Below are 57671 nucleotides of genomic sequence, written 5' to 3' on the forward strand. Positions count from 1 at the left end.
GTTGAATGTCGCGTGCGGAGACGTCGTTGGTAATGGTCAGGCCGGCGATGTAGTCGGCCAGGTTCGTGTCGGTGATGGCGGTGCCGACAGGGATCGCGCGTCCGATCACGAGGCCGATTTCGACTTCGTAGTCCAGCAGGCCCACGTGGGGCGGCCGAAGGATCTCGCCGAAGGGGCCGGTGATGGACGCCGACGACTTCCGGAAGAAGGTCAGCGGCACCGTCTTCGGGTCCATTCCGGAATCGCGGACGTGTGATTCGAAGTTGGTCATCTGGGCGATCACCCGGCATGGGGAAGTCACCGGCGACAGCAACGTCAGTTCGTCGACCGCGACGGAAGCCTCGGAGGCCGCCGCGGTCTCGATGGCAGCACGATCGGCGAGGAGTTCGCCGGTGCTGGTGGCGGCGGTGGCGATTTCGGCAGCCCCGGTGGGGGTCTGTACCCACCAGCCATCGGTCGTGCGCAGGACGGAAGTGGTCATGAGGTCGCAACTTTCAGTAGTCCGATGAGACGGTGGAGGTCGAACTCGTTGTCCCCGCGCAGGGCGGTGAGCATCGAGGTCACCTGATGGCGTGCGGCGCGGGGGCCGGCGTCGAGAAAGTCCTTGGTGGCGGGCGGCCCCCATTGTGCGAGCCCGGACGCGGTGAACGGCGACCAACCGGGTTCGACGGTGCTGTCGAACACGTCGCCATCGGCGAAGTGTTCGACCAGGAAGCCGTCCGGGTCACGCCAGTAGTCGAAGAGCTGGCTGCCCTGGATGTGCCGTCCGATACCCCAGGACCGGACATACCCACGGTCGGAAAGGTATTCGCCTCCGGCCGCCAACGAGTCGAGACCGCCGACCTCGTAGGCGGAGTGCACGTAGCGGTTGGCCGGCCCCAGCGACAGCGCCAACGTGTGGTGGTCGGCCGGCGTGGCGCCGCGGTCGCATCGGATGAAGCTCATCGCCGGACCGCGCTCGCGCTGACCAGGGAAGAACAGGAAGTCACTGACGATCATCCCGAACGTATCGAGGTACCAGTTCAGGGTCTTGATGTAGGTATTCGACTGCAGCACAACGTGGCCGAGGCGCTTGATGCGGGCCGGGACCCGAGGCGGACGAACCGTGCCGTTGACGCGGGCCGGCGCGGGACCGGTGTTGAGCACCTGGACGGTCTGCTCCGGGTGAGCGGGAAGATCATGGGTGCCGGCGACGACCTTGACCGGGATGCCGCTCGGGTCGATCAGTTGCACAGCCACCCCGCCCAGGGACTCCGGCAGGGGAAGCACGGGCGCCCCCGCCTTGTCGGCAAGGCGCATCACGTCAATCTCATCAGCGGCACGCAGGGCGACGCCGGCGAAGCGTGTGCGCTGACCGCGTCGCAGGAGCACGCAGGGCGCTCCTGCATTGGTGCCGCGCAGATGGAGCTGTCCGGGATCGCGAAGAGCGACGCCGAATCCGAACGCCCGGGCGAAAGCCTCGGCCCGGATCAGGTCCGGCTTGTCGAATTCCAGCCAGGCTATATCGGTGACCCGGATGAGCGGGTCGCGGGCGCGGCCCGGATGCTCGCCTCGGTGGGCGCCGTGTTCGCTGTGCAAGTCCTTGTGTACGTCGGTCACCGGCGTCACGTGGCCTCCTCGACCTAGTTCTGAGGAAATCGTCACATACGCGCAAAACATCAGTCAAGTAGTTCTGACGAAATCCTCAGAACTATCGCTTTGATAATCTCTGCGTCATGGACGTGCCCGACCGCGATGGCCCCGCGTCCCGGCCCGCGAGCGTCAGCCGTCTTGAGCGCCGAAAGATGCGCACTCGTAGCGCCCTGGTCCGGGCGGCCCAAAGCTTCATCGCCCAAGGCAAGCTCGCTGTTCCGATCCTGGAGATCACCCAGGCAGCCGACGTCGGGATGGGGTCCTTTTACAACCACTTCTCCAGCAAGGAAGAGCTGTTCGAGGCGGCAGTCACCGATGCCCTCGACGACCTGGGTGCCCTACTCGACGGCTTCACCGGCTCGATCGCCGATCCTGCCGAAGCCTTCACCACGAACTATCGGCTGACCGGACGGCTGATGCGCCACCGCCCCCAGGAGGCAGCGCTGCTTCTTGCCCACGGCAGCTCGCTGATCATGTCTGACCGTGGCCTGTCCCCGCGGGCACTGCGCGACATCACCGCAGCAATCGAGCAGCGGCGTTTCACGATCTCCGACCCGGAACTCGGTCTGGCCATTGCCGGCGGCATGCTTGTCGGACTCACCACGCTGCTGCGGGAGCGACCTCAGCGCGACACCGACGCCACCGTCGACGAGGTGACCGAACGCCTCCTGCGCACGCTCGGGATGACGTCGAGACAGGCAAAAGCGCTCTGTCAGAAGCCGCTACCCGACATCTCGGCGCTGCAAGATCCGCCGGCCGAATGGCCGAGCCCCTCGAAACCTGCCGCGCCCTGACATACACACTGCGACAGCGCCGGTTCGGTCATCGTCGACGTGGTGACTGCACCCGGTTGGGCATTGCAGGCTTCCGCAGGTCACGTAATGGGTAGAGCTTTGGTGATGCACATCACGATCGACTCTGTGGGAGGAGTGACCGATGGCCAGGGAGGACGTCGACCTCGACGAGGACGCTGACCAGCAGTCGGCGGGTGAGCGCGCGCCGGCCGAGAAGATGTCGACGTTCCGCAGGCGTTGGTTCGGGTTCGGCGGTGGCCTGCTGCTGGCCGCGGTGGTGTACCTGGTGTTGCCCGCCGACCTGGCGCACCCCGCGAAGGTCACCGCCGCCGTCGCGGTCCTCATGGGCGTGTGGTGGATGACCGAGGCGATCCCGATTCCGGCCACCGCGCTGCTGCCGCTGGTGGTTTTCCCCATTCTCGTCGACGACGTGGACGTCTCCGATGTGGGCGCGTACTACGGCAGTGACATCATCTTCCTGTTCATGGGCGGATTCCTGATCGCGCTGGCGATGCAGCGGTGGAATCTGCACCGGCGTATCGCGCTGTTGACGGTGCGGGCGATGGGCACCAGCGCCACGCGGGTGATCGCCGGTTTCATGCTCGCCACCGCATTCCTGAGTATGTGGGTTTCCAACACCGCGACCGCGGTCATGATGGTGCCGATCGGCGTCTCGGTCCTGCTGATCGCGGGGACCGTCGCCCGGCCCCCGGAAGATGCCGACGATGCTGACGCGGGCACTGCCGACGTCAAAGATCAGGTCAAGCAGTCGAACTTCGGTACGGCGTTGATGTTGGGTATCGCCTACGCGGCATCGATCGGCTCGCTCGCGACGATCATCGGAACACCGCCCAACACGTTGCTCGTGGGATACCTGCAAGACGAGCACGACATCGCCATCGGCTTCGGGCAGTGGATGCTGATGGGCCTTCCGGTCGCCGCTGTCCTTCTGGTGATCACCTGGCTGCTGCTCACCAAAATGATCTTCAAACCGGAAGTCGACGAACTCGCCGGTGGCAGAAAGCTTTTCGACGACGAACTGGCCAAACTGGGCACGCTGTCCAGCGGCGAGCGGCGCGTCGCGGTGATCTTCGCGCTGGCAGCGCTGAGCTGGATCACGTTGCCTCTGATCTGGGACGACCCGCCGATCTCCGACGCCGGAATCGCGATCGCGGCCGGACTTCTGCTGTTCATCCTTCCCGCGGGCGCGAAACTGGGTGTACGCCTTCTCGACTGGGCCACCGCGGTGCAACTCCCGTGGGGTGTGTTGCTGCTCTTCGGCGGCGGCCTGGCGCTGTCCTCGCAGTTCAGTTCCTCGGGCCTCACCGAGTGGATCGGGACGCAGGCCGAGAGCCTGCGCGGACTGGCGATCCTCCTACTGGTTGCGCTGATCACGACCGGCGTCATCTTCCTGACCGAGCTGACCAGCAACACCGCGACCGCGGCAACGTTCCTTCCGGTAATCGGCGGGGTTGCGATGGGGATCGGCCAGGATCCGTTACTGCTGACCATCCCCGTCGCCCTCGCGGCAACGTGTGCGTTCATGCTCCCCGTCGCCACCCCACCCAACGCGATCGTCTTCGGCACCGGCTACGTCAACATCGGCAGCATGGTCAAAGGCGGCATCTGGCTCAACATGATCGCCATCGTGATCATCAGCGTGGCCTCAACGACGTTGGCGGTGTGGGTGTTCGACATCGCGATGTAGGTGTTCTCCCCCACTGACAGTGACGATCTCGTCATCTTCTCCGCCGTACTCACTCGGTACAGTCGGGAATACGATGACGACGATCCGCGGTGTCCGGCGACTGGCTCTCACGCTGGTCGTCCTGATCGTGGGAGCCGGCGTGGGATCGGCGACCGCGTCAGCCACCGGACTCGATGACCATCTCTGGGAACATCGCCCGCTACTGATGTTCGCGCCCGGTGAGACCGACCCGCGTCTCGTGGAAACGCTGCGCCGGATCGAGTCGAGTCGATGCGACTTCGTCAGTCGCGACATGGTGGCGGGTGTCGTGGTGCGGGAGGGCGACAGCACCCTCGATGGTCAATTGCTCAGCGCTGAGGAATCACAACAGCTGGCGCAACGGTATGCGGTCGAGGACACTGCGTTCGCCGTGATACTGATCGGCAAGGACGGCGGCGAGAAGCTGCGCGTCGACGAGATACCGGATCTCCAAACGTTCTATGACCTCATCGACGGCATGCCCATGCGGAGCCGTGAGATGAGTGCCGATCCGGGTCGGTGCTGATGGCGACGTCGTGGAGGCTCGGCGCGGTGTCCGCGTGTGCCGCGCTGCTGGTCGTGTCGTGCGGAAGCGGCGACGAGACAAGCGTTCCGGCGGCGGGCGACGTCGTCCTCGTCGACCTGGCGGAGCCCGGCGAGGTGGCGGCCTGGACGACGGTGAACGACCCCGTCATGGGCGGCACGTCTACCTCGAAGGTGAGGTTCGGCGATGGCGGGCTCGTGTTCTCCGGAGACATCTCTTTGGAGAACAACGGCGGGTTCGCCTCGGCACGCGGTCCGCAGGATCCCGATATCGGGCGGCGGGCGGCAGGTGCCACGGCGCTGCGCGTGCACGCTCGGGGGGACGGTAAGACCTATCTGTTGAAGGTGGGGATCGCCGATCAGCCGTGGTCCTACATCCAGCGCTTCGGCACCGAGGCCGACGTTGACCGCACGTACGATCTGCCCGTTGAGAGCTTCGAGCCGGTCGGCATGCGCCTCGACCCCGAACCCGACGCACCGAAGACGTTGGATCCAGCGGGGATCGACCAGCTATCGGTCTACATTCTGGACAAACAGCAGGGGCCGTTCACGATCACCGTCAGGGCTGTCGACGCCACTACGCAGTCCTAGAACTGTCCGCAGTTCGATGCCGTCGGTACTCCGTTGAACCGGTCGGCAATCCATCGCATGGCCGGTTCTCCGTCGACGACCATGGGCAGGGCGTGGTTGATGACGACCTTGTTGAAAATGGGCGGGGCTTCGTTGGTGCGGAACTCGATATCGCTGCCTCTGCCACACCAGTCACGTCCGAGCTGAACAGCCGGTCCGTACGGCACCAGCGGATCGTAGCGGTTGCTGTTGATCAGAACGGGCGCGTTGGGTTTGAGGGTTCCGAGCTTCTGCAGATCGAGTAGTCCCCGAAACTGCGGGTCCGCCAACAGGTCTGGCAAGGGTTGGTTGAAGTACGGCTGCAGGTGCCGAAACATGAACTTGGTGACGGATTCCCCGACACACTGGTCCCTGGTCTTGTCGACGAAGTCGTGACCACGCGGGGTCAGCAGCGCCCGGATCTTGGGTTCCGCCTCGGGGTAAGCCTGGAAGACGCTGTTGAGCGCGTAGCCGATCACCCCGACCAGGGCACTGCCGTCGGCGAAGGGCATCAGTTCGGCCAGGTCTGCCGGCGGCGCGCCGGCGTAGGTGCCCACGACGTCGAGTTCCGGCGCGTACACCGGGGCCAGTTCCGCGGCGGAAGCTGCAGCGCCACCACCTTGGGAGTATCCCCAGAAAGCCACGGGGCCATCGGGTTTCAGTGATGTGTTGGGTAGCTTGCGGGCAGCGCGGGCCGCGTCGAGCATGGCATGGCCCTGAGAGAGGCGATTGACATAGGTGTGGGTCACGCCGATGGTGCCCAGCCCCTCGTAGTCGGTCATCAGGATCGCGAATCCGCGCCGCACGAGGGTCTCGACGAACCCCATCTCGTAGTTCACCATGATGTCCAGATACGGAGACCAGTGGATGCCCTGGTTGAACTGCCGCGACGGCGCGCACTGGTCGCCTTGGCCCTGAGTGCCGGGGCCGTAGACGATCAGTGGCCGGGGTCCCTGTCCGAGCCAGGGTGCGAACGGCTCAAAGTAGGTGCCGGTCACGACATTCGGTCTGCCGTGGGCGTCGGTGCTGCGGTACATCACGCGCGTCCCGGTGGCTTCGATCACGCCGAGTTGACCCGATGGCTCAAGTACCAGCCGGGAGGGTTCCGTGCGAACGAGTTCGCCAGGTGCGATGTCGGGCAACGGATTCGGTGGTGTGTAGAACGCGGTGTACTCGTCCTCGTTGTAGAACGGATACCAGTCGTCGGCGCGTGCGCGGCCGCTCCCGAGAGTGACCACCATGCCGGCGGCCATGACGATCGCCACGACCACGCGTCCCGCGCCCATCCACATCACTGCCCGAAGGTAACAACGTGATGAAGCAAAGGGAAGCATTTTTCTCTAGCTCTCTAGAGAAATCTGTAGAGCAGTCGTGGCCTGATGCGACCCCAGGAGGCGGACAGCTAACATGGCCGCATCGCGGTCCGTCGGAAGTACAACGCCCCCGAGCGGCGCCGGCAGGTGGCCGACGCCGCGATTGATCTGCTCGGTTCCCAGGGAGCCCGCGGCCTGAGCCACGAGAAAGTGGACCAGCACGCCGGACTACCGCGAGGCACGACGTCGTTCTATTTCCGTACGCGGAGAGCCTTGCTGCACGGCATCGCCGCGCGGCTCACGGATCTCGATATCGCCGACCTGTCCCGAATGACCGAACTCTCCGACGACATGGCCGACGGCTTCACCGGGACGGCCGGGCTGGCCCGGCTGGTGATGGCGTCCAACGCCGAGCCCTATTTGACGCGTAGCCGGGCGCGCTACGAGCTCGCTCTGCAGATGAGTCGCGAACCCGAACTCGCCGAGACACTGATGCAGTTCGCCGCGAAGTTCTACGCATTGGCGGAGTCGGTGATACGTGATTGGCACGCAAGCGATCCCGCGCCGGATCCGCGCCTCGTCGAGGAGCAGGCCGTCATGGTGCTGACGATGATCAACGGCGTGATCCTCAGCTTCGTCCACGGCGCTCCGGTTGTCTCGGAGGCTGCGCAACTGGAGCGCTGGATTCAAGCCATGCTGGAAGGTGGAGCACGCTGACGGCCTCCTTGCCGTCCACCGGCCCAGCCGACTAGTCGTCGTGGCCGACTGGGTGAAAAGCCCCTTCCAGCAGGACTGAGCCCCGACCGCGACCGGTCTGCGAGGACTAGCGTGGCGGAATGGGTTTGTTCAGTCATGAGGAACTCCGGGATCCGGACGATGGGGTGAGTGGCGGCGCCAGTAGTGGGGGTGTTCAGAGGGTCCGCAGCGCTGAGGTGGACGAGTTCGGGGTCGACGGTCCTGTGGTGGTGGGTCCGGGGTCGCCGCCTGAAGATGGTTCGTGCGGTCAGTTCGCGGTGCAGTTTCATGTGACGACGTCAATGCTCGTCGGGTTGAAACGTATTGCGGATGCGCGCGGAGTCACTGTGCCGGAGGTGTGCCGACAGGTAGTCGGTGTCTTTGTTGCCCAGCAGGAGGGCGAGTTGACTGCGTTGCTTGCGGCTGAGGCCGAGACGGTTGACTACCGACCGAGTTTGGGTCAGGCGTAGTGGCACCGGCGCAGAGTGGTCGCCTTGGATCTGCTCCTGCTTGAACTATTGGCTGGAGAGGCGTCCGGGCCCGTTAGGCATTACGATCTCGAGTATCACTCAGACCTGATGACGGTTGGTGCAGCGAGCAGAGACTCGTAGCGCTTGGTTGCACAAGCGATCACATATCGGATGCGGCTCACGGTTGCCGATCAATCGGATTATGGGCGATTTCGGATATCCGCGGCGACGAGCTTCAATAGCTTTATGGAGACGCGATTTGCAAGTTGGTCAAGCGATCTGGCGAGGCGGACATTCCTAGCGCACCACTCCGGCCGTCGAGATCGCATATGCCCCAATCAGTGGGAGCGCTGCACGTTGCAGTACTCCAACTTGGCCGGCCGGCAGGTGTCGACGACCTCGAGAACGACACAGCAGGTCGATAACGACCCCGATCTCGGTGGCTAGTCGCCCGCTTGTATCGCCGCGACACGTTCCAAAGCTGCGGTACCACAGATCCTCTGCAGCTCAATTGGACCCGAAGCAAGGAGCTCGTTCACGCGGCGGGTGAGCTCCCCAGATTCGACATACGCATACAGGTTGGCGCCTGGGCAGGCTGTGGCCGCATAATTGCGATGCCCCTCAACCACAGTCGGCGAGATCGCGTATTCATTCGCTGCCCACGCGAAAACTATTGCAGCGCTGCCCAATTGCTCGGGTATAACTTCCTCTTCGTCGAAGTTCCCTTCGCATAGCACGAGGAAGTGTCCGTCGGTGTCGTACTCCGTCGCGGTATCCCCCTTGATCATGGGGTCACGTAGCTCGTAGATGTTGCCGTTGCGATCGACTGCCACGTGGTAAGCGATGTCCGTCCAACCGTGCTGGTTCTGGTGCAGTTGTTGGTGCTGGCGCAGCCGGGCTGGCGCATTGCGGTTGTCGCCGAGCACCGCGCCAGTGTGGTGGATCGTCATCAGCCTCGGGATATGGGAGATACCGCCCTCACGTGCCGGTAGCGCGCCCCATCCGTCCCTGCAAATCATCTGCGCAACCGCTGCGGCGGCTGGCGGCGACTGGACTGGTTGCGGTGCTGGCTCGGGGGGCGGCGTTGGCTCGACGCTGCCCGTGGGTGCAGGCGGGGGCGACGAAGGGTTTGTCGGCGTTGCCGAGTTCGCCACATCGGTGGTTTGCGAGCACGCGCTCAGTACCGACGCCAACCCAACCGTGCCCGCTATCGCCAACAGCCGGCGCCGATTGACGGGCGTGTCGAGCAGGCCGGCAGGTTCTTCGTGCCCGCAGGTGCACATGCTCCCTAACCCTACGGAGGAGACCGCTGATATGGGCTCCTTCTGCTGATAAGGCTCAGTGCCGCCGTTTGCCCGCAGCTGGCGCGCGGGCTCCCTTGTCGGAACGGGTGTGGCGTCTAGCAATGCTGATTAGTATCCAGTTATGCCCATCGCTGAAGGGGCGGTCTTTGCCGGATACACCATTCAGCGCTTACTGGGCAGCGGGGGAATGGGCGAGGTTTATCTTGTGCAGCATCCTCGGCTGCCGCGCCAGGAGGCTCTCAAGATCCTCCCTGCGAGCGTAAGCGCTGACCCGGACTACCGCCAACGGTTCGCACGTGAAGCCGATATTGCCGCGTCGCTGTGGCACCCGCATATCGTCGCGGTGCACGATCGTGGCGAACACGACGGGCAGCTGTGGATCACGATGGATTACGTCGAGGGCACCGACGCGGCGCGGCTCATGCGCGAGCGCTACCCGCACGGAATGCCGCCGCGAGACGTCGTCGAGATCGTCGCTGCGGTCGCAGACGCGCTTGACTATGCCCACGAACGGTTCCTGCTGCACCGCGACGTCAAACCCGCGAACATCCTGCTCAGTGACCTTCGACATGGTGAACGTCGCATCGTCCTCGCTGACTTCGGGATCGCACGCGGAGTTGACGACAGCAATGGCCTGACCGCGACAAATATGACGGTCGGCTCCGTGGCGTACGCGGCGCCGGAACAACTTACGGGGAAGGCGCTCGATGGTCGTGCCGATCAGTACGCGCTAGCTGCTACGGCGTTTCACCTGTTCACCGGGACGGTGCCGTACGGCAACTCGAATCCCGCCGTGGTGATCGGCAACCATCTCAGCTCCCCTCCGCCGTTGCTTAGTCAGCTGCGCGACGACCTCGGACAGATGGACTCGGCTTTGGCCACCGCGATGGCCAAGGAACCTCATCACCGCTTCGAGACCTGTCGGGATTTTGCCGCGGCACTCGCCGGTCGTAGCAGCTCACCCGCTGTCAGCGGACACGCCGTGGGCCCCTATGACTTTACCCAGCTTGCGCCGCGACCCGCTCCGGTGCCGCCCGAGGCGCCGACGCAACTACGCCAAGTCCCGACACCCTCGTCGACGGGTGGTGTTCAGCAGCGACGGACAGGGCTTGTGGTTGCCGCGGCTGTTGCGGCTTTGCTCGTGGTGGGAGGCGTCGCCTTCATGGGCGCGAAACTGGCGCAGTCTCCAACCCCGCAGCCGCCGGCGGCATCGCCGACTCTAACCCGGCCGGCCTGGCCTGAGACTGTCGAGCCGCCGCGCACGGTAACCAAGACGGCCCCGCCGGTGACCGTCACGCAGCCTGGCAGTCCTCCGCCCGCCGCCCCCTCGGCCCCGCGTGCGCCCGCGCCCGCCCCGCGTGCCCCGTCGGCGTCCTCTGGAGATCTGGGTCTGATTCGTCCGATGAGTCGCCCGAGTTGCAATGGCCAAGGAATCGTTGTGCTGGGGTCCGTCACCACGCCTGGGCAGTATGCCGCTGGGGTGCAACGGCTTCTGGCCGCTCACCCTGGAGCGTCCTACCTCCGGACCGATCAAACGTGCCCGTCTTTGCGCGCAGCGACCGCAGAGGGCAACCCCATCTACGCGGTCTACCGACCAGCCGGAACAACCATCATCGAGGTGTGCGCTGCGGTGCGTGCGGCCGGCGGAGAGGCGTACGGCAAGTGGTTGGACTACACAACCGACCCCAGCTTCCAGATTCCGTGCTGATCGCCCGCCCACGACTTTCGTGCCCGAGAACCCGCGGGCGTTTGCGCATCGCCATGCTGATGCCGCTACTTCTTGTCGCGGCGTGCTCGAGCCAGCACAACGTCAGGACGCCAGACCCAGCCGACCAGCCGGAATACCGCGTCGGTGGATTACCGGTCGTGGAGGGCCCGAGTGGCTTGCGTGACAATGCCCCCGGACTTCGGAGGGGCGCCGATGGCAGTGACGGCGGTCCAGCCGATGCCCTGGTCCTCGCTGCGATCGATGACGTTGAAATGTTCTGGCAGCAGGTCTATCCCGACACGTTCGGGACCCAGTTCCGACCTGTCGACGAACTGGTCTCCTACGATTCGTTGGACCCGTCGAGCCCCGAAGTCTGCGGTGTGGACACCTATGACATGCCCAACGCGATGTGGTGCGCTCCGCTGTTCTCAGACAAGGAGTACATCGCCTGGGATCGTGGCTTTCTGGTGCCCACCGGCCAGCAGTACTTCGGAGATAGTGCAATCGCTGCCCTCATCGCCCACGAGTATGGCCATGCGGTCCAAAGCTCGGCCGATCTTGTCGGATTCTTTACCGAGACCATCGTCAAGGAACAGCAAGCGGATTGCTTCGCCGGCGCGTACAGCCGCTGGGTAGCGGAGGGAAAGTCACCGAGATTCACGCTGTCAACCGGAGAGGGCCTAAATCGCGTGCTTGCCGGTGCCATCAGCTCCGCTGATCCCGTGTGGTCAGAGCGTGAGTCGGAGATGGTGGAGGAAGGTCACGGCACCGCCCTGGACCGAACACGTGCCTTCCAACAAGGCTTCACCGACGGTACGGCGTCGTGCGCCGCGATTGACCTGGCCGTCATCGAGCAGCAGCGCGGCGACCTCCCGATATTGCTGCAGCGAGACTCCACCGGGGGCACCCAAAGCGGTGAGCTGCCGTTAGACGAGTCCACGCTGTCGACGCTCATGGAACTCCTCGACCAGATTCATCGCCCTCCAAGTCCACCCGGGCTCTCGTTTGACACCGAATCATGCCCCGAGGGGCCGGCTAGTCCCCCGGCTTCGTACTGCGCCAGCACCAACACGATTGTCGTCGACCTGCCAGGGCTCCAGGCGATGTCAGTGCCCGCCCGCCGGGAGGACTACAGCCTTCCCCAAGGCGATAACAGCGGCCTGTCGATCGTCACATCGCGCTACGCGATGTCGCTGCAGCACGCGCGTGGACGGCCACTCGATGCTCCCAGCACCGCGCTTCTTACCGCCTGCCTCACCGGTGTCGCACAAGGCGCTATGGCCGAACCCCTCGACCTTCCGAGCGGCAACACACTGCAACTTGCGGCCGGCGATATCGACGAGGCGATTGGCGGTCTTCTCACCAACGGCCTCGTTGCGGGAACCATCGACGGGCTGACAGTGCCCGCCGGGTTCACCCGGATCGAAGCGTTTCGAGCCGGGCTCGCAGGCTCCGAGCAGACGTGCCTCCAGCAATACTGACCATCCGCTTCTCACGCTGATCCGGCCGATAGACCGGCTGTTTGTGGTTCACTAGCAAACTGGGAGATGTACCTTAGGGGGTTTCGGTGGCGGTGACGTCTGGCCGCTCAAGGGTTGGCACACGTTTCGGAAAGTACGAACTGCTCACGCTTTTGGGCCGCGGTGGCATGGGTGAGGTGTACGAAGCCCGCGACACCCAAAAAGGGCGCATCGTCGCGCTGAAGATCCTCCTTGATCAGTACGCGCAAGAACCCGGATACCGGGACAGATTCACCCGCGAAGCCAATGCCGCCGCTGCGCTGCAAGAACCGCATGTCGTACCTATCCACGACTGGGGCGAGATCGACGGCAACCTCTACATCGACATGCGTCTCATCCGCGGTACAGACCTACGCAAGCTGTGCGCACGCGGGCCGTTAGACCCTGCCAGAGCAGTCCGCATTATCAGCCAGGTCGCCTCAGCTCTAGACGCTGCGCACGCCGAGGGATTGATCCACCGCGACGTCAAGCCGGAAAACATCGTGGTATCTGGCGGCGATTTCGCACATCTCCTTGACTTCGGCATCGCCGAGAAGATCGGAGACACCCATCTGACACAGGCCGGCCTGACCGTCGGATCCTGGGCATACATGGCACCCGAACGCCTCAGCGGCGACCAAGCCACATATGCGGTCGACATCTACTCGTTGGCGTGCGTCCTCTACGAAATCCTCACTGGTACTCGACCATTCGCCATCGATAGCATGCAACAGGTCATCAATGCCCACCTGCAAACTCCCCCGCCACAGGCAAGCACGACCAACCCACACATCCCCCGCGCCCTCGATGCCGTCATCGAACGCGGAATGGCCAAAGAACCCGACGACCGGTACGGAAGTGCCGGCGCACTTGCGCGCGCCGCGCAGCGTGCGATCTCCGGACCCGCCGAACTTGACCCCAACGCGACGATGGCAGCCGCACACGTCAACTACCCCACCGAGCAACACACGAGGCGAGCACCTGCACCACAAGTGCCACCCACCCCGATGCCGGCAAGCGCGACGGTGCAGGAATCCGGCATCTCCAAACCGATGATCATCGGTGTCGCAGCCAGTGCCGCACTGTTTCTCGCTGCGGCAGGTATCGCCGTCGGCATGATCGCAGCCCAGTCCGGAGACAGCGGTAACCAGAACGCCGTCCAGAATCCGTCGCTCACGCGGTTACCCGCACCCGAACGGCCGCTACCGGCCGGACAGCGTCCCACCATCCAAGACCGGACCTCCGCGCCTCGCCCGGCAGTTGCGCCGCCGGCGGTAACCGGTGTCGACGGATTAGGACAACGGTGCGACAGCGGCGTTCAGGTTCTTGGCAGTCCCGGCGCTGGCAGTCGTGCAGTACGTGGAAGTACTGAAACCAGTTGCCGCTTCGTGGAGAACGTACTGACCGCTTACTGGGATGCAGGCGGGCCGAATGCCTCACCGCGCACGATTTCTGCGGCAGGCGGTGTCCCGTGTAATCCGCGTCGCGCACGGTGCGCGGGCGATTTCTACATCCTCGAATGCAGCCCCTTCGATACCGGCGACTGGGTCACCTGCCGAGGTGGAGTGAACGCGGTTGTCCATATCTACTAGCAAGCGGGCACTTGTCTTCGGTTCTCTAATAAGTGTTCTAACTGGGTGCGTACCCTCCGACCGCTCAATGGAGACCACGAGCGCGTCCCCGCCTCCACCACCGGTGCCTGTACTGGTCGCGCCGGTGACGCCCACAAACTCCGAATCGACGCCCGTTCCGAGCGCTCAAGAGATTGATGCGAGCAGCTTGGCGACCAGCTTCACGCAGATGGCTGCGACCCTTCCGGCGGGTGATGTCGGGGTCACCATCTACGATGGGCAACGCATCACCCAGTATGGGTCGTGGACCGATGGCGCAGCGTGGTCGACCATTAAGGTTCCGCTGTCGATCGCCGCCCTTCGCGCCGATCCCGAAGGCGCAGAACCCCTAATGCGCCAGGCGATTTCGCAGTCCGACAATTCTTCCGCTGATCAAATGTGGGCGCTGCTCGGCGATCCCGCTGCGGCGGCGGCCGCAGTAGAGGACGTCCTCCGCGAAGGGGGCGATGCAGTTACCACCGTCCAGCAGCAACAGGTTCGGCCACCCTATAGCTCTTACGGGCAGACCACGTGGTCGGAGTATCAGACCGCAATCTTTGCCTTCAACCTCCCCTGCGTCCCGGGCGCGGAACCTGTACTGGCCTCGATGCGGGCAGTTGGAGGAAATCAGCAGTGGGGGCTGGCAAACTTCGCAGGCACCGCTGTAAAAGGCGGCTGGGGGCCCGGAACCGACGGTGGGTATCTAGTTCGCCAACTCGCTGTCGTGAACAATGCGACAGGCATACTCGGCATATCACTTGCAGCCCGTCCTCACGACGGCAGCATCGCCACTGGCGAGGCGATGCTCAACTTCCTCGGCGCATGGATCGATCAGACGCGCAACAACATCGTGGGGGGACAATGCTGATCAAGCGGAGCGGTGCCTCCTTGACGCTTCGCGTAAGTACTCCGGCCCCAGCTTGTCCGACCTCGCGAATAACAAACCATCCAGCCTGTCGGCCGCCTTGCGCACTTACTGAGCCGCCGTCCGCGCGTACAGGGTGGGTGCGCCGCCGTAAGTTCAGACGGGCGGGCCGGAAGACACCCAACCGAACCCGAAGGCTGCGTATCCGCCCCGCAACCGCCTCTAGGATCTCGATATGCCGTTGAGTGCTGGTCAGACGTTTGCTGGCTACCACGTTCTACGCCCGCTTGGCTCCGGTGGTATGGGGGAGGTCTACCTTGCGAAGCACCCGCGGTTGCCGCGGTTGGACGCCCTGAAGGTGCTCCGTGTAGACCTGTCACAGAACCCTGAATACCGTGCGAGATTCGAGCGTGAGGCTGATCTCGCCTCCAGGCTCTGGCATCCAAACATCGTCGGTGTTCACGATCGTGGCGAGTTCGACAATCACCTGTGGATCTCGATGGACTACATCGACGGATCAGACGTCGGGAAGCTTCTACGCGAGAAGTACCCGGCCGGTCTACCCGTGAACGACGTCCGTTCGATCGCTACTGCCGTCGCCAGCGCCCTCGACTATGCCCACAAGCAAGGTCTGCTGCACCGCGACGTCAAACCCGCCAACATCATGGTCGCCGGCGGCGGGGATGACAGACGCATCATGCTTACTGACTTCGGCGTGGCGCGCGCTGTAGGAGACGTCAGTGGCCTGACCGAAACCAATATGACTGTGGGGACGGTGGCCTACTGCGCCCCAGAACAACTCATGGGTGAAGAACTCGATGGTCGCGCCGATCTGTACGCACTGGCTGCGTCGTGCTACGAGATGTTGACGGGCACAACAGTGTTCCCCCACTCCAATGCTGCTGTGGTCATTAGTCGCCATCTCAATGCGGCGCCACCCCGCATCGGCGACACAAGGCCAGACCTCGCGCCTCTGGATCACGTGCTCCACACCGCGCTGGCCAAAGACCCGACTGACCGCTTTGCGAATGCTACGGAGTTCGCGGCGCGCCTGCGCGCAACTTCTCCAAATCCAGGCAGCGCGCCAGCGGCGGAGGCCACTCAGGTGCGTCCCGCTGGCGCACCGAAGACCCCCAGCGAGCCCTCTGCCGGACCGGTACCCCAGGCATCGCCGAAGTCCCGGCCGTCTCGGTGGTTGAAGGCCCTTCTTGGCCTAGGCGTCCTCGCGGCGGCCGCTGCCATGCTTATTCTTTGGCGCCCGTGGGAGACGGCCCCTGGCGACAGCCCGCGTGCGCCGACGCCGCCGAGCGCCACTGCCTCGCCATCGAGCACGGCACCGCCGAGTCCGCCCATCGCTGCAGCGCCAACCAGCGCACTCCCGCAAGCGCCGCCGCAAGCCACACCGACCGAGATCGTCACTGCGGCCGCGGTGAACTCAGCTGGCTTGCCGGCCGCCGGGTACAGCGAGGAGCCTGCCGACCCCTCCCGCGCGACGTTGTCGGAGTGTTCACAACCGTCGGTATCGGCGGTGCAACCGGGCATCTATAGCTGTTACCCGTTCGCCGCGAGCGCTACCACCTGCTGGCCCGCTCAGCCCCAAGCGATGCTGTGTCTCGATGACCCTTGGAGCAAACGGCTTACTCGATTCGCCTTCTCTACGGCGACGTTGCCGGCGGTGCTGCCACCGTCAACCCCGCAACCACTGGCGGTGCTCCTTGCGGACGGATCGCGTTGCAGCATCCTCATCGGCGGCGCCAGAGGCCGAGCGGATGGCTATTCGCCTGCGTACGGATGCAACGGTGGAGATCGACCTCCGATAGTGGTGACGACTCCGGGCTCGGGTGAAGGAATCGATCAGACTGCGCCCACCTGGACAGCATGGGTGGCGGACGTTAACGAGCCTCCTCGAGCCGAACGAATCGTCACGGCGATCTTCGCAGGATGACCCCGGGAGGGACTACCACCGCTGATAACGCCCGAATCCAGGGCTTCACCATCAAGGTTGTACCTGAACCGGCAGCAGGCGACGGTTGGCTCCCATTTCGCGCAGCCATTTTGACAAAGTCTGCCGGTAGCAGGTGCCTAAGGTTCGGCCAGGACATCGTGCTGACCCACAACTTCGGCCTTCCTACTTTGAACAGGCGCACGCCATGGCCCGGCCGTCAGTCTCGGCGAACACGGGACATCGCCGGCGTTAACACCCACCGACAGTGGCGAGTCAGCCCGGCACGAAGTCCGAGTAGGTGTATGTCATCGACGGCAACGCAGTGGCGGTGATTCGCACACCTCTTCCGCGAACCACCGCGATGAAACTGGCGCCAGCATCAACCGGCGCAGGAACTATGTGGGGTTCGGGGCTGCCTTCGACCTCGACATGGGTGGCCCCGAACGGCGTCAGAGCGATCATTGCAAGGCGTCCACCGGAGCCATTGGTGAAGCGATACCGATTCGCCCCCAGCGAGATCGCTGACCACGGTCGCCCGGCTGCAGCGTCCAGCCGGTAGGATGTCGACCGTCGCGTAATTCCCCCGGGGTGTCCGTCATGTAATTCCGCCACCGGTGGGCCTCGGTGTAGGTCTACCGGGTGGGCTTGGCGTTGTCTACCGGCGCGCTAGCGCCGGGTCTTTTTCGGGGTCGGTAGCTGGGTCCGTCCATCAGGATCTGGTGGCTGGTGTTGATCAGGCGGTCGAGCAGCGACTCGGCGACGACGGGGTTGGGGAACAGGTTGTACCAGTCCTTCGGTGATCGGTTGGAGGTCAGGATGAGGGGGCGGCCGTTGACGGCGCGATCGGAGATCAACTCGTAGAGGTCGTCGGCGTGCATCGCGGTGTGTTCGCGCATGGCGAAGTCGTCGAGGATCAGCACGAGCGGTTTGGTGTATTCGCGGATGCGTTGACCCCAGCTGCGATCGGCGTGACCGCCGGCGAGGTCGGAGAGTACCCGGGAGGTCTTGGCGAATCGGACGTCGCCGCCGCGGCGGGCCACTGCGTGCCCAAGCGCTTGTGCCATATGGGTTTTCCCGACTCCGACGGGTCCGTAGAGGATCACTGATTCGGCGGCGTCGAGCCACCGCAGTGCGGCCAGGTCGCGCAGCATCGCCGCGGGCAGCTTGGTGTTGGCGGTGAAGTCGAAGGATTCGAATGTCGATTGTTCCTCGAAGCGGGCTCGGCGGATGCGCCGGGTGAGGGCGGCGGATTCTCTGCGGGCGATCTCGTCTTCGCAGAGCACCTGGAGGAAGTCGAGGTGCCCGAGGGTGCCGTCGCGGGTCTGCGCCAGCCGGGCATCCAGGGTGTCGAGCATGCCGGTGAGTTTGAGGGTGCGCAGCGCATTGCGTAGTGCGGGGTCGAGGATGCTCATGGTGGTGATGTCCTTAGGTTCAGATCGAATGATGTTGGTTGCCAGCTGGATACGATGCGTTGATCACGCGATCTCGCCGGTGGTGGTGTCGAAGGCTTGCGGCCCGCGCAGATGCGCCGCGGCTTGCGGGGCGGCGGATTCGATGATGCCGTCGAGTTCGGTGCCGGCGGCCAGGATGCCCTTGACCGTGCGGTAGCTCGGGTCGCCGACGGTGATCGCCCGCGCGCAGGCGGCTTCCAGGCGGTCGTGGCCGACGGTCTTGAGCAAGGCGAGGACGCCTTGAGCGCTGCGCAGTCGGTGGATGGCGTTGACTTCCATGAATTCGGCGATCACCTGGGTACAGGCCGGTCCGACCTCGGCGGCTACTCGGCGACACCAGGTCGGGTTGCGCATCGTGAAGGCGATCTTCTCCGGCGGGTAGTGCTCGAAGTCGGTGGCCCGCCCACGGTGATGGGTGACGTGGGTGGCCACGACGTCGCCGTCGTGCACGATCTGCACCAGGTCGCCGCACGTGCGGGCGTGGACCTGTTGGCCCATCAGCCGCCACGGCACCGAGTAGAGCGCCTTGCCGACTTTCACGTGGCAGTCGGCGGCGACCTTGCCCGTCGACCACACCGCAAGTTGGAAATCACTGTGCGGCAACGGCAACAGGGCATGCTGTTCAACGGTGGAGAACACGAACCCTGGTTGCTCACCGTCGAGTGCCCGAGAGTTTCGCGCCCCGGCTACCTCACGGCACCAGACCAGCGCGGCGGCCTGCATCTGCTCCAGCGAGGTGAACTCGCGGCCCCGCCAGAACGAGTCCCGAATGTATTGCATCGGGCGCTCGACGCGTGGTTTGTCCTTCGGCTTGTTCGCCCGCGCCGGGTCGATCAGGCAACCGTAGTGGGCACCCAGTTCGGCGTAGGCCTTGTTGATCTTCGGGTCATAGAGATCCGGTCGAGTGACACCGGTCTTCAGGTTGTCCGGGACCAGCCGGGCCGGGACGCCACCGAAGAACTCGAACGCTGCCACATGCGAAGCGCACCAGGAGGATTGATGCATCTTCAGGACCGGTTGGACGAACAGATGCCGCGAATGGGCCAGCACCATCACGAACGCCCACACCGTCACGCGTCGACCACTGACTGGGTCGAACCACATCCCGAGGCGGCCGTAGTCGATCTGGGCCTCGCTGCCCGCTGGCACCGATCCGCGGGCCACGGTCACCTTCTCCCGCGTCGCCTCTTCGGAGAGGTTCGCCGAGATCCACCTGCGCACTGAGGATTCCGACGCGGCAACGCCATAGTCGTCACGCAGCCGCTGCGCCACGGTCGCCGCACTGACCTCGGCCTTGAGCCAGTCACGGATCCGGTCGCGGTGCACTTCGATGCCCGGCCAGGTCGTGGCCCGCAGACCGGGGTCGGCGACCTCGGGAAACCACCGACCAATGTGCGCCGCCCACTCGGGCTCGGTGACCGGCTCCCCGCCCGGGGTCAGCGACTCGGCGATCGCCGGCGCCAAATACCTGACTTGGCTCACTTTTCGGGTTCGGGCCTGACTGCAGCGTTCTGACCTGCGGTTCTAGTTGTAGATCGGCCGGAATTTGCACACTAAAGTGTGGTCGTAGGCTGCGCTGGTGGCCTACATCCGGACCGTGAAGACCGCCTCGGGGGCGACTGCAGTGCAGATCGTGTGGTCCTGGCGGCGGGGGTCACGCTCGATCGAGCACATCGGATCGGCCCACGATGATGTTGAGCTCGCGGCATTGAAGTCCGCTGCGGCCGCCCGCTTGGCGGCCGGACAAACTGAACTCGACTTGGGCCTGTCTGGTGGCCTCGAGCCGGGGACGCTGCCGATCACCTCCTCGCAGATGACGCATCTGTGGGGCGGCCTGTGCGCCGCCTACCGTGCACTGGGATTCGAAACGGTCACCCAGGGCGACAACGTGTTTCGCGATCTCGTACTTGCCCGGATCATCGAGCCGACCAGCAAGATCGACACCGCACGGGTGTTGAGCGAAGTCGGCGTCGACGCGGCCTCCTATGCCACCCTCAAGCGTCGGCTGCCGATCTATGCCACACCCGCCTGGCGGCAATCCCTGGCTGCGGCAACAGCACGGCATGCCCGGCTGGGGCCGGCCTCACTAGTGCTCTACGACGTGTCGACGCTGTACTTCGAGACCGATACCGGTGACGGATTCCGCGAACCTGGGTTCTCCAAGGAACGCCGGTTGGAACCGCAGATCACCCTCGGGTTGCTCACCGACGCCTCGGGGTTCCCGCTCACGGTAGAGGCCTTCGAGGGCAACCGGGCCGAGACCGCCACCATGCTTCCAGTCATCAACGCGTTCAAGGCCGCCCACCAGTTGAGCGATGTCACCGTCGTCGCCGATGCCGGGATGATCTCCGAATCCAACCAGGTCGCCCTGCAAGCCGCGGGGTTGTCATTCATCCTGGGCACCCGGATTCCGTTCCTGCCCGATGTGGTCCGCGAATGGCGCGATCAACACCCCGACGAGGCCGTTCCTGATCAGCTGGTGTTGACCCAGCCCTGGCCGGCCAGCAGCTCGGAGAAGACTCGCGGCATCCCCGATCGCGTCGTCTACTACCAGTACCGCAATGACCGGGCCCGGCGCACCCTGCGCGGCATCGATGAGCAGGTCGCCAAGGCCCAGAAGGCTGTCGATGGTCATGCTCCGGTCAAGCGCAACCGGTTCATCAAGCTCACCGGTGCCACCAAGACGGTCAACCGCGAGTTGGAAGCCAAGAACCGCGCTCTGGCCGGCTGGAAGGGCTACACCACCAACCTGGTCGACCAGCCCGCTGACTTCGTCATCGGCGCCTACCACCAGCTCTGGCGCATCGAGAAGAGCTTCCGGATGTCCAAGCACGACCTGGCCGCCCGCCCGATCTACCATCACCTGCGCGAGTCGATCGAGGCCCACCTGAGCATCGTGGTCGCCGCCATGGCCGTCAGCCACTACATCGAAACCCAAACCGGTTGGAGCATCAAGAAGTTCGTGCGTACCGCCCGCCGCTACCGCACCGTCCAGATCAAAGCAGGCCGCCAGCTCCTCACGGCCGCCGATCCGTTGCCCGACGAGCTCCGCGTGGCCCTCGCCAAAATCAGTGCCCCGACTTGAACACTAAATTGAGCCAACTCGGGACTCGGCGATCGCCGGCGCCAAATACTTCGCGATCGTCTTGCGGTCGATGCCCAAACTCTCCGACAGCTGGCGCTGAGACCGACCCGCATGCCAATGGGTCAACAACTCGATCAGGTCGAACACGTCGAAACTTCTCCTCGCCATTCGGCGCCCTTCCTCACGAGTCGAACCGTGAGTCGAGCGAACCTGTGTACGAGGCCCACGACCGGCTGCCACACCGCCCCAGGGTGGGGGAATTACGTGACAGACGGGGTGGGGGAATTCCGTGACGGACAACCCCTCAAGCTGGAGGAATTACGTGACCGCTGACACGCAGGTCAGAACGCTGCAGTCAGGCCCGAACCCGAAAAGTGAGCCAAGTCAGGTCCCCAGCGTCGATGGTGGCGGCGCATTTCGCAGATCAACGCCTCGACATCGGGAGAGATCCGGCCCGGGCTGGAATGCGGGCGACGCGACTGATCGGACAAAGCCTCCAGGCCACCGGCCTCATACCGTTTACGCCACGCCGTGACCGTCTGCCGCGTGACGCCGTACCGTTCGGCTACCTCACCAACGGGTGCGCCGTCGTTGACTTCAGTGACAGCGCGCAGACGGATCTCGACCGTGACACGTGCCGCAACATCGGAATCAGATTCAGGAACCTCTGGATTGACCACCGCCAGACCGTGGCAGGCACGGGTTACCCGTCAACGATGTCCCGATGACAAACGGTCAAAGATGTCCTGAACCCATACAGGTCAGCGTCGTGCGACGGACTCATTCACGGCGACCGGGCTAACCCGCACGCCCGCTGCATTGCCGGGAGCCGCACAGCCGCTTCCGCTACATCGGTTCACGACTCTGTCGGCTTCAGGATCGAAACGACGTGCTCCCGTAGCAGGCGGCATTGCCCACATCAAGAGTGCTTTCGCAGATGACCTTTCCGCCAAGAGAGATTCGGACTGTCACCCAATTATTGGGCATGGCCTCTGGGCACCACGCGCGCCCGTCACACACGCGAGGCCGCCAGTCGGCGCGAACCTCTGCACCGTCGACTGACGGACTGTGAGCGTCCAGCACGGTTGCGCTGGTTCGCCATGGCAGCGGCACGTCATAAAGTACTTTTCGCCCGGTGGAGTCAAAATACTGAATTTTTGCTGCGGCGACATTGTTCGAGAGGACCTCATACGTAACGGTATCCGCTGCGCGAGCTCCAGGCGACATCACGATAGAAAATAGGCATACAACCGAGGTGATAACCGCAAACTTCATGTGGATCATTGGGGCCCTTCCCGCACGTATGATTGCCGAGCTGAACGCGAGCGGACGGGCGTCCCCATGCGCCAAGGTGGTTGAATGCCCGTCGATGTCGCGCCCATTGCAATATTGTTAGGCGCCGGCTAGCAAGTACACGATCAATAGGTTATTAGTCGCCTCGTTTAGCCGCACGTCTATTCCTAGGTCCGTGTAAGAGCAATCGGGGATTACCGCATGGCCTTGCAGCAACGCACCCTTTATGGCATCGGCTTCGTTGGTCAGGGCACCCTGAAGCAACACGGCCTTGTTGCCGCCGTAGCCGAGATCCTTCAGACCGGGCATTGGGTCGGTGATCGGTTGGTACGTTGAGATGTGGTCGATATAGTCGTCGGTCGACTTATTGACGATCGCGGCTGCTTTCTCGGCAATCGGGTTGTAGGTGAACGGCGGGCATGACGTTCCGCCGCGTGCAGTCACTATCGCATCCCTTACGTTGGCCACCGGATCCGCGAGAGCTGACGGCGTCACCACCATGCCACCAGAAAAAAGCAGCGCGCATGCGACTACCAACCGGAAGGGCGTCCGGCGGTTTGGCGGTATCGCCGTCGCCTCGCGGTCTAGAGGTGGAGCAGGCGATTGCCCTTTCATTCACAAATCCTTTCCTCAAAACCAAGAATGGACTCCGCAGGCGTGCAGAACCATTTACTTATTTCTCCCAACGCGCCGTGAAGCTAACCGGGCCACCGTCAAAAAGACATTCCGTCAACAAGACCCGTAGCTCAGGCACACACGCGTGGACCTCTCGTCGTAGGCCTTGAACCATGTCCCTGTCGCCGTCATCAAAAACTTGAACTCGCCGCGCCCGCAATAAAGGCTGCTATCCGGCCGTATAGCGCAGGTCGTCGAGTTGTAGGTTACGTAGCTGCGCGGCGGCAGGGTCACATGAGCTTGTCCAGGAGGAAACTGAATGGCGGCGGTCCAGCCGTGGTGGACGGACCGATTTCCGTTGAACCACGCGATGTGATTGCTCCCCGGGGGCGCACCCGGGATATTGCCAGTGCAACCAAAGCTTCCCTTGTCCCAGATTCCGCAGTTGAGTCCAGTGGGTGACAGGAACCAGACACCGGGACGGTCAGCGAGGAAGAATCGGTCTGGCTCAAATCGGTCATACCACGCCAAAACATGCATCAATTCTGGGAATGGATCCGGGGCATCCCCTGCCGGCTCCGCATATCCCGGCACCACGGTGCTGAACATCAATATGGTTGCCGAGGCAATGCCCGCCAACCACCTCCAAGGGCGTGCACGGTGATGCAATCGCTCCTCCTTTGAGCAGCCCACAAGTTGCGAAAGGCAACGACGTTGGCTCATCCCACACTCCCCAAATCCCTTTAATTCAGCTGATGAAGCCCAGCGGACCCGGCGCCGCCAGCGCGATGGCAACCGGTGGTGACCTCGCCGATCGAGGTCGAGAATCGTTCAGCGCCTGCGCTCGATGCCGTGGACTCCGCTATGGATCGAGCCGAATCGCACGCTCGCCGTCTAACCATCAGTGACCGGACGCACTCTTACTCGCATACATTTGAACGATGAATTCTGCTACCCCAACGCAACACTCTGTGCACCGATGGACCTGTGAACCAGGCGGCTTGATGACTCTTGATGCCGGCATTGACATTGGACAGGTGCTGCCACAGTAGGTAGAAACTCTCACCTTGATAGATCGGGAAGTAGACGTTCCCCGCGTGGTCGGTTGACTGAGTGAGTGCTTGGGCGCGGGGGGCGAGGAAGCTCACCGATTGGTCGATATTCGTGGTGACTATGTCGACTTGCTGCTGAAGGTCGCCAATGCTGTAGTCCCAGTCGGAGCCCGAACCCATGTAGACCCCGGGTCCATTAGGTGTGATCCGGTTGAACTGCAGCCTATTGATCTGGCGCATCAGCTCGTCATATTGTGCGTTGAACCACTGACACATCTCCCGTTCGGCGTTGATGTCCGCATCGGTCACCCTATTTTTGGTTTGGTCAAAAGGAAATGGAAATTTCGGCACCCAGCCCGAAGGTGTTGGATTGATCACTGGTAATGGCACGGGAGGCCGCGCGTAATCGGACGGATCAGCTCGCGAAGCGGGCCCCACCGCGACCGACACGCCGGATAACACAATGAACACGCATGCGAACGAGCCGACGGCGCGACTGAGGCGGCTCTGCATCGCCTTGTCCTGCGCCGCAGAAGCCCCAACCGCCCGGCGACGCCCTTGAACGCCGCCACCTGAACCTTGCCTATCTCGACCCATCATGAATCACCTTTTCGGAGGTCTATTTTGGTGCTAACGCGTCGCCAACTCCGCCAACATCTGTGATTTGCCAATCCTTGTTGCTGTCGATTGTGACGCTATATGTCGCGGTCGACTGCAGTGGCTCCGGCGATTGCGCAGTCTTGGTGAGGACGCTTACAAAAGCGTCGACGACATAGGCCCCGTCGGTGACTGTCCGAACCTTTGCCGCCAGTGGGTGTGCGGTGGAATTCCATTGAAGCGGTACCAAAATCTGTTCCATTGACGTGGCAGCCTCGGACAATTTGTCCCTCAGTTCAGGACTGGTGCCCGCGACAAGCCTGTCTTTCCAGGCGTTGAGGTCTTGGTAGTTCATTGCTGCCGCTTCACCCGCGTACTGCAGCGCTATCTTCTCGGCGTGCACGTTGTTCTCGGATTGACGGGCCTCCTCGTCGAGTTGGCCTCGCGCTCCAACGTAGAGCCAAGACAGCACGCCGATCGCGCCGACAAGGACGACGATCACCACGGAGGTCACCGCGCCACGTAGAGAGACCGAGAGTTGTACTCGTCTGGACTTCTCACGCTGAGGTGCGTCTTTGGCCGCCGACGTCTCCTCAATGGTGCTTTCGCCCTCGGGCTCTGATCCGGCAGCATCTATTTGCGCCGAATTCGGCACGGCGGCGTCTCGTTCGCTATCGACCGTCATTAGAATTCCTCAATTCGTGGTCTAGGGCAGTCGTACCTGCCCATTTACTTCGGGGGACGGTTACGCGCAGGGTAATCGCGCCGTCCTCGGGTACTGTCTCCAGGATGTTGGTCAAGATCTGACTGGGGTCGAAGTTCAACAGTGCACCGGCGATAGCCCTGACGCGTGGCCGAAATGCTTCGCCCAGCACTTTGAGGTCACCGCCGTTGGCATCCAACAGCTTCTGGATTCGGTTGATGAAGAAGCCGAATTTCTTCATACCGTCCGGGCCAATCTCGAGGGCACCCACCGAAAACCCTTGCAGGGTCTTGGAGGCATTTTGGGCGCTCTCTCGGAGATCGGGCGCCGTGGCAGCGAGCGTGGGCCCAACCCATCCAGCGTTGCGTAACAGTGTTTGAAAATTGCTCAACAAGACCCGGCCCTGGCCGTGCATATTCGCTGCGGTGTTTCTCAGCATCTCGCTGGCGTGCGCCAAGTTGGGCAGTGCCGAGTTTGGATCCGGCAACGCTGTATCTGCCTCGCTGATGATGCGTGCGAGCGCATCGGGGTCGACCTGATTGAGTAACCGCGTGACACTTGCCGCCAGTTCGGTTATCGATGGTGGTTGCTCCACCATCTCGGTTGAGATGTGCTGGCCATCGCGCAACATAGGACCGTCCTGGCGCCGCGGGAACAGTCCGATATAGCTTTCACCGAGGGCGGACAGGTTATCGAGCCGCACATCGCAGTCGGCGGGGATAGGGAAGCGGTCGTCGACGTAGAAGTCGATGGTGGCTCCGCCGACGGATGACGCGATATGGCTGACTTTGCCGACCGGAACGCCACGCAACAGAATATTCGAATCAACGACGATGCCATTGATATCAGCCACCGTCATGGAGAGATTGACTCTGTTATCAGGCGGCTTGAGCCGCACACCGAGCGAGCCGATGTAGCTCACCGCAAACACAATCATCACAGCAAACGCCAGAAACGACAGGAAATTTCGGCCCTTCATGGTGTCCCACCCAAGATCCGTAGCACGTCCTGAACGTTTCCCGAAATTTCCCGGCCGTCCGGACTCATTATCGAAGTAATGTTGATCGCGGGATATTTATCCTGCGGGAGGAAGAATTCAGTGAGTAGCCGGCGCCATGCAGGCCCCTCCTCTTCGAACATCCTCTTGGATTGCTGAGTAGCGCCTGCCGCATCTCGCAATGAATTCAGTAGGGGCACCAGCCAGAAACCACCGGCGTAGATACTCCCGGTAGAGGGGAGGATGGTTCCGACATATGAAAATATCTCCAAGAACCGACGAAAAGCGGTCATCCCTTCCTCGGAGAACATCTCCTGCAAAACCGGGATCTTGCGATGTGCGACATCTATGGTCTCGGACACGCCGTTGAGCCACAGGTCAACGAGATTCATGTTGTTCGACAGGTCCCCGAGGTCGGCTGCCACTTGGGAAGCCATTTTGCGGATCCCGTCCTGGCCCCCGGGCGGCTGGATTCGGTTGATACGGGCGATCGACTCTTGAACGCGTTGGATGGAACCGCTCGACACAAAATTCGCCATGTGGGCGATGGTGTCTTCGAGTTGCGGTGGAGATGTGGTCTGTGCCAGCGGGATGCGGGCACCCGGACTCAACGCGGGCGCCGGCGCCTGGTCGGTTCTCGGTCGCTCGAGAGCGACATAGATGTCGCCCAAGACCGTGTCCTGCTGCAGAACCGCTCGGATGTCAGAGGGCACCGCGACGCCTCGCTCAATAGTCGAGGTGACGTCAACCGCACTGCTGGACAGTGCCACATCCGATACGACCCCGACGGTGGTGCCGTCCAAGACCACCTTTGCGCTGTCCGGCAAATTAAGTACGTTGGCGAACTCGATGACGATGTCGTATCCATCGCTATAGCTACTTCCCGGCGCAGGCAGCGAGCTCACGTTGAGCGAAGCACACGAGGAAACCGTAATGACGGTGGCAACGGCCGCGACCAACCGCCAATCCCGGCGGTTCATCGGTTCGCCTGGGTGAGTACGTACTGAAGCAGCGCAACATCAACCGCGTATGGCTGCCCGGCAACGTTCGCGCAGCTCCCCGGCGTCGAAGAATTCATGATGCCACAGAGCGCCCACCCGTCGGGGGTTCTGATGCGATACAACGGCGGACGGTAATTGATATTGAATTCACGGTTGTTGAAATGGCCCGCCAGCGTATTGACCCACCATGGAACCGGGTTCAGGAGACTTGCCACCCACGGCGCGTGTGCACTCAGTTTCCGCAGCGCAACCGATGTCGCATCAAGCGTGAACTGAAACTCCCCACCGAGGTTTTCTTCTATGTCCACAACGGCTTTCACAGCTCCCATGAATCCTCCGACCATACGGTTGCCACCATCCAAGGTCACGGCGACGTCCGACATGTTCTGTTCCGCATTCAGCAGAGCTTCTTTCAGCGGCCCTCTGATCTCGCTGACTGCTGAGGTCAGTTCGGCGAGGTTGGTGATCACGGATCCGACGTCGCTGATCACCTGATCGGGACTATCGACTACAGCCGATGACGTCGTTAGGAGCTTGTTTACGCCGGCGCCATTGTTGTGCAACGCTTGATCGAGTTGACTTACGACATCGCCGACATTCGTCGATTCAGCCGGATTGATTCCGTTGACGAAATCGGTCGCCGAACCTATCACTGCCGACACGCTTTTCGGGGTCCATGAACGGGAAAGCGGAATGCACTCGCCCGCACCGAGGTGGGATCCCGAACCAGCGTTGCCAACGAGTTCCAGCGACCGATCAGCAAGAATCGACGTCGACCGGACAATTGCTTTGACGTCACCGGGCAACAAACGCCGTTCAGTGACACTGAAGTCGACGCGTACGTCGGTTGCACCGGGGGTGATACTGGTGACCTCACCGATCTGGTAGCCCATCTGCGTCACCGGATTGCCGACGTATAGACCGATGCTGTCGGGCAGGACCGCGCAGTATTGGGCGTTGGCCTGTTCTTCGGGCGGCCCGCCGCACGAAGTGCCAACCGTCACCACCGCCGCCGCTGTGAGCGCGATTGCCACGACCCGGCGACGGTGAGGCGAACCTGACCCGGGCATCAGCACGGACTTCCGGGTATTGGCATACAGAGGTCGGTAGCCAATAGCTCTGGTGCCGCCTGCTGTGCGCCCAGGATCCGTTCGATCTTCACCCGCGTCAGGTGCAGCGCCCGAACGACTACACCGTTGCGTTCCGACCACATTCGTGATTTCTCCAACCAATCGCGAATTTTCACGAGAGCTTTGTCGCGGTGATTCTGATAAAAGATGAAGACCGGTGAAAGACCATCCATGATGTCACCGAAACCAGCCATGGCGCGGGCGAGCCCCTTGCTGTACAACGTAAGCGACTGCTCAATGATCGAAATCTTGCGTATCAAATCTTTGAGCTCATCTTTGTAATTGTTTACATCCTGCAAATACTCATTGGACAGGTTGAGCATGGCGCTCACCTGCCCGCGTTGCTTCTCAATGGTGGACATTACGTTGTTGCCCGCATCGATGACCGCGGAGACCGATTCCAGGTTGGTACCGGTAAGCCCCCGCTGCACCTGGCCGAGTGATTCGTTGATGGGCTGTGGGGCGACATTGTCGGTGATCTTCGTCGCATCCGTGAGGGTGCGAATCAAACTGTAGGGCATGGTCACCCGTTCCACCGGAATAGGTTTCGTCCCCAGAGGCGTGTCACCTATTGGCGAGATGCTTACGTAATAGCCCCCCACCACGGTGAGCATGCGGACCTGCACCTGCGAACGGTCACCGACGAATGCACTGTCGTCGACCCGTGCTTCGACCCGGATTTGGTCCGATTCCAGTGTCAGATCCTTCACCTTGCCAACGTTGATGCCGGCAATTCGTACTGGGTCTCCAGGGCGGATCGCCGCCGCGTCGTCGGTATAGAAGATGACGGTCTTCTGCCCGGGCGGACTGACATAAACCATGGCGATGAGCAGCGCGATAACGGTCATGAGTGCGAGGGCGCCGGCACCCCAGACAGTCGGGTTACGTAACACTTTCATCGGTTGCACAACACCACTTTTCGTCCATTGAGAAATACGTCCATTTCTGCCGGTAACTGAGCCCGTCCCCGGGAACACGCCAGGGGCGCACCAGCTTCAGGCGGCGGCGGAATGTTCTCCCACATGACCGGAACCAGCTTGAAGGCCTCCGTATAGTCGTCAAACACGGTGAACGCACGGTCGAAGGCTTCGTCCACGTTGGTTACGTTCTTGTTGGATTCCGGGCCGTAGACGAAATAGTCGCCATTGTTGCCCTCGGCCGGGAATCCCAAGTTCTTGACCACTTGCGCCGCATCGTCCATAAATTCGCCGTAGAGGTGGGCTTTTCGAAACTCGTCCAGAATTCCAAGCATGCCGTCGACCGGACCCTTGTTGAGCCAATCCACTATTTGGATCAGATCTTTTCCATGTCCGCCCATGGTGTCGGAGATGTCCTTCAGATTACGCATCAACGTGGCGATGACTTGCTGACGGTCCGCTACGAACCTGGTGAGCTTGTGGATACTTTCCAGCATCGGCGCCAAGCCGCCGCCATCACCCGAAAGATATGTTGCCGCGTTCGCTGTAAAGGTGTTCAGTTCGTCGGGATTCAGGGTGGCGATCACAGGTTGTAGCCCGTTGAACAATTCGGTGACGTCGAAAGACGGTTGCGTCATCGTCGTAGTCACGTCAGTAACGAGATCGGCCTTGGAGTAATTTTCCGCCGGATCGACGACATCTATGTAACGCAGTCCGGTGAGCGCCTCGAACTTGATGGCAAGTCGGGTGCCAGACACCACGCCATAGCGTTGGTCGCACGTCAACCTGACAACGGCGATGCTTTGACCGTTCCTTCGCTCAAGGTCGACCGACTGCACCTTCCCGACGCGAACTCCGCGGACCCGCACGTCGGCGTCCGCATGTAAGCCCGATGCGTCAGTGAACTCGGCCGTATACGCTCGCGTTTCCGCTGCTGTGGGCTGCTTGATCACGTTCGCCAACAGGATGAACAGGGTAATGGCGACTATGCCGCTGATCGCGAGTCGCCACAATGCCGCGCCGGTCTTCATCGGGCACCGCCCGCGGCAGCAAGTGGCGCCGCCACACCCGGCATGCTGTCGAGAAGGATACGAACTTGAAGCGCGCGCTGCTCAGGGGTCCCTGCGTACATCTTCTCAAGTCGGGTACGCAATTCCACGAGCATCTCCGACATGCCTTGGGGTCTCATCAAAGGTGGGACCACATCAGTCATCGCCCGGACACTGTCGATGACAGGCGTCAGATCGTCAATATGCGTGTACTCCAGCCTGCCGATAGCCCCAAAGAGGTTATCGGATACATACTGCATGAACGGAAGAATGACGGTTTGATATTCCTCCTCGCTGGCATTCCAAGTACCTTTGTTGAGTTTATTCGTACCGTGTGTTGCGTAGTAACCGGCGTCGAGCATCGCATCGGCGAACCCGGGGAACGCGACGCTTATTCCAGTCGCGTTTGTCAATAATTGCGCGGTACTCACTGTTTGAGTTTCAGCCAGTGCATTCGCCGAGATCACCAGTGTCTCGGCCAGCGGATTCAACGCATCGGTGTATCGAGTGGCCTTCTCGACCACCTCGATCAGCTGGTTGGTCAGCGCCCCGGTGGCGAGTTTTCCAAGGCGGGATAGCAATGCCTGAAGTGTCGAATTACCTTTCGGCGTGATCGTCAACCGGGTTCCATCGGCGAGCGGCCGGCCACCCGTACCGGCGACTAGATCGATACCGGTCACACCAAAATAGTTGATGGTCCGGAAATCGATGCCCATTGCGTCAGTCAAGCCCTTCGTCGGCGATTTCTGCAGATTGGTATCCAGCAGAACACCGCCTCCGGACAACCTGGACACGGCGGTGACCTCCCCGACCTTCACCCCGTGCATGACCAGCTGCGTGCCCTTGGCGACGCCCGGTCCGACATATGGCGTCTCGATCGCCACCGAGATTTCATCGTCCGGTCGGCTGGCGAATGGCTTGAACGCGATGAATATGCCTGCAACCGCCACGGCGCAGAGCACGACAACTGTGCCGACGATGGTCAATGTTCGCTTCTCAGATGCCTCCGAGCCATGCAGGAGCATGTCTTCTCACCTAACCCTTGAACACGAACACTGGATGAAGGCCCCACATCGCCACGGTCAGTATCAAATCCAAAAAGATGATCGTGATCAGACTGGTCCGCACTGCACGGCCGGACGCTCGACCGACACCGACCGGTCCGCCGGAAGCAAAGTATCCGTAGTAGCAATGGATTAACGTCACCGCCATGCAGAAGACAGCTACCTTGATGACGGAGTACGCGAGATCTGTTGGCGTCACGAATTGAGCAAAATAGTGGTTATATGTCCCGCCCGGCTGATTGTGAAATACCCGGATGACGGTGTCCATGACGAAGAAATTGGCTATCAGGGCCACCAGGTATCCCGGCACCACCAAGATCATCGCGCCAATCAGGCGCGTACCAACCACAAACGGTATGGGCCGCAGGCCTATTGCTTCCAAGGCATCTATCTCTTCGGCGATGCGCATGGCGCCGATCTCGGCGGTCATCCGGCACCCTGCCTGTCCGGCGAACGCGACAGCACTCACTATCGGCCCAAGCTCTCGAACCCCGCCTATACCGCCGATGATCCCCGACAAGCCACCGAACCCGATGATGTTCAATACAGCAAACGCCTCAACTGCCAACGAGGCACCGACAGCAATGCCGAGGAGCAGTAATACGCTTATCGCACCGCCATCCACGATGAGCGAACCGCGGCCCCAAGCGAGGCTGTTCATTTGCTGCAGTGTTTGTCGTCGATATTTGACGACCGCGACCGGAACCGAACTGAAGGCCTTGGCAATGAAGATCACCCACTGTCCGACCTCACGGAATACCCCGCCGACAGACCCCGTTGTCGCTTGTAACAAGCGCGAGCCATACCTGCTCGGCACCAGGGCGCGACCTGCGGAAGTCACTACGCCACCTCCATCGGGACGAACATCGACTGCAATTGCGTTATCGCCAGGTTGGCGAAGACGATCAGAACGACATTGACCACTACCGACGAGTTCACGGCATCTGCGACACCGCGCGGGCCCCCCTTCGCCTCCATTCCACGAAGCGATGAAACTATTGCCACGATTGCCCCAAAGACGACCGTCTTGGCGATGGCAAACCATACGTCCACCACCTTCGTGAACGTCCCAAACGACATCCAGAAACTTCCCGGTGCCACATCGGAAGCCCCCACTGCCATCAAGAACGCCGACGCAGTTCCCGACGCGACGATGAAGATGCACAGAAGGGGGGATATCAATAGCAGCGCGAGAAAACGCGGCACTACCAACTGGCGCACGGGGTCAACACCCATTACTCGCATTGCGTCGAGTTCTTCACGGATTGCGCGGGCCCCGAAGTCGGCCGCGATGGTCGAAGCTGCTGCGGCACCCATCAACAGCCCCGCAGTCAGCGGTGCTCCCTGCCGAATGACACCCACGCCGGCCGCGGCGCCAAGCAGCGAGGTTGCCCCCAATTGATTGACGAGCCCCGACGTCACGATGGTGGTGATTGCGCCGATCGGAATGGCCATCAGCAGTGCGGGCATGGTCGTCACCTTCAACAAGGTCCATGCCTGCACGAACACCTCGCCGACCGCGAGCCTCATGGTGATGACATCGGTGACGACGTAGCGAATCACGTCCGCGAACAATTGGACACCACGACCTGTCGTGGCCGCGGTACGCCTTGGAATCATTCCCACGTGCCGGGCTGCGCTGAACGGGTACGCCTTGAGGCGTGACTGGCGCACCTTGCTCGAGCCCGACGTCGATGCACCCTGCGGGTGATCGTAGTCAACGGGTGTGGTCATGAACCACCGTCAGAACGCTTGCGAGCACGCGTGCACTCCGGCGTGGCGATGACGACCGCCGCTACTGGCGTCGGCACTCTAGCTGCCATGCGAGAAACCGGTTGCAAGGAATAGACGCCCACACTGCGCAGCGCGGCGGCGCGATGCATCCGTAGGGCCTGAGGCCGCCCGGGGTTGACGTGCCGGCTCCTGGCTCCAACCGTCGTTGAGGAGGTACAGGTCGCCTGGCACGCCGCACCTTCCAGCAGTGGATCCGATCAGAGGCCACAGCTTCATCAAGAAAACGTCCTCCCTGTTGGCACGTTCGCTAGAGTTGCGCCGCGCCTCACAAAGACCACGGCAGTGTGAGCAAACTCGCTAAACATATGGAGGATTACCGTAGAGCGCCACTTTCGGTTTGGCAAGCGGTCGCCCTGACCTGTTGAGCATGCAGTGGTGCGGCAGCTGTCCCAGTCAACCGGTCGTGATCGGATGAGCAGCACTACGTGTAGGAGACGCAAGGCTGCCAGCATGAAGACGGCGGTATCCCTCGTGGCTTTGACGGCCTTCGGGACTGCCCCCAGTTTGGTTGACTCCTGACCTGTGAGGATTCGTCCTTGCTGGAAGGATCGACCCCGTGCCGAAGCCGTTTCCTGCCGAGTTCCGAGCCGATGTCATCGCCGTAGCCCGCAAGGGTGAGGCGCCCCTGCGCCAGATCGCGAAGGACTTCGGCATCTCGGAGGCCTGTCTGCACCGCTGGCTCAAGATCGCCGACCGCGAGGACGGAGCCGACCGGCCCACGTCTGCGGCGGCCCCTGACGACGTAGCGGCGCAACTGCGCGAAGCGCACAAGCGGATCAAGCTCCTCGAACAGGAAGCTGAGGTGATGCGCCGCGCGGTTGGCTATCTGTCGCGGGATGCCAACCCAAATGATGTACCCGCTGGTCCTCGACCTTGCCGATGACGGTGTGCCCGTCACGGTGACCTGCCGGGTCCTGGGATTCTCCACCCAGGCGTTCTACAAGTGGCGCAAAGCCCCCCTGTCTCAGCGCGATTGGGACGACGCGCACCTGATCAACGCCGCCCGCGACATTCACGCCGACGACCCCGCATTCGGGTACCGGTTCATCGCAGACGAGCTACCCAGTCGCGGGATCACCGCCGGTGAGAACCGCGTGGCCCGGTTGTGTTCCCAAGAGCGGATCTGGTCCATCTTCGCCAAGAAGCGTGGACTGAACCGCCGATCCGGCCCGCCGGTCCATGACGACCTCGTCGAACGCCTCTTCAGCGCAGCCTGCCCCAACCAGGTCTGGCTGACCGACATCACCGAGCACCCCACCGACGAAGGCAAGCTCTACCTCTGCGCCATCAAAGACGTGTACTCCAATCGGATTGTGGGCTACTCGATCGACTCGCGGATGAAGTCCTCACTCGCGGTGGCCGCGCTCGATCACGCAGTGTCGCTGCGCTCACCGGTCGCCACGATCGTTCACTCCGACAGAGGCAGTCAAGGCGGATTCAACTGGTCGTCGCAACACCTTGACTGTGGAGGTGTTCAGCAGTGGCGACGAAAGACTGGACCGCGAAGACCAGTGATGTGCCCGAGGGTGCTCGTCGGCAGTGGCGTGCGGATCGGGCGTTGCGACCGCCGATGCGTTCGCCCGGGCGGCCTGAGCCCTCGCGGGCGGTGCAGCGGCAGTTCTGGCGGCTGATCGCGACGGGCATCACCTCGGCCGAGGCGGCGCTGAAGGTGGGCGTGTCCGTGCCGGTCGGAGCCCGTTGGTTTCGCCACGCTGGCGGCATGCCACCGATCTCGCTTGCCGTGCCCACCGGCCGCTACCTGTCCTTCGAGGAGCGCGAAGAGATCGCGCTTCTGCGCGCTAAGCAGGTCGGCGTTCGTGAGATCGCGCGCAGGATCGGCCGCGACCCGGCAACGATCTCCCGCGAATTGCGACGCAACGCGGCCACGCGCAGCGGCAAGCAGGAGTACCGGGCGTTGGTGGCGCAGTGGAAAGCGCAGCAGACAGCGAAGCGACCGAAAACGGCGAAGCTCGCGACTAACGACAGGCTGCGCGAGTACGTCCAGGAGCGGCTCGGGCGACCGCGTGGAGCCCAGAGCAGATCTCGCACCGGCGGCACGATCGTCGAACGCAAGAGCCGCTCGACCTTATTGGTGCACCTACCGCGACTGCAAGGCTATGGCGAGATACCGCCCGTCAAAAACGGTCCCGCGCTGGGCGGCTACGGCGCCGTCGCGATGAACGACGCACTCATAGCGTCAATGACGAAGCTTCCCGAACAGCTCCGCAAGACACTCACCTGGGACCGCGGCAAAGAACTGTCCGGCCACGCCCAGTTCGCTCTCGCGACGGGCACGAAGGTGTTCTTCGCCGACCCCCACTCGCCCTGGCAACGGCCGACGAACGAGAACACCAATGGGCTACTGCGCCAGTACTTCCCGAAAGGCACCGACCTCTCACGGTGGTCCGCGGAAGACCTCGAAGCAGTCGCTCTCGCGCTAAACAACCGACCCCGCAAAAGCCTTGACTGGAAAACACCTGCCGAGGTGTTCGAGGAGCAGCTACGCTCCCTCCAATAACCCGGTGTTGCAAGGACCGGTTGAACCCAGGCAATTCCGGTCACGAAAGTTTGTTCATGCGCTGTCGCACCACGGGTTACACGGTTCAATGGGCCGCGTCGGCGCGTGCCTGTTGACCGGCTAATCGGGGACGGTACTGGCATGTAAACGACACGCCAGCAAGGAAAATGCTTGACCGGTGGGGGCCGGCGGGGTTGCACTTGTCTCATGACGATTCAGCATCAGCTGCGTCTGCAAGCAGGCACCGATGTCGCCTGGGTGTTGTCCGGTCCGGGTTGCGGGAAGTATGCGTTGGTCAACGAATACCTCAGGTATCTGGCCGACCGGAATTACTCTCCTCGCACGCTGCGGGCCTACGGCTATGACCTGTTGGCATTCTGCCGGTGGCTCGGCAGCGTCGACGTCGAGTTGAGTTCAGTGACCACCGAGACCGTGCTCGACTTCATGCGGCACTGCAGGCAGACTCCGATCGCGGGACGCCCCACCAACGTGGTGTCGATGACCGGCACGCGTCTCGACCGTTACTCGTCGACCACCATCAATCACCGGCTTGCCGCGTTGACGGGGCTGTTCACCTTCCGGGAGCTGCGTGACCCCGGACTGCGTACCCCAATCCCCAGCGGCCGCGAAGCGCGGCGGGTCAGCGCCGAGGAACGCAACGGCCTGCTCGGACATCTGGTGAGGCCGAAACGCCGATCGGCGCTGCGCCTGCGTGAACCGCGGCGGCTTCCGCGGGCTTTGAATCGCCGCGAGACCGCCGAGCTGTTATCGAGCCTGCGAACCTGGCGTGACCGAGCGCTGGCCGGGCTGATGTTGTTGTCCGGGTTGAGATCCGGGGAACTGCTCACCCTCGACGTGACTGACGTCGATATCGGAGCCCGCTGGGTGAAGGTGATGGGCAAAGGCGCCAAGGAACGCCGCGTGCCCCTCGATGTGGAGGTCGCAGGGCTGATCCAAACGTATCTTCTCGTCGAGCGACCCGAATCGGACAGCAACCGCCTTTTCCTGGTCGCCAAAGGCCCCCACCGGGGTCAGCCGTTGACCGCGGCCGGACTGCGCACCATCTTCCGGTATCACCGGATCAAGTCCGGAGTGCTCGCCGGTCACCCGCATGCGTTACGTCATACCTTCGGCACCGCGATGGCCGAGGCCGGTGTGGATCTAGCGGTGATGCAGGCACTGCTCGGACACGCCCACATCGACACCACAGCCCGCTACATCCATCTGGCACCCACCCATGTCAAGGCGGAATACGATGCTGCCCGAACACGATTACGCTCCCACACCTGAAACACCGGCGCAGATCTACGCCGCCTACCTGGTGCACCTACAACGCCGGGACCGCGGCAACACCGCCTACGCCCAGGCCGCCCGATCGTTCCTGCGGCGCTGGCCCCGAGTCCAGTCATGGGCCGACATCCCACTCGATGAGCAGCTGGCGGCGAACTGCTCGACACGCCCATTCGTCACCTTCTTGATGGTCAGCCGACGGTTGCAACCGGGCTACGACTACCTCGTTCACCGCAAGCTGTCGAGTCTGTGGCATGAGCTGACCGACAGTTGCCTGCAACCCGACCTCGATCAGTTCATCAGCGCAGCACTGGAACTGGGTTTCACCGAACGGGTCGCCTCGGCCATCGGCTCGCAGATCATCGCCCGGCTGCTGATCCAGACCGGCCGCCCCTTGACCGGCCTGCGGGAAAGCGACCTGCAGGAGTTGCTGCACGCCTGCCATGTTCGCCAAGAACGTACCGGACGCGGCGCCAAGCACTATCGCAGCACCACCCACAGTGCCCGCCAGATTCTGTTCCACCTCGGCATTCTTGATACACAGGCACGGCCGGCGGTCACTGCGTTGACCCTCGAGCAGCGGATGGTCGACGTTCCTGTCGCGCTGCGACCGGCGTTCGTGGCCTACCTGAACCGCAAATACGCCACCTGCGTGCCCAAAACGGTCAGTTCCCTGGCCACCCGATTGGCCCATTTCGGCCGGTACCTCGCCGCCGCCGACCCCAGCTTGACCTCCCTGAACCAACTGGACCGCCGCAGGCACATCGAACCGTTCATCACCTCGCTGACCACAGCCACCAACAGCGTCACCGGTGAGCCGATCACCGTCGCAGACCGGATCAGACGCATCCACGCGGTGGGAAACTTCCTAGCCGAGATCACCGAATGGGGATGGGACGACGCGCCACCGCGGCGCCTGATCTTCCGCACCGACCTGCCACGGCCACCCCGCTGCCTGCCCCGATACCTGCCCGTCGACTCCGACCGCAAACTCACTGCCGCACTGGCAAAATCACCCTACCGACTGGCCGCTGACGCACTGCTGGTGCAGCGAGCATGCGGACTGCGCATCGGTGAACTGCTCGACCTCGAACTCGACTGCATCCACGAGATCCCCGGCCAAGGATCCTGGCTCAAAGTTCCCCTCGGCAAGCTCAACTCCGAACGCATGATCCCCGTCGACGACGAGGTCCTCACCCTCGTGGACCGGATCACCACAACCCGCTCATCGGGCCGACCGATGATCCACCCCCGCACCGGAGCCCCAGCCGACTTCCTGTTCACCCACCACGGAAAACGACTCTCCCAGAACGCAGTACGTGAAGAATTGAACCGGGCAGCACAGGCCGCCAGCCTGGGACACATCACACCGCACCAACTGCGACACACCTACGCCACCGCGCTGATCAACGCCGGAGTCTCCCTGCAAGCACTCATGGCATTACTCGGCCACGTCTCCACCCAGATGAGCCTGCGCTACGCCCACCTCTTCGACCACACCGTACGCACCGAATACGAACGCGCCCTGGATCTGGCGAAGAGCCATATCGGAGCGCTGCCGAAAACCGCAGTCGGGCTGCCCATCACCGACATCACCGGCACCGGATGGAAGGACACACCGGCCATCAAATCCCGCCTCGCCGGCGGATACTGCCTACGCGCACCCGCGCAAGGATCCTGCCCCTACGCCAACATCTGCGAACACTGCCCAAGCTTTCACACCGACTCCACCCACCTGGCCGTCCTCGCCGCCCAACGCATCGACGCCCAAGATCTGGCAGCAGACGCAGAAAAACGAGGATGGATCGACGAAGCAGAGCGCCACCACAACCTCGTCTCCCGACTCGACGCACTCATCACCGGATCGGCATCCGCATGAATGAACCCGCCCTGCTCCGAGTCGAGCGCGTCTGCGCCGAACTCGCCACCTCAGGCCAACCCATCACCTTCACCACCGTGGCCGAACACGCCCAGATCAGCCGCGCGACGCTCTACCGCGACCACCAGCTCCGCGCCATCGTCGACGAACACCGCACCCGACAAACCGACGCCCGCACCCTGACCGGCCTGGCCACCGAAGTCGCACACCTGCGCACCGCCGTCGAAGCACTCGCCGCAGGAGTCAAACGCCACGAAGAACAAATCCGCAAGCTCACCAAACCACCCCGACGATGAACCATTCCGCCCAACACCGCGAGTCCATGAGCCCGGATTAGCCGGTCAATGCGGGGACAACGCCGCCATGGAGTCGTTCTTCGCCCTCCTGCAACGTAACGTGCTCGACCGAAAACGATGGTCCACCCGAGCCGAACTACGCCTGGCCATCGTCACGTGGATCGAGCGGACCTACCACCGACGCCGCCGGCAACGCGCACTCGGGCGGCTCACCCCGATAGAGTTCGAACTGCTCCACACACCGGTCGCAACCGCGGCCTGAAATTCACACCCCGCGAGTCAACTGAAATCGGGGCAGTCCCGATCGCCAACGGCGAGCTCAGCAGCCGACCTGACACTGACGAACTGGTCGCGACTGTGCTCGGCGCCATACTGTTCCGCATCACTATCCAGCAAAAGTATGCCGATTCGGGCTACCTCGCCTGGCTTGTCGACGGCTCGCTCGCCGAACATTGGAGCCGACCGCCCCCCACACCATGTTCCTCGAGACACCCAACACCCCCATGATCGCCTTTCCGCGACCCCCCGTCAGGCCGGGCGGGATCATGCTTGGACGCGGCATGGGCGAATGCAGCCGCGCTGCCGCCACCACCACCTCGGCCCAGGCCAGCGTAGGACCCGTACAATCCGCAAATGCAACAACTGTTTATCGATTTTGCACGCTCCTGAACCCGAACGCGGTGGCGAGCATCATCGCTGTAGTCGTCAGAAGGACCACATGTCGTTTTCTGGAAAGACCATGTTCATCTCCGGCGCTAGTCGGGGCATCGGTCTGGCGATCGCCAAGAAGATCGCAGCCGACGGAGCCAACGTCGCCCTGGTCGCCAAGACCGCCGAGCCGCACCCGAAGCTAGAGGGCACCGTCTATACCGCCGCCAAGGAGATCGAGGCCGCAGGCGGGCAGGCGCTCCCGATCGTCGGCGACATCCGCGACGGCGAATCCGTCGCGGAGGCCGTGGCCAAGGCTGCCGACCAATTCGGCGCCATCGACATCTGCGTGAACAACGCTTCGGCGATCAATCTTGGCTCCATCGAAGACGTGCCGTTGAAGCGATTCGACCTGATGAACGGCATTCAGGTCCGCGGTACCTACGCCGTGTCGCAGGCCTGCATCCCGCATATGAAGGGCCGCGACAACCCCCACATCCTCACGCTGTCACCGCCGATCCGCCTGGAACCCGAATGGCTCAAGCCGACGGCCTACATGATGGCCAAGTTCGGGATGACGTTGTGCGCGTTGGGTATCGCCGAGGAACTTCGCGATGACGGGATCGCGTCGAACACGCTCTGGCCCCGCACCTTGGTGGCAACCGCGGCGGTGCAGAACCTGCTTGGCGGCGACGAGGCGATGGCGCGGGCTCGCAAGCCCGAGGTCTACGCGGATGCGGCCTACGCCGTGCTCGCCCAGCCGGCCAAGAGCTACACGGGCCGCAGCTTGCTGTGCGAGGACGTGTTACTCGAGGCCGGTGTCACCGACTTGTCTGTGTACGACTGCGTACCGGGCAGCGACTTGGGTCTCGACTTGTGGGTCGACTCACCAAATCCGCCCGGTTACACATCGCACTGAAGGGGCAACCGGCCCCCGACGAACACGCTCTGCGGGGTGGCGTCCTCCAGATCAGTTGACCCCGTGGGTGCGGCTCTCCTCGTAGAGTAGGTTGCCTGAATCGGGGATGTCGGCGCGGTCCAGCTTCGCGGCGGCCCGCGAGAGGGCCGCATCTGTTTCTCACGCCGCGCGAAGTTCTCCGCGCTGGAGCGGCAGGTCATGCGCTTCCGCCGTGAGGTACAGCAGCAAGCCCTCCGCCGACGAGGCGGTCGGCAACACAGTGAGGGGGACCCGTTTGGTGGTCCAGTTGATCTGTCCCGTCCGTTTCGAGCCGTGGTTATGCGAGTTGAGGGATCGAATGGGTGGACGTCCAGAGCGTTTCGAACTCTGTGGGGCTGATGTTACCGAGGTAGCTGTGGCGGCGTTCGACGTTGTAGAAGTTGTCGATGTAATCGGCCATGGCGGCGGCCAACTCGATGGTGGTGGCCCATTTGCGGGTGTTGAGCAACTCGACTTGCATCCGCGCCCAGAACGACTCCATCGCGGCGTTGATGCTCCTATATCCGTCAAGCGGCGGATTCCACGGTCTGCGGATTGATACGCAGAGGGCGCATAAGGGACCATATTTCGCGGGCGAGGAGTCGTTTGAGGCAGCGGATGATCTCGGCTTTGGTCTTGCCTTCGGCGGTGCGGCGAGCTACGTAGGACTTGGTCGGTTCGTGATGCTGCATTCGCACGATGACGGTGCGGTAGAGCGCAGCGTTGGCCTGGCGGTGACCGCCACGGTTGAGCCGGTGGCGGGTCGTCATCCCTGAGGACGCCGGGATGGGTGCCACGCCGCAGAGCCGAGCCCAGGCCGGCTCTGAGCGGACTCGCTCGGGGTTGTCGCCGGCGACGATGAGCATTTCGGCGGCGGTGTCGGCGCCGACGCCGAAGGCAGCGCAGAGCTGCGGTGCGAGGGTTGTGGTGAGTTCGGCGAGCATTTTTTCGTGGGCGGTGATTTCGTCGTTGAGTTGTTCCCAGCGCCGCGCGATGGAACGCAGTGTGTGTTTGGTCGCCGCCTCCACTGTGGTCATCGAGCCGGGCCGTAGTCCTGCGCAGCGGTGGATCAGTGCCATCTTCGACAGGGGTTGCAATTGCTCACGCAGGGTCGCTGGGGCATTGACCAGGACTGCCTTGAGCGAGATTATTGCCGAGGTACGCGCTTTTACGGCAACGTCTTTGGCCACTTTGATGGTCCGGATCATTTCCACCAGCCCGTCGGCGGTTTTCGGTACGGCGTCGGCGTGGCCGGCCAGCACGGCGCGGGCTGCGTTCTCGGCGTCGAGGAAATCGGACTTGCCTCGTAACCGGCGGTCGCGGCGGTCGGTGCGCATCACTTCCACGACACCGATATCACGGCGGCGGACCGCGGCGGTCAATCCGGCGCCGTAGGACCCGGTTCCCTCGATGGCGAAGGTCAGGAGATGACCGTGGGTCATCGACCAGTCGATCAACTGGCCGTACCCGGCGGTGTCTGCGGTGAACTTCTCCTTGCCCAGGACGCCGCCGAAGTCGTCGAGGGCGACCGCGACGTGGATGTGTTTGTGGGTGTCGACGCCGATCACGACTCGACCGCGGCGCTGGTTGTGGTTCATGCTTGTCATTGCGACCTTCCAACGTGGGTTGTGACGCTGGCCGGTCGGGTGGACGGGACTGTGATGGGACCTGGTGAGGTCAGGCTCCTATGAGGTCACTGCCCGCCCGGCCAGCACCATGTGGTGCGGCCGCCTGATGGACGACAGATCAACAGCCAGGACACCCAAACCTCGGGGTCAGTCGAAAGCAAGAGTCAGGCCACCAGGCAGCCACCATCATTCTCACAATCGAAGCAGTCGCCGACGGTCCCGAACGAGCCCAGCAGGCCCCATCGGCGCATATCTCCCCGAAGCTCCAAGACGTGAACTGCGTGCCGTGATCGGCGTGCAGAATCGTTGACCCACTGCGGGTTCTGTTGCCGACGGCCATGTTCACCGCGTTGTTGACCAGGGCGGTGTCGGCGGTGGTCGAGAAGGTGCGAGCCACGATCATGCGCGAGAAGCAGTCCAGGATCGCACAGCAGCACACCTTGCCATCACGTGCTGGGTGTTCGGAGATGTCGGTGCACCACAGTTGGTTGGGCATCGTGGCGGTGAAGCGCCGGTTCACCAGGTCAGCGGGGGTGTCGAGGCCGCTCAGGTTGGGTTTTCGCCGCCCTGGGCGCGGCAGCCCGTACAGCCCGTACTCGGCCATGATCGAGATGACCAGTTTGTGGTTGACATTCGTCTCGTAGTCGGCCAGTAGCGCGGCGCGGACCCGTCGGCGTCCGTAGGTGCCGCGAGAACGTTGGTGGATCTCGGTGATCGTGTCGGCCACGATCAGCCGGCGCACCTCACGGTCCGGAACAGGGCGTGTCGGTGATACTGCAACAGCGAACGCGCTAATCTCGTTATCCGGCAGGCGGATCGGGCTGAATGTCCTCGCCCGATCAGCCCTTCAGCGATCGCGCGTCGGCGTTTTGGCGGCACCACCGCCTGCTCGTCGAACAACGCGCAGGCATCGCGGGTCAAGGCCAGCTCGGCCTCGATCTGTGCAATGCGATTGTGCGCGGAACAGGCCCGTCGGCCTCCACGCTCGGGGTGCCCTCGATGACTCCGGCATCAATGAAAGCCTGACGTTTCCACGGAACAGGGCCCGGCAGATCCCGGTCTCGGCAGCCAAAGCGGCCACCGGTTCACCCGTTCGCAGCCGCGCAGCGATTTGCCGGCGCACCGAAGACGAATACTGACGGGGCATGTGACCTCCCGGTGATCACTCTGCCCTCGACTCGCACAACAGTGGACCAACAACACGGGTACAGATCTACTGGACCACTACAGGGGGCCCACCTCAACAGGGCCGAATCCGGTGTCGCGTAGAGCGGGCCGCCAGTCGTGGCGCAGGTCCACCGGCACGCCGACATGGGTCGTTGGCACAGTGACGCCGCGCGACTCCAACGTCAAGACCTTGAGATCGAGACCTTGGGATAGCCCAATATATGCGCTGACTAGCCCTGGCGTCGGAAAAATGCATGCGGATTCGGCTGGGCGCCAGGATCCAGCAACTCGTCGCCACTTGATCAAAGCGATAAATGGTTTACGGTTTAGCCACCACGTTTGGGAGGGGTTGAGGCGGAGTGCGAATCATCGTCACAGGCGGGAATAGTGGCGTCGGCCTGGCGACCGCGACCGCGATGGCCGCGGCGGGCCATGAAGTGGTGATCGCCTGCCGGTCCCTGAAGAAGGGGCACGAGGCTGCGGCGGCGATGTCGGGGGACGTCGAGGTACGCGAACTTGATCTCGCCGATCTCACCAGCGTGCGCAAGTTCGCCGACACCGTCGACGCGGTCGACGTGCTGGTCAACAATGCGGGTGTGCTGGGCCTGCCCCTGACGCGCACGGCCGATGGGTTCGAGGCGCACATGGGCACCAATCACCTCGGACACTTCGCGCTGACCTGCCTGCTCGGCGACCGGATCCGCGACCGGGTGATCTCGGTCTCCAGCACGAACTACACCACAGCGCAGATTCATTTTGACGATTTGAACTGGGAGCGCCGACGCTACAACCCCTGGGCGGCCTACGGCGAGTCCAAGCTGGCGAACCTCCTGTTCGTGCGCGAGTTGGTCGCCCGCGGCAAGACCGCGTACGCATCGGACCCCGGGATGACCAACACCGCGATCACCCGCGACGGTTCAGGCATGCTGCAGTGGGCGGGCCGGGTGATTTCACCGTATATCGCGCAGAGCCCGCCTGACGGCGCGCGCTCGACGATCCAGGCCATCTCCACGACGCTGCCGAACGGCACCTACTTCGCGCCGCGCGGCTTGATGCATCAGTGGGGCAGGCCGAAGCCGACCACGCTCAAGGCCAAGGCAGTCGACCCGGACAGCGCGCGACGGCTGTGGGAGTGCTCCGCGAAGCTGACCGGGTGCGAATGGCAGGATGGCGCGCCATGATCCTCGAGCGGCTACTGTCGAACTCCGAAGCGCGAGAGCTGGTTCAGCTTGCGGCTGATGTCGTCGACAAGGTGCTCGACCCGATCGTCGAGCACGAGCGAACGACATTCGGCCGCAGGATCATCGACCCATCAGTATTTGTCGTCTCTGCCGGCCCACATTGCAGCCGCTGGCGACTCCACCCGCGCCACCTACCTCGATGCGGCACGCCGGCTACATCTGCAAATACCGCGTCGAGCGCTACATGCGCGAGGCCAAGTTCACTCAGATCTTCAAGGCACCAACCAGATCAGCGCCTGGTCATCGGCCGGTCGCTCAGCTGTGCAGGAGGCACGACATGACAACCGACACGTATTATCAACGGCCACAACTGAGGTTAGCGCCTAGCCCTACCGCTGAATCGCGCGCGTTCTGGACCGGCGGCCAGCGCGGCGAGCTGCTGATCAACCGGTGCCACGCTTGCGGGCGCTTTTTCCATCCGCCGGGTCCGACGTGTTGGCGCTGTCGCAGCACGGATGTCGCCCCGGAGCCAGTGTCGGGCGAGGCGACCGTTGCGACCTTTACGGTGAACCGGCAGATCTGGATCCCCGGATACGAGCCACCCTATGTCGTCGCGATCGTCGAGCTGGACGACGAGCCCGACGTACGGCTGATCACCAACATCGTGGGCGTGGCCATCGACGATGTCAGGGTCGGGATGGCGGTGGAGGTCTTCTTCGAGGATTGGACGGCGCTGTCGGGAGAGGAGCACAGCCGGGTTTGGATTCCGTTGTTCCGCCCCATTCAATCGGGTTCCGCCTGAGCGCTTCTCGAGCGGCGGCGGTCTGTTGCGAAGGAGAAAGTCGCGACACGAGCAACCGTCAGGGCGACCACCGGGCGCTGCCCCGCAACGCGCACGGCCGGCCCCTGGGCGATCACCCCCCGGATAGCTTCGTAGGTTTCGAAAGAGTCGGCGACCACGCATGCGGACAGCTCGTCGTCGAACGCGGACGCCAGCTCCGCGTCTGCGACTTCGGCAGTCACGATGTCCCCATCCTTGTTCAGGATCCGCGCAGGCATCGCGAGCAGCCGGCCGTCATCGTCGCTCACGCAGATTGCACCCGACGGTTGGGCGGCGAGAAACGCGACGAGCTCGGCCTCCGACATGCTGCCCGGGCCACCGCGCCTTTCCTCAACCATGGGCACAAACCTCCTCGACATCGAGCCGAATGAAACTTCGCTTGCCACTGAGCAACCGATCGCGAACCTTCGCGGCCACCGAGTCTGGCACCCGAACTTCAGGTGAACTGCGCGCCAGTATTCTCGCGATCTCTGTGGGGCACGGTCGGTAGATCTCGACGCGCCCCCGTACCGATGCCCAAGACGCTCCGTCCTCACTCTTCACCACGCATGCTGCCTCCGGGTCGGCGCGCAGATGGCCGACCTTCGCGCTTTTGGTGTACGTGGCGAAGTACAGCCCGCCAGACTCGTAGGTGAGGGTACGCATCGCATAGCCGATGGGATGTCCGGCGGCGTCGCGACAGAACAGGAACGCCCGGTGATTGCGCCTCAGGAAGTCCGTGAGCGCCAGTTCGTCGAAACTCGCCACTCGATCATGTTCGTCGCTGCTAAGATGACAGTCAACTGTCAAACGTTCTTGACACCAATGGAGTCTCGACCATGTCAACTATCCTTCCGGTCACGCTGCGCTCGGCGGCCGACCTCACGCCGGACATTCTCACCACGTTGCTGCGTCGGCACGATCCGACGGTCACCGTAACGGCCGCGGCATTGAGCCGGACCTGGCAGGGCACCACGTCCCATCTGCATCTGGACGTCGACTACGCCGCCGCGGACACGTCGCTTCCCCGCCATCTCTTCGTGAAAACGCAACTCGGCACCGTGCACGACCTGCCCGAGGCGGTCGACATCTCGTTGTCGGAGGGCGGTGGCGGCACGGTACTGCTTGACGATGAAACAACGTTCTACCGCGACCTTCGGGCCGATCTGGAGGTCGAGACCATGACGACATACTTCGCTGAGCACCTCGACGGCCCTTCGCAATTCATCATCATCGCCGAGGACATCACGCTGCGCGGCGCGCAGGTGCCGGACGCGGTCGCTGGGCTGTCCGTCGAGCAGGTCGATGAGCTACTCGCGACGTTGGGCCGGGTCCATGCGCCGTTCTGGGACAGCCCGCGTCTGCGCGATGACGGCGACCTGTCCTGGTTGAACCATCCCATCACCGGCAAGTTCGCAAAGTTCCTGCGCGAAAACGGGTTCGCCATCATTCGGATGTTCCTCGAACTGCCCTACAAGAAGGCGTTGCTGGACGCCACCGGTGAGGACGCGGACTCGATGGAGGCTGCGTTCTGGAAGCTGCAGGAGACCGTAGCAGGCTCAGACGGGGGTCCGATCACACTGCTGCACGGCGACCCACACCCACGCAACACCTACGCACTGCCTGACGGCCGCATGGGTGTCCTCGACTGGCAACTTGTGCGGCGTGGGTCGTGGGCACACGATGTCGGCTACGCCTTGATCGGCGCGCTGCCACCGGAGCTTCGGCGCAGCCATGAGCGAGAACTGCTCGACAACTACCGCGGCCGGCTACGCGACGCGGGCGTAGCGGTGCCTGACCGCGAGCAGATGTGGACCGCCTATCGGCGCAGCCCGGCATGGGGCTTCTGCATGTGGGCGATCACACCCGACCAGATGTACTCCGTCGAGATCGTCACGGCGGTGCTAGGTCGGTTCGCCGAGGCCTACTCAGACCTCGGAACCGGCGCGCTACTGCGCTGAGGCCTTTGCGGCTGTCGCGCAGCTCAAGTCAGGACCGTGTGTTACTTACTTGCCGCTGTCGCTGACGAGGAACTGAACCGCTCCGACACGTCGGCGGTTTCATTGATATATGGACGGGCGGCGCGTTCATCATCGAGGTGTTGACCCCGGTCATTAAGCGAAGGTTGTCGACGGCCAAGCGCTGCGCCTAGGCCCGTACCGGACCCGTGACCCAATCTTCACCCTACGGCTGGAAGGAGATCCTGGATCTCGCGAATTACCAGGCGTTGCCGAATTTCTCGCGGTAGGTCACCTCGAGGGCGGGTCGGCGCCGGGGCGGTGAGAGCTTCTTCAACGACTGGCCGACATACACCGCCGCCATGGGCAGCAGGGTGTCCGGTAGCGCCAGCAGCTCTCGAACGCGCTCGATGCCGAACGTGGTCAGTCCGGTGGTCAGACAGGAACCGTATCCGAGGTCAGCCGCCGCCAGCAGCAGGTTCTGCACGGCGGGATAGATCGACGACGGGGCATAGATCTCGGCGACCCGTGCAGTGTCAGCGCAGACGACGATGACGACGGGCGCCGCAGCAAATCCGCCTCGCGCGAAACCGAATTCGAGGTCGTCGATGAGCACCTGGTCGTCCAGACTCTGCTTCACGAAGTCGCCACCGCCGGCATTCCACGTCTCGGTCCACCAGTCGGCGAGCAGTTTGCGACTCTCCTCGTCGCGGACAACGACGAACGACCACGGCTGCGTGTTCTCGGCGCTCGGTGCGTGCACGGCGAGCTGCAGCATCTGCTCGATATCGGATTCGTGCACCTTGCCGTTCGGATCGAATCGCCTGCAGGCGCGCTGTGACAGTACCAGTGTACGGAGTTCGCTCATCTCAATCGGCCAACCGTCGTTCGCCCCTAGGCGTCCAGCCGGTCATGGACACAGTGGACAAGTCGAGCGTCTCGCCGAGCGACAACTTGCCCGTCATCACACGGTTCAGGAATTCCGCCATCACCTCTTGCGGCTCCCTGTCGAGTTCGTAGATCACCATGTAGCGGTGGGTGGGCGGAGGAAGCTGCGCGGGCAGGTCCTCGTCGTCGGGGATCGTCAGCTCGGCCAGGTCGTAGCGCTGCGCCGCTACTACGCCGGGAACGTCGAGCACCTCGGGCACGTGGACGGAGTCATACCACTTGTTGAATTGGTCGTCCTCACCCTCGATGGGATTGCTCAGGACTACGAACCGACTTCCGGTCACCAGCACGCCTTTCGACAGAACCCCTCCGGGCTAGGCCTCCACACTATGGCAGTCGACTGTCACAGTCAACGAGCGGAGCTCGGCGTCATCGCCGACCGCTCGATGTAGCTGTAGCCGGTTTCGCCTGCCCACTGCACCTCTGCCCAACCGACCGTGTACGCCCGCACCGGATCGGCGACACCGTAGGGCAATCCGTCGGCCATGGTTATCCACATCGACGAGCGGATGACACCGTCGATCACGCGACCGCCCCCCAGTGTGAAGGAAAATGTCTCCCCGTCCCGAGCCAGCGTTGCGGGCGGTGGTGCGCTGACGATGTCGACGTGACGTAAAGTGCCGTCTTCCACCACGTAGGCGCCTTCTAGTGTGGTGTGACCGTCGCGGGCCCAGTAGCGGCACATCCCGAATGCCCGGCCGCCGGGCAATACCGCGCCGGTGATCACATGGCCGCCCCAGTCCCTGAGAGTGTCGGCACCGCGGGGCCCGCGTGAATGATCCCGCCAGCCAACACCGTTGAAGTCGATGGCCACGCCGTCGACAACTACCTGCCCCGTCACGCGGATGAGTTGCTCGTAGTGTTCGCGCGCCCAACTCTGCTCGGCCATCCCTTCGCCGGCGCTGGCGGCGTCCCACACCGGCGTCGCACACTCGACCTCGAGGTCCATGCGCACGTGACTCTTGGGGCCGTCGACGAGCAGGCCGGTGCGCATCTGCTCATAGGACGAGCGGAGGCAGTATCCGTCAAATGTGATACGCCACTTCCGAAATGGTTGCTCGCAATGGAACTCGAGATTCGCGCCCGCGGGTTGACGCTCGGCGACGGTGCGGTGATAGGCCCACATGCTGAGCACACCTTGGTCCTCGGGAAGCGCGATGAGTACCCGGTCTTCCCACATCTCCCACTTATCGGCCACGGTGCCCAAGTGCAACCACATGCCGACGTCGTTTACGGGATCGTAAGGCGTGAACAGGAGGTTCTCAGTCCATGCCGGGATATCGGGACACGCCCGCACGGTGCGCTCGCTGTCCGGGTTCAGCCCGGACGACAACTGCTGGATCGTGCTGCTCAATGGGATGATCCTTTCTATCCGGCCGACGCGGCCAGCACGGCGATCTCGCCGGTTGAGCCGTCGACACGTACGACATCTCCGGTGCGAAGAACCTTGGTTCCGTTGCCAGTCCCGACGACACAGGTGATGCCGAGTTCACGTGCCACGATTGCGCCGTGGCTGGCGGGGCTTCCGATATCAGTGACCAGCGCTCCCGCCAGCGACACCAGCGCCGTCCACCCGGGATCGACGAATTTGCACACCAGCACTTCACCGTCCTCGAGGACGTCGTCGGAATCGGCGTCGAGTACTACCCGCACAGTCCCCTCGACCACGCCGGGTCCCGCGGGCGTGCCGCGTACGGTGGCGTCGCTGCGGTCACCCACGTTGTCTGACCCGGTCGGCCCAACCGGCTCCGGCATACCGATGAAGGTCACCGGAACCTCGAAAGCCCGATACGCTTCGCGCCGTTCCCTTCGGTAGGCAACGAGTTCGCGTGCGTTGCGCGGTAGCGGTCCGAGCAGCTCCTCTGTGGTGAGGTAGAAGGTGTCGTCGGGAGAATCGAGCTTGCCTGCCGCAACCAGGTCCCGGCCGAGTGCGCCTGCGGCCGCTCTGGTTCCGTCCACCGCGGTGAGGAAGCCAGCCTTGGTGAGTTCCACCGACCGCACCTGAAATCCGGTGAAGTGCATCAGCCGGCGTAACAGAGGCCTACGCCACGCAGGCAAGCCGGCCAGCAGTTCTGCCTCCGCCCGCTCTCGGGCGACCACAGCACGCTGCGCCCGCACCCGAGGTCGTTCGGTTTCGGGTCGGCCCGCATGAACCGCGGCGATCCGGACCACCGCCTCGGGATCCTGCCGCCACGAATGCCCTATCACGTTGCCTTCATTGGGACCGTGGAAGCCATGCCGCTCGAGAAAGTCCGCGACCGATAGCTGTCCCTGCCCCAATGACCACACATCGTCGGCGAGCCGGGTCTCGATGACCCCGCCGTACCCGGCAAGCAACGTAGGAACCAGATCCGAGCGGCCGAGCCGGACGCTGATCGACTCCACCTGGGAGCGCAGCATATTCAGAATCATCCGAGTGCGGACATGTACCCGCATGACCGCAGTGAAGCGGGCGATGGAATCGGTCAACAGCGCGCTGGCATCAACCGGAGTGCCCGGCAATACCTGGGCTCGCCACCACTGCATCTGGTCGTCATGTGCACGCTGAGGCGCCCACCGTTGCCGTGTTGCGGCCAGTGGCGCTTTCACCAGTACGAATGGGATGCGGGTGGGATCACTTTTGGTGGGGGCGGCGTCGGCACGCACCGAACCCAGCAGGTCTCGTTCGAAGTCGTCACCGGTGGTTCCGGGAAGCAGCCCGGCCAGCTCACGGGCGCGATCGACATTCATCGCCTGCCTGCCGTAGAAGCACGCCGTTGCCCACTGGTTCGGGTCGTCGGGGACAGCCAGCTCGGACCGGGGCAGCACACCGAAGTCGTAGATGCCTGCGCGAGAAGCGAGTTCGACACCGCCTCCCCACAGTGACCAGCACAGGGGCGACAGGATGTCTGGAGTGGCCTCGCCGACGTTGGTCAGCGTCCACATCCGTTCCGGCTCGCTGCGGCCCCGAATCGGGTCTGTCAGGCCTGCGGAATCACTGTCGTCGGGCATAGTCCTCCTGACCCACTGATGACAGTCTACTGTCATTCTCTGGGTGATTCTGACATGTCGGCTCGACGGGAGTCACGGTTTCCCAGATCCTCCAGTCGACAAGTTGACTGTGACAGTGCACTGCCATAGTGTTCTCGGTCACATGGTTGGTGCCGTGGCCGCCGAGTGCGCCTCCTGGCGATCCTTGAACCGAACCGAAAGGCTGGCAATGAGATTCACCGTCTACCTGCCCAACTGTATGCACGTCGCCGCTGTCACCCAGCCCTGGGAATACGAGCTCGGCGGCCAGGACATCGTCAGCGTCGCTCGACGGGCCGAGGAGCTGGGCTACTCCATGGTCTTTCTGCCCGAACACTTTTTCACCCCCAGGCCGCACGTCGAGTTGTCGGGCAACCACTACTTCGACGCCACCACAGCCCAAGCGTTCATCGCGGGTGCCACGTCGACTATCTCTGTCGGGTCCATGGTGACCATCCTTCCGCTACACAACCCGATCATCGCCGCCAAACAGATTTCGACATTCGATTGGCTCAGTGACGGACGCGCGCAAGTCACGGTCGGCGTCGGCTGGCTGAAGGACGAATTCGACGCGATCGGCGTGCCCTTCAACAAGCGAGGCCGGGTGATGGACGAGTGCCTCGAAGCGATGTTCGAGCTGTGGCACAGCGACTCACCAAGCTATGACGGCGAATTCGTCAAATTCAACGACATCGCCTTCGGGCCGAAGCCGGTTTCGTCTCCCCACCCCACCCTCTGGATGGGTGGAGATGCCGACGCGGTGCTGCGCCGGGCGGCCCGCTTCGGCGACGGATGGGCCCCATGGCTGACCAAGCCCGACGAGTTGCCCGCCAAACTCGACTACCTACGCTCGCAACCCGGATTCGACGACCGGCCGTTCTCGGTGTTCTACAGCCTGGCGGTGCTGTCGATCGGTCAGGAACACGCGATCGTCGACGATCCGAACGCGCAGTTCGGCCAGAGCGCTCAGCAGGTCATCGACAACTGCAACATGCTCGCCGAGCGCGGCGTCACCGATACCTGGGTCAACCCGCCGCCCGTGAAAGACTTCAACGCCTACCTGGACCACATGCAATGGGTGGCCGAAGAGGTCATGCCGAAGGTCGGCTAACTCTGATGTCCGGGAATGTCGAAGTGCCGTTCCCGGACCTGAACTAGCTGAACCGAAACTAGTTGTGCGACTGACGATGGCCGGCTATATGTCGGCCCCGGGTCTCTTGTGGCACACTTACATACGGGTTTGGCCGCCGAGTCGCCGTGAGGCGGGTGGTGGTTGCAAGGTTCCCCATTCCTTGAGTTGCTGGTGGAATTCGCCGGCATCGTCCACCATCACGCGGTCGAGCAGTCGGCATCGATGCGCTGCAAGCGCACACACTCTCCCGTTAAGCCCGGCTTAGGCGCCGGATTGGATATGGCCGATGGCATGGTCAGGGACGTACCAGTACTAACACCCGCAGCCGCGTCGATTTGTACGTGATGACCTGGGAGCTGCTTCGCATGGCGCTTACACCGACCGGTGTGGCTTTTTGTAGCGTTGAGAAGCAGGAAGCCAGTCATGTTGAGCAGGTTCAGGATTCGCCATACACCAGAGGCACGGACGACTCTCCACCACCTGCTGCTGGATCACCGTCGGGCAGTGCAACGGTGCACTGGAGCGGTCCTTAGAGGCCTCCGAGACCCTCCCTGACCTCCACCGCATGCCTCGGCACAAACAGTTGCCGGTTGACTCGCCTGACCAGGTGCTCTTCACTCCACACGCGATCAGCCTGGCGGCGCCCTTCGTCAAGAACCCGGACTGTCAACAAGCTCAGTCGGTTCGAGGCCTAGTACCCCGACCCTTACGCGGGTTTGATATTCAGCGGCGCCGAACGCAGGCCCATAGTCCCCGTCGGCCATGGCATCTGCGGTTCCTTGCCGTCGACGTGGGAATAATCGGGAATGCGCGTGTGCCATTCCTCGAGGATGAGGCGCAGTTCGAGCCGTGCGAGGTGCGAGCCCAGGCAGCGGTGCGGCCCGCGACCGAACGCGAAGTGCACGGCCTTGCCGTCCACGTGAACCGCGTCGGCGTCGTCGTAGCGGCGCGGATCGCGATTTGCGCTGCCGTAACTGAGCATCACGGTGGTGTCCTTCGGTATGACGCGGCCGGCAACCTCCACCTCTTGGGTGGTGACGCGGGGCGCGAACGGAACGGGACCGTCGACGCGCAGGATGTCCTCGATGAAGGCGGGAATGAGCGAGTAATCGCTGGCTATCCGGCCTCGGAGTTCCGCGTCACCTGCCAGCTTGGCCAGAGAGAAGCCCACCGCCGAGGTCACGGTATCCAGGCCTGCCAGCACGAACATGAAGCACAGGCCCAGAATTTCGTTGTCGTCCATAGCCCCCTCGTCGGTGTCCTGCATCAACTGGCTGAGCATGTCGGTACCGGACGGGTCGGTCCGTCGCGCGGCGATGTGCTCCGTCAGATAGGCGAAGAGTTCCATTGCGTGCGCAAGAACCTCGGGAGTGGCCTCCGAGCTACCGGGGTCGGTGAACTCGAGTATCGAGTCCTTCCACTGCACCAAGCGGTCGCGATCCTCCATGGGCAGTCCGAACAGTGTTAAAAACACCTGGGATGGAAACGGTGTGGCGAGATCGGGCAGAACGTCGCACACGCCTTTCGCCACGATCGCGTCGATCAACTCGCCGGCTTGCCGCCGAAGTTCGGGCTCGCGTTCGGCCATTTTCTTCGGGCTGAAGAACGGGTCGAGCATGCGCCGGTACCTGGTGTGATCGGGCGGATCGATTGCGATAGGGATCATCGGGACGGGACTGCCCAGCCGATCGAACGCCTTGGCCGAAGAGAAGATGTCAGGCCTTTTGGCCGCGAACTCCACCGCGTCGGCGCTGGTGAGCACGATTTCCTCGCCCGCGGCCACCGCCTCCCCCGCGTCCCGCAATTCCCGCCATGCGCACGACCGATCCTGTCCGAACGGAAGCTCGCTGAGGTTCACAGTTCCACTGACTTCCAGCTTGTTCATGGGTGGAGATCCTCTCTGCGCGTTACCGCAAACTTGCACATCCGCAAACACTGTGACAGTAGACTGTCATATATGCGGAAGTATTGTGGACGAATCAGTGAGTGTCAACGATGTGAGCTCACCGAACCGCGTTGTAGTGTCGGTTCACCCGAGGCGGTCGAGGAGGCGGCGTGATGGCACGGGGGGATCGCTCACCACGGGACGCACATGCGGACCGGACACGGAATGCACTACTCGAGGCTGCCCTGAACCTGTTCAGCGTCAACGGTTACGACGACACCACGACGGACCAGATCGCCGAGAGCGCCGGCGTGTCGCCGCGGACGTTCTTTCGCTACTTCCCCACCAAGGAGTCGGTGCTGTTCTTCGGCGAGTACGACTTCATCGACGCCGTCAGCGGCGTGTACCTCGCCCAGCCGGACGAACTGTCCGATTTCGAGGCCATGGCGAACTCGTTCGCACTCCTTGCGCCTGGACTCAAGCGCATCCGTAAGCGAATCGCGCAGTACCGCGAAGCGGTCGCATCGTCGCTGGTGCTGCTCGGGCGTGAGCGCAGGAACCACGAGGCCAACGCCGAGACGGTGGCGAAGGTGATCGCCGAACGGCGCCATCTATCGACTCCGGATGACGAGTGCCAGCTGTTGGCATCGGTCGGGATGCTGCTCGTCGAGCGATCCCTCATCCAGTGGTTGGCCACACCGGGCCGGGGCCTCGACGACATCATCCGCGAGGAGTTCGCCGCACTACCCGTAGTACTGAAATAGCTACCGATCGTCGAACAGCGTCCCGTCGGGACAGCGCCGCGGTGTATCCGGGCCGCAGTATTGCGTGCGCAGATATGACGGGTACGTATCGGTCGGGCCTGCGTAGAGCCCGGCGATGTTGACGGGCACGTCGTATACGCCGATCGCGATCACATGCATGAAACCGGCGACGGCCAGCACCCGTAGCAGTCCCTTGAGCTTCGGCCCGGCCCAGTGCAGAGTCTCGATGCCGGACTCGACCCGGATCTGGCCTTTGCGGTTCCGGAAGAACATCAGCGCTCCGCTCGTGCTCAGCACCAGAGACCACAGGATGGGGCCGTAGAGCGGGATCTGCACGGTTTGCCCCGCCCACAGCGTGACACTCGGAATCGAAGCGGGATAGGCGACCAGCCCGTGATGCACCGCGAAGATCTCCAGCGGGAACTCGATAACGTACACCGCGAGCCAGCCGCAGCAGAACGTGCGAACGGGTCCCAGCGCCGGCCAGCGGCGCCGTGCCCGTCCCATCGCCCAGCGCGCGAGCGATCCCATCGCCAACGGCATCCAGATGTAGATCATCCCGATCATCAACACAGGTTCGGCCATGAACCGGCTGCCGGGACTCAGCGAGCCGGGGACGTTCTCCATCCAGTTGCCGAAGTTCACCAACCCGGCGTTGTAGAACAAAACCGGCTGGAACCAGTTGATCAGGGGATCGTGCCACCAGGCGATCGTCGATCCGATGACGACGGCCGCCTCGATGCAGAGCTGACGCTCGCGCAGGCACTTGCGAACCACGTAGACGATCGCGCCGAGCGCCAGTAGCGGGCAGGCGATCTGGAACGCGATGATCGCCACCTGGGTCCCGCCGGGGATCGGATCAGGACCAGGAGCGACCGGCGCCGCATTCCCGGAGACAATCCACGAGGTGTAGACGTAGGTGGCGAATGCGATGCACACTGCGCCGACCGCCGACCAGAACAACACCGGTCGGATGGTTCTGATCTGCGGTTGCGCAGCTCTGGGCGCGATCCCGCCGACCTCGTCGGCGCTCTTCAAGTCGGTCAAGGCAAACTTCCCTTCGGCAATGACCTACCAAACATGACAGTTCACTGTCACAGTGTCAACGGTCGCGACAAAATGCGCCGCTAGCGGTAGCGCCGGTTCATCAGGGTCGCGGTCTCGACAACGGCGTGCTCTTGACGACCAGATGCTGCGGGAGTCTTGCTGAAGGGCCTGCCTCGTTCCAGACGACGGCCAACCGCCTGCGGTCCGTGGTGCCCGTCGCCGTCGAGGGGTGAAACCCGCTGCGCCACAGCGCCCGGCGTTCACCGGCGGTTTCCACTGACATATCGCATGTAGTCAACTAGGTTACACAAGAACATAGTGAACTGGTTAGACAGTTACGGGATTCAAGCTCGCTCACTCGGGAGGCAACGATGCTGTCAGCTGCGTCGGAACTGATACCGCCGGCGACCCTCCATCCCTCCGGGGTGTGGTTCTTCAACTGGGCCATACCGATCGTCGGCAGCATCTTCGTCGTACTGGCCATAGCCGACGTGATCCGTCGGCGCCGCCTGACATGGGGCTTCCTGTTCTTGTTCAACAGCCTGGCGGTGTACTGGATGGAGACCATCGGCGACTGGGGCCAAATGCTGTTCTACAGCCCTGCCTTCGCCGAACACCATCTACTCGACTGGCTGCCGATCAAGACGCCAAACGATCCGCTGTTCATGCCATTCGCCTACGCCGTTTACTGGGGCGTACACGCACTCCTGGTGTTGTGGCTTAGCCAGTGGGTGTCCGCGCGGTTTGGCTGGAGCATGCTCAAATCGATGGCCGTGCTTGCCATTCCGGTCAACTACTTATGGGACTTCGTCGTCGAGGGCACGGCTACGGCGATGGGCTGGTGGACCTACGACCCTGGCATCGGCCCGGTGCTCGAATGGAGCAACGGTGGTCGGATCACGCTGCTCTGGACCATCGGCATCATGTGCACGTGGCCCAACCTGATCGCCTACTGGGCAGGCAAGCCGCCGATCCGTGGGCTGAACCACTTCGAGCGGTTCTGCCGATTAGATCGCTTCACGGTCCCGAAGGCTTCGTCTCGTCGGTCCGGTGATCGCGCCGA

General features: G+C 63.0%; 51 protein-coding genes and 5 pseudogenes (2 of these 56 only partly in view). 26 read left to right on the top strand and 30 right to left on the bottom strand.

The features are described from left to right. Positions 1 to 481: the 5' portion of a fumarylacetoacetate hydrolase family protein gene (locus DYE23_RS27835; RefSeq protein WP_115328684.1), read on the bottom strand. The gene continues 458 nt to the left of window position 1, outside the view; the window shows 481 of its 939 coding nt (coding positions 1–481); the start codon lies at positions 479 to 481; its stop codon lies beyond the left edge, outside the window. Beyond that, positions 478 to 1659 (bottom strand): VOC family protein, encoded by a 1182-nt coding sequence (locus DYE23_RS27840; protein ID WP_099962162.1) that lies wholly within the window; start codon positions 1657 to 1659, stop codon positions 478 to 480. Before DYE23_RS27840 ends, DYE23_RS27835 begins: the two co-directional genes overlap by 4 nt. A 56-nt stretch (positions 1660 to 1715) precedes the next feature. Between DYE23_RS27840 and DYE23_RS27845 the strand changes: the two genes are divergently transcribed. From DYE23_RS27845 to DYE23_RS27860, 4 genes are all read left to right on the top strand, one after another. Further along, on the top strand, positions 1716 to 2426 hold the full coding sequence (locus DYE23_RS27845) for a TetR/AcrR family transcriptional regulator (RefSeq protein WP_099962163.1): 711 nt from the start codon (positions 1716 to 1718) through the stop codon (positions 2424 to 2426). Positions 2427 to 2568: 142 nt separating this feature from the next. After that, positions 2569 to 4134 (top strand): SLC13 family permease, encoded by a 1566-nt coding sequence (locus tag DYE23_RS27850; protein WP_115328685.1) that lies wholly within the window; start codon positions 2569 to 2571, stop codon positions 4132 to 4134. Positions 4135 to 4207: 73 nt separating this feature from the next. Then, complete coding sequence (locus DYE23_RS27855) at positions 4208 to 4678, top strand: DUF4174 domain-containing protein (protein WP_115328686.1); 471 nt, start codon at positions 4208 to 4210, stop codon at positions 4676 to 4678. Continuing rightward, on the top strand, positions 4678 to 5286 hold the full coding sequence (locus tag DYE23_RS27860) for a CIA30 family protein (protein ID WP_172527850.1): 609 nt from the start codon (positions 4678 to 4680) through the stop codon (positions 5284 to 5286). The genes DYE23_RS27855 and DYE23_RS27860 overlap by 1 nt, the downstream gene beginning before the upstream one ends. On the opposite strand, the gene DYE23_RS27865 is transcribed toward DYE23_RS27860, so the two are convergent. Continuing rightward, positions 5283 to 6596 (bottom strand): lipase family protein, encoded by a 1314-nt coding sequence (locus tag DYE23_RS27865; protein ID WP_115328687.1) that lies wholly within the window; start codon positions 6594 to 6596, stop codon positions 5283 to 5285. The genes DYE23_RS27860 and DYE23_RS27865 overlap by 4 nt on opposite strands. A gap of 189 nt (positions 6597 to 6785) precedes the next feature. Here DYE23_RS27865 and DYE23_RS27870 point away from each other — a divergent pair, with 189 nt between their 5' ends. Both DYE23_RS27870 and DYE23_RS27875 read left to right on the top strand, forming a co-directional pair. Then, a complete protein-coding gene (locus tag DYE23_RS27870) occupies positions 6786 to 7334 on the top strand; it encodes a TetR/AcrR family transcriptional regulator (protein ID WP_115329132.1) in 549 nt (182 codons plus the stop codon). 119 nt (positions 7335 to 7453) lie between these two features. Further along, complete coding sequence (locus DYE23_RS27875; RefSeq protein ID WP_115328688.1) at positions 7454 to 7822, top strand: hypothetical protein; 369 nt, start codon at positions 7454 to 7456, stop codon at positions 7820 to 7822. Between the two features lie 443 nt (positions 7823 to 8265). Here the strand turns inward: DYE23_RS27875 and DYE23_RS31545 are convergent, their stop codons facing one another. Beyond that, positions 8266 to 8772, bottom strand: coding sequence for a peptidoglycan recognition protein family protein (locus DYE23_RS31545; protein WP_115328689.1), 507 nt, complete (start codon positions 8770 to 8772; stop codon positions 8266 to 8268). 475 nt (positions 8773 to 9247) lie between these two features. On the opposite strand from DYE23_RS31545, the gene DYE23_RS27885 reads away from it, so the two are divergent. From DYE23_RS27885 to DYE23_RS31550, 5 genes are all read left to right on the top strand, one after another. Beyond that, on the top strand, positions 9248 to 10834 hold the full coding sequence (locus DYE23_RS27885) for a serine/threonine-protein kinase (RefSeq protein WP_115328690.1): 1587 nt from the start codon (positions 9248 to 9250) through the stop codon (positions 10832 to 10834). A 53-nt stretch (positions 10835 to 10887) separates the two neighbouring features. Next, on the top strand, positions 10888 to 12315 hold the full coding sequence (locus DYE23_RS27890; RefSeq protein WP_115329133.1) for a neutral zinc metallopeptidase: 1428 nt from the start codon (positions 10888 to 10890) through the stop codon (positions 12313 to 12315). Positions 12316 to 12401: 86 nt separating this feature from the next. Continuing rightward, complete coding sequence (locus DYE23_RS27895; RefSeq protein ID WP_235660514.1) at positions 12402 to 13925, top strand: serine/threonine-protein kinase; 1524 nt, start codon at positions 12402 to 12404, stop codon at positions 13923 to 13925. 124 nt (positions 13926 to 14049) lie between these two features. Then, positions 14050 to 14811 (top strand): serine hydrolase, encoded by a 762-nt coding sequence (locus DYE23_RS27900; RefSeq protein WP_147292303.1) that lies wholly within the window; start codon positions 14050 to 14052, stop codon positions 14809 to 14811. Between the two features lie 232 nt (positions 14812 to 15043). Beyond that, positions 15044 to 16753: a serine/threonine-protein kinase gene (locus DYE23_RS31550; RefSeq protein ID WP_235660515.1), complete on the top strand. Its 1710-nt coding sequence runs from the start codon at positions 15044 to 15046 to the stop codon at positions 16751 to 16753. A gap of 632 nt (positions 16754 to 17385) precedes the next feature. Here DYE23_RS31550 and istB read toward each other — a convergent pair. Then, positions 17386 to 18165, bottom strand: coding sequence for an IS21-like element helper ATPase IstB (gene istB / locus DYE23_RS31095; RefSeq protein ID WP_115327697.1), 780 nt, complete (start codon positions 18163 to 18165; stop codon positions 17386 to 17388). A gap of 63 nt (positions 18166 to 18228) precedes the next feature. Beyond that, positions 18229 to 19674, bottom strand: a pseudogene (gene istA / locus DYE23_RS31100) (IS21 family transposase); the annotation flags it as partial. A 109-nt stretch (positions 19675 to 19783) separates the two neighbouring features. Between istA and DYE23_RS27920 the strand changes: the two are divergent. Further along, positions 19784 to 21289, top strand: a complete 1506-nt coding sequence (locus tag DYE23_RS27920; RefSeq protein ID WP_435404796.1) for an IS1634 family transposase — start codon at positions 19784 to 19786, stop codon at positions 21287 to 21289. A gap of 27 nt (positions 21290 to 21316) precedes the next feature. On the opposite strand, the pseudogene DYE23_RS30980 reads toward DYE23_RS27920, so the two are convergent. From DYE23_RS30980 to DYE23_RS27985, 13 genes and pseudogenes are all read right to left on the bottom strand, one after another. After that, positions 21317 to 21436, bottom strand: a pseudogene (locus tag DYE23_RS30980) (integrase); the annotation flags it as partial. Between the two features lie 194 nt (positions 21437 to 21630). After that, on the bottom strand, positions 21631 to 21969 hold the full coding sequence (locus tag DYE23_RS27925) for a helix-turn-helix domain-containing protein (protein ID WP_235660516.1): 339 nt from the start codon (positions 21967 to 21969) through the stop codon (positions 21631 to 21633). Positions 21970 to 22681: 712 nt separating this feature from the next. Beyond that, the gene (locus DYE23_RS27935) at positions 22682 to 23197 is read right to left on the bottom strand and encodes a hypothetical protein (RefSeq protein ID WP_235660517.1); all 516 of its coding nucleotides are present in this window, start codon (positions 23195 to 23197) and stop codon (positions 22682 to 22684) included. Positions 23198 to 24117: 920 nt separating this feature from the next. Next, positions 24118 to 24762, bottom strand: a complete 645-nt coding sequence (locus DYE23_RS27940) for a hypothetical protein (RefSeq protein ID WP_115328695.1) — start codon at positions 24760 to 24762, stop codon at positions 24118 to 24120. Between the two features lie 106 nt (positions 24763 to 24868). Then, the gene (locus DYE23_RS27945; RefSeq protein ID WP_115328696.1) at positions 24869 to 25531 is read right to left on the bottom strand and encodes a hypothetical protein; all 663 of its coding nucleotides are present in this window, start codon (positions 25529 to 25531) and stop codon (positions 24869 to 24871) included. Beyond that, entirely contained in the window at positions 25518 to 26528 is a 1011-nt protein-coding gene (locus DYE23_RS27950; protein WP_115328697.1) for an MlaD family protein, read from the bottom strand. Before DYE23_RS27950 ends, DYE23_RS27945 begins: the two co-directional genes overlap by 14 nt. After that, entirely contained in the window at positions 26525 to 27526 is a 1002-nt protein-coding gene (locus DYE23_RS27955; protein WP_172527852.1) for an MlaD family protein, read from the bottom strand. The genes DYE23_RS27950 and DYE23_RS27955 overlap by 4 nt, the downstream gene beginning before the upstream one ends. Then, positions 27523 to 28617: an MlaD family protein gene (locus DYE23_RS27960; protein ID WP_172527955.1), complete on the bottom strand. Its 1095-nt coding sequence runs from the start codon at positions 28615 to 28617 to the stop codon at positions 27523 to 27525. The genes DYE23_RS27955 and DYE23_RS27960 overlap by 4 nt, the downstream gene beginning before the upstream one ends. Then, the gene (locus DYE23_RS27965; protein WP_115328698.1) at positions 28617 to 29576 is read right to left on the bottom strand and encodes an MlaD family protein; all 960 of its coding nucleotides are present in this window, start codon (positions 29574 to 29576) and stop codon (positions 28617 to 28619) included. The genes DYE23_RS27960 and DYE23_RS27965 overlap by 1 nt, the downstream gene beginning before the upstream one ends. Further along, positions 29573 to 30625 carry an MlaD family protein gene (locus tag DYE23_RS27970; RefSeq protein ID WP_115328699.1) on the bottom strand — a complete coding sequence of 351 codons (1053 nt, stop codon included), beginning with the start codon at positions 30623 to 30625 and terminating at the stop codon, positions 29573 to 29575. Before DYE23_RS27970 ends, DYE23_RS27965 begins: the two co-directional genes overlap by 4 nt. Next, positions 30622 to 31668, bottom strand: a complete 1047-nt coding sequence (locus tag DYE23_RS27975; protein ID WP_115328700.1) for an MlaD family protein — start codon at positions 31666 to 31668, stop codon at positions 30622 to 30624. The genes DYE23_RS27970 and DYE23_RS27975 overlap by 4 nt, the downstream gene beginning before the upstream one ends. Before the next feature lie 10 nt (positions 31669 to 31678). Further along, on the bottom strand, positions 31679 to 32524 hold the full coding sequence (locus DYE23_RS27980; RefSeq protein ID WP_115329137.1) for an MlaE family ABC transporter permease: 846 nt from the start codon (positions 32522 to 32524) through the stop codon (positions 31679 to 31681). A gap of 23 nt (positions 32525 to 32547) precedes the next feature. Beyond that, positions 32548 to 33441, bottom strand: a complete 894-nt coding sequence (locus DYE23_RS27985; RefSeq protein WP_069416941.1) for an ABC transporter permease — start codon at positions 33439 to 33441, stop codon at positions 32548 to 32550. Positions 33442 to 34057: 616 nt separating this feature from the next. Here DYE23_RS27985 and DYE23_RS27990 point away from each other — a divergent pair. From DYE23_RS27990 to DYE23_RS28025, 7 genes and pseudogenes are all read left to right on the top strand, one after another. Continuing rightward, positions 34058 to 34931, top strand: a pseudogene (locus DYE23_RS27990) (IS3 family transposase); the annotation flags it as partial. Positions 34932 to 35071: 140 nt separating this feature from the next. After that, complete coding sequence (locus DYE23_RS27995; RefSeq protein WP_235660519.1) at positions 35072 to 36019, top strand: IS30 family transposase; 948 nt, start codon at positions 35072 to 35074, stop codon at positions 36017 to 36019. Between the two features lie 207 nt (positions 36020 to 36226). After that, complete coding sequence (locus tag DYE23_RS28000) at positions 36227 to 37309, top strand: tyrosine-type recombinase/integrase (protein WP_011895481.1); 1083 nt, start codon at positions 36227 to 36229, stop codon at positions 37307 to 37309. Then, entirely contained in the window at positions 37257 to 39188 is a 1932-nt protein-coding gene (locus DYE23_RS28005; RefSeq protein WP_235660318.1) for a tyrosine-type recombinase/integrase, read from the top strand. The genes DYE23_RS28000 and DYE23_RS28005 overlap by 53 nt, the downstream gene beginning before the upstream one ends. Then, positions 39185 to 39484, top strand: coding sequence for a DUF6262 family protein (locus DYE23_RS28010; RefSeq protein ID WP_115326493.1), 300 nt, complete (start codon positions 39185 to 39187; stop codon positions 39482 to 39484). Before DYE23_RS28005 ends, DYE23_RS28010 begins: the two co-directional genes overlap by 4 nt. 34 nt (positions 39485 to 39518) lie before the next feature. Beyond that, positions 39519 to 39746: pseudogene (locus DYE23_RS28015) on the top strand (integrase core domain-containing protein); the annotation flags it as partial. A gap of 456 nt (positions 39747 to 40202) precedes the next feature. Beyond that, complete coding sequence (locus DYE23_RS28025; RefSeq protein WP_115328701.1) at positions 40203 to 41051, top strand: SDR family oxidoreductase; 849 nt, start codon at positions 40203 to 40205, stop codon at positions 41049 to 41051. A 316-nt stretch (positions 41052 to 41367) separates the two neighbouring features. Here DYE23_RS28025 and DYE23_RS28030 read toward each other — a convergent pair whose 3' ends face one another. From DYE23_RS28030 to DYE23_RS28040, 3 genes are all read right to left on the bottom strand, one after another. Continuing rightward, positions 41368 to 41571, bottom strand: a complete 204-nt coding sequence (locus tag DYE23_RS28030) for an IS3 family transposase (protein ID WP_115328702.1) — start codon at positions 41569 to 41571, stop codon at positions 41368 to 41370. Positions 41572 to 41596: 25 nt separating this feature from the next. Beyond that, positions 41597 to 42676, bottom strand: coding sequence for an IS110 family RNA-guided transposase (locus DYE23_RS28035; RefSeq protein WP_115328703.1), 1080 nt, complete (start codon positions 42674 to 42676; stop codon positions 41597 to 41599). A 139-nt stretch (positions 42677 to 42815) separates the two neighbouring features. Further along, positions 42816 to 43424: a DDE-type integrase/transposase/recombinase gene (locus DYE23_RS28040; protein ID WP_147292304.1), complete on the bottom strand. Its 609-nt coding sequence runs from the start codon at positions 43422 to 43424 to the stop codon at positions 42816 to 42818. Positions 43425 to 43522: 98 nt separating this feature from the next. Here DYE23_RS28040 and DYE23_RS30985 point away from each other — a divergent pair, with 98 nt between their 5' ends. The 3 genes from DYE23_RS30985 to DYE23_RS28060 all read left to right on the top strand — a co-directional run bounded on the left by DYE23_RS30985 (position 43523) and on the right by DYE23_RS28060 (position 45847). Continuing rightward, the gene (locus tag DYE23_RS30985; protein ID WP_172527853.1) at positions 43523 to 43723 is read left to right on the top strand and encodes a hypothetical protein; all 201 of its coding nucleotides are present in this window, start codon (positions 43523 to 43525) and stop codon (positions 43721 to 43723) included. A gap of 500 nt (positions 43724 to 44223) precedes the next feature. Continuing rightward, the gene (locus tag DYE23_RS28050) at positions 44224 to 45045 is read left to right on the top strand and encodes an SDR family NAD(P)-dependent oxidoreductase (protein ID WP_069412382.1); all 822 of its coding nucleotides are present in this window, start codon (positions 44224 to 44226) and stop codon (positions 45043 to 45045) included. A 337-nt stretch (positions 45046 to 45382) separates the two neighbouring features. Further along, positions 45383 to 45847, top strand: coding sequence for a Zn-ribbon domain-containing OB-fold protein (locus DYE23_RS28060; protein ID WP_115328705.1), 465 nt, complete (start codon positions 45383 to 45385; stop codon positions 45845 to 45847). On the opposite strand, the gene DYE23_RS28065 is transcribed toward DYE23_RS28060, so the two are convergent. After that, positions 45829 to 46191, bottom strand: a complete 363-nt coding sequence (locus DYE23_RS28065) for a hypothetical protein (RefSeq protein ID WP_133117662.1) — start codon at positions 46189 to 46191, stop codon at positions 45829 to 45831. The genes DYE23_RS28060 and DYE23_RS28065 overlap by 19 nt on opposite strands. 25 nt (positions 46192 to 46216) lie before the next feature. After that, positions 46217 to 46633, bottom strand: a complete 417-nt coding sequence (locus DYE23_RS28070; protein ID WP_115328706.1) for a pyridoxamine 5'-phosphate oxidase family protein — start codon at positions 46631 to 46633, stop codon at positions 46217 to 46219. A gap of 71 nt (positions 46634 to 46704) precedes the next feature. On the opposite strand from DYE23_RS28070, the gene DYE23_RS28075 reads away from it, so the two are divergent. Beyond that, a complete protein-coding gene (locus DYE23_RS28075; protein WP_115328707.1) occupies positions 46705 to 47826 on the top strand; it encodes a phosphotransferase in 1122 nt (373 codons plus the stop codon). A gap of 256 nt (positions 47827 to 48082) precedes the next feature. On the opposite strand, the gene DYE23_RS28080 is transcribed toward DYE23_RS28075, so the two are convergent. The 4 genes from DYE23_RS28080 to DYE23_RS28095 form a co-directional block, all read right to left on the bottom strand. Beyond that, a complete protein-coding gene (locus tag DYE23_RS28080) occupies positions 48083 to 48691 on the bottom strand; it encodes a nitroreductase family protein (protein ID WP_115328708.1) in 609 nt (202 codons plus the stop codon). A gap of 1 nt (position 48692) precedes the next feature. After that, positions 48693 to 49055, bottom strand: a complete 363-nt coding sequence (locus tag DYE23_RS28085) for a DUF4286 family protein (protein WP_069412689.1) — start codon at positions 49053 to 49055, stop codon at positions 48693 to 48695. Between the two features lie 65 nt (positions 49056 to 49120). Then, entirely contained in the window at positions 49121 to 50104 is a 984-nt protein-coding gene (locus tag DYE23_RS28090; protein ID WP_115329139.1) for a DUF7064 domain-containing protein, read from the bottom strand. Between the two features lie 35 nt (positions 50105 to 50139). Beyond that, a complete protein-coding gene (locus tag DYE23_RS28095; RefSeq protein WP_115328709.1) occupies positions 50140 to 51762 on the bottom strand; it encodes a PEP-utilizing enzyme in 1623 nt (540 codons plus the stop codon). Positions 51763 to 51970: 208 nt separating this feature from the next. On the opposite strand from DYE23_RS28095, the gene DYE23_RS28100 reads away from it, so the two are divergent. Continuing rightward, the gene (locus tag DYE23_RS28100) at positions 51971 to 52891 is read left to right on the top strand and encodes a TIGR03619 family F420-dependent LLM class oxidoreductase (protein ID WP_115328710.1); all 921 of its coding nucleotides are present in this window, start codon (positions 51971 to 51973) and stop codon (positions 52889 to 52891) included. Positions 52892 to 53618: 727 nt separating this feature from the next. Here DYE23_RS28100 and DYE23_RS28105 read toward each other — a convergent pair. Then, positions 53619 to 54797 (bottom strand): cytochrome P450, encoded by a 1179-nt coding sequence (locus DYE23_RS28105; protein ID WP_115328711.1) that lies wholly within the window; start codon positions 54795 to 54797, stop codon positions 53619 to 53621. Between the two features lie 173 nt (positions 54798 to 54970). Here DYE23_RS28105 and DYE23_RS28110 point away from each other — a divergent pair, with 173 nt between their 5' ends. Then, on the top strand, positions 54971 to 55561 hold the full coding sequence (locus DYE23_RS28110; protein WP_115328712.1) for a TetR family transcriptional regulator: 591 nt from the start codon (positions 54971 to 54973) through the stop codon (positions 55559 to 55561). On the opposite strand, the gene DYE23_RS28115 is transcribed toward DYE23_RS28110, so the two are convergent. Beyond that, positions 55562 to 56608, bottom strand: coding sequence for a spirocyclase AveC family protein (locus DYE23_RS28115; protein ID WP_172527854.1), 1047 nt, complete (start codon positions 56606 to 56608; stop codon positions 55562 to 55564). A gap of 371 nt (positions 56609 to 56979) precedes the next feature. On the opposite strand from DYE23_RS28115, the pseudogene DYE23_RS28120 reads away from it, so the two are divergent. Further along, a pseudogene (locus tag DYE23_RS28120) lies at positions 56980 to 57671 on the top strand (spirocyclase AveC family protein) (it continues 222 nt past the right edge of the window).

It is taken from the genome of Mycolicibacterium gilvum, assembly GCF_900454025.1.
Lineage (GTDB): Bacteria > Actinomycetota > Actinomycetes > Mycobacteriales > Mycobacteriaceae > Mycobacterium > Mycobacterium gilvum.

Bases quoted from the DNA above. Each gene is read 5' to 3' on its own strand.
- DYE23_RS27890 (WP_115329133.1), top strand. From the start codon at position 10,888: ATGCTGATGCCGCTACTTCTTGTCGCGGCGTGCTCGAGCCAGCACAAC.
- DYE23_RS27950 (WP_115328697.1), bottom strand. From the start codon at position 26,528: ATGAAGGGCCGAAATTTCCTGTCGTTTCTGGCGTTTGCTGTGATGATT.
- DYE23_RS27965 (WP_115328698.1), bottom strand. From the start codon at position 29,576: ATGAAAGTGTTACGTAACCCGACTGTCTGGGGTGCCGGCGCCCTCGCA.
- DYE23_RS27860 (WP_172527850.1), top strand. From the start codon at position 4,678: ATGGCGACGTCGTGGAGGCTCGGCGCGGTGTCCGCGTGTGCCGCGCTG.
- DYE23_RS27850 (WP_115328685.1), top strand. From the start codon at position 2,569: ATGGCCAGGGAGGACGTCGACCTCGACGAGGACGCTGACCAGCAGTCG.
- DYE23_RS27955 (WP_172527852.1), bottom strand. From the start codon at position 27,526: ATGAACCGCCGGGATTGGCGGTTGGTCGCGGCCGTTGCCACCGTCATT.
- DYE23_RS28005 (WP_235660318.1), top strand. From the start codon at position 37,257: ATGTCAAGGCGGAATACGATGCTGCCCGAACACGATTACGCTCCCACA.
- DYE23_RS27875 (WP_115328688.1), top strand. From the start codon at position 7,454: ATGGGTTTGTTCAGTCATGAGGAACTCCGGGATCCGGACGATGGGGTG.
- DYE23_RS28100 (WP_115328710.1), top strand. From the start codon at position 51,971: ATGAGATTCACCGTCTACCTGCCCAACTGTATGCACGTCGCCGCTGTC.
- DYE23_RS27840 (WP_099962162.1), bottom strand. From the start codon at position 1,659: ATGTTTTGCGCGTATGTGACGATTTCCTCAGAACTAGGTCGAGGAGGC.
- DYE23_RS31545 (WP_115328689.1), bottom strand. From the start codon at position 8,772: ATGACGATCCACCACACTGGCGCGGTGCTCGGCGACAACCGCAATGCG.
- DYE23_RS28105 (WP_115328711.1), bottom strand. From the start codon at position 54,797: ATGAACAAGCTGGAAGTCAGTGGAACTGTGAACCTCAGCGAGCTTCCG.
- DYE23_RS27995 (WP_235660519.1), top strand. From the start codon at position 35,072: ATGCGTTCGCCCGGGCGGCCTGAGCCCTCGCGGGCGGTGCAGCGGCAG.
- DYE23_RS27985 (WP_069416941.1), bottom strand. From the start codon at position 33,441: ATGACCACACCCGTTGACTACGATCACCCGCAGGGTGCATCGACGTCG.
- DYE23_RS31550 (WP_235660515.1), top strand. From the start codon at position 15,044: ATGCCGTTGAGTGCTGGTCAGACGTTTGCTGGCTACCACGTTCTACGC.
- DYE23_RS28025 (WP_115328701.1), top strand. From the start codon at position 40,203: ATGTCGTTTTCTGGAAAGACCATGTTCATCTCCGGCGCTAGTCGGGGC.
- DYE23_RS28035 (WP_115328703.1), bottom strand. From the start codon at position 42,676: ATGACAAGCATGAACCACAACCAGCGCCGCGGTCGAGTCGTGATCGGC.
- DYE23_RS28075 (WP_115328707.1), top strand. From the start codon at position 46,705: ATGTCAACTATCCTTCCGGTCACGCTGCGCTCGGCGGCCGACCTCACG.
- DYE23_RS28010 (WP_115326493.1), top strand. From the start codon at position 39,185: ATGAATGAACCCGCCCTGCTCCGAGTCGAGCGCGTCTGCGCCGAACTC.
- DYE23_RS28060 (WP_115328705.1), top strand. From the start codon at position 45,383: ATGACAACCGACACGTATTATCAACGGCCACAACTGAGGTTAGCGCCT.
- DYE23_RS28065 (WP_133117662.1), bottom strand. From the start codon at position 46,191: ATGTCGGAGGCCGAGCTCGTCGCGTTTCTCGCCGCCCAACCGTCGGGT.
- DYE23_RS28030 (WP_115328702.1), bottom strand. From the start codon at position 41,571: ATGGAGTCGTTCTGGGCGCGGATGCAAGTCGAGTTGCTCAACACCCGC.
- DYE23_RS27845 (WP_099962163.1), top strand. From the start codon at position 1,716: ATGGACGTGCCCGACCGCGATGGCCCCGCGTCCCGGCCCGCGAGCGTC.
- DYE23_RS27970 (WP_115328699.1), bottom strand. From the start codon at position 30,625: ATGAAGACCGGCGCGGCATTGTGGCGACTCGCGATCAGCGGCATAGTC.
- istB (WP_115327697.1), bottom strand. From the start codon at position 18,165: ATGAGCATCCTCGACCCCGCACTACGCAATGCGCTGCGCACCCTCAAA.
- DYE23_RS27945 (WP_115328696.1), bottom strand. From the start codon at position 25,531: ATGACGGTCGATAGCGAACGAGACGCCGCCGTGCCGAATTCGGCGCAA.
- DYE23_RS28110 (WP_115328712.1), top strand. From the start codon at position 54,971: ATGGCACGGGGGGATCGCTCACCACGGGACGCACATGCGGACCGGACA.
- DYE23_RS27885 (WP_115328690.1), top strand. From the start codon at position 9,248: ATGCCCATCGCTGAAGGGGCGGTCTTTGCCGGATACACCATTCAGCGC.
- DYE23_RS30985 (WP_172527853.1), top strand. From the start codon at position 43,523: ATGTCCTCGCCCGATCAGCCCTTCAGCGATCGCGCGTCGGCGTTTTGG.
- DYE23_RS27855 (WP_115328686.1), top strand. From the start codon at position 4,208: ATGACGACGATCCGCGGTGTCCGGCGACTGGCTCTCACGCTGGTCGTC.
- DYE23_RS27865 (WP_115328687.1), bottom strand. From the start codon at position 6,596: ATGTGGATGGGCGCGGGACGCGTGGTCGTGGCGATCGTCATGGCCGCC.
- DYE23_RS27935 (WP_235660517.1), bottom strand. From the start codon at position 23,197: ATGAAAGGGCAATCGCCTGCTCCACCTCTAGACCGCGAGGCGACGGCG.
- DYE23_RS27940 (WP_115328695.1), bottom strand. From the start codon at position 24,762: ATGCAGAGCCGCCTCAGTCGCGCCGTCGGCTCGTTCGCATGCGTGTTC.
- DYE23_RS27960 (WP_172527955.1), bottom strand. From the start codon at position 28,617: ATGCCCGGGTCAGGTTCGCCTCACCGTCGCCGGGTCGTGGCAATCGCG.
- DYE23_RS28080 (WP_115328708.1), bottom strand. From the start codon at position 48,691: ATGAGCGAACTCCGTACACTGGTACTGTCACAGCGCGCCTGCAGGCGA.
- DYE23_RS27975 (WP_115328700.1), bottom strand. From the start codon at position 31,668: ATGCTCCTGCATGGCTCGGAGGCATCTGAGAAGCGAACATTGACCATC.
- DYE23_RS28095 (WP_115328709.1), bottom strand. From the start codon at position 51,762: ATGCCCGACGACAGTGATTCCGCAGGCCTGACAGACCCGATTCGGGGC.
- DYE23_RS28000 (WP_011895481.1), top strand. From the start codon at position 36,227: ATGACGATTCAGCATCAGCTGCGTCTGCAAGCAGGCACCGATGTCGCC.